Origin of the sequence: Azotobacter chroococcum, assembly GCF_002220155.1 — a bacterium.
GTDB lineage: Bacteria > Pseudomonadota > Gammaproteobacteria > Pseudomonadales > Pseudomonadaceae > Azotobacter > Azotobacter chroococcum.
In genome coordinates, this window is sequence record NZ_CP011835.1 from 113,591 (window position 1) to 166,846 (window position 53,256).

General features: G+C 67.8%; 61 protein-coding genes and 1 pseudogene (2 of these 62 only partly in view). 43 read left to right on the forward strand and 19 right to left on the reverse strand.

Translation table 11 applies throughout. The features are described 5' to 3' along the window. Window positions 1-168 carry the beginning of a DUF3182 family protein gene (locus tag ACG10_RS00490; protein WP_089166715.1) on the reverse strand. The gene continues 948 nt to the left of window position 1, outside the view, so 168 of the gene's 1,116 nt are visible here — the first part of the coding sequence; its start codon is at window positions 166-168; the stop codon falls past the left edge of the window. Window positions 169-379: 211 nt separating this feature from the next. Between ACG10_RS00490 and ACG10_RS00495 the strand changes: the two genes are divergently transcribed. Next, window positions 380-850, forward strand: coding sequence for a hemerythrin domain-containing protein (locus ACG10_RS00495; protein ID WP_089166716.1), 471 nt, complete (start codon window positions 380-382; stop codon window positions 848-850). 76 nt (window positions 851-926) lie between these two features. Here ACG10_RS00495 and ACG10_RS00500 read toward each other — a convergent pair whose 3' ends face one another. Next, entirely contained in the window at window positions 927-1,151 is a 225-nt protein-coding gene (locus ACG10_RS00500; RefSeq protein ID WP_089166717.1) for a hypothetical protein, read from the reverse strand. Window positions 1,152-1,295: 144 nt separating this feature from the next. Between ACG10_RS00500 and ACG10_RS00505 the strand changes: the two genes are divergently transcribed. Next, the gene (locus ACG10_RS00505; RefSeq protein ID WP_039800771.1) at window positions 1,296-1,790 is read left to right on the forward strand and encodes an MgtC/SapB family protein; all 495 of its coding nucleotides are present in this window, start codon (window positions 1,296-1,298) and stop codon (window positions 1,788-1,790) included. A 7-nt stretch (window positions 1,791-1,797) separates the two neighbouring features. Here ACG10_RS00505 and ACG10_RS00510 read toward each other — a convergent pair whose 3' ends face one another. Beyond that, window positions 1,798-2,721, reverse strand: coding sequence for a copper resistance protein B (locus tag ACG10_RS00510; protein ID WP_232487157.1), 924 nt, complete (start codon window positions 2,719-2,721; stop codon window positions 1,798-1,800). Beyond that, window positions 2,721-4,516 (reverse strand): annotated as a pseudogene (locus tag ACG10_RS00515) (copper resistance system multicopper oxidase). Before ACG10_RS00515 ends, ACG10_RS00510 begins: the two are co-directional and overlap by 1 nt. 229 nt (window positions 4,517-4,745) lie before the next feature. Between ACG10_RS00515 and ACG10_RS00520 the strand changes: the two are divergent. Then, window positions 4,746-5,078: a DUF883 family protein gene (locus ACG10_RS00520; protein ID WP_039800775.1), complete on the forward strand. Its 333-nt coding sequence runs from the start codon at window positions 4,746-4,748 to the stop codon at window positions 5,076-5,078. Window positions 5,079-5,084: 6 nt separating this feature from the next. Here the strand turns inward: ACG10_RS00520 and aroE are convergent, their stop codons facing one another. Beyond that, the gene (gene aroE / locus ACG10_RS00525; RefSeq protein ID WP_089166719.1) at window positions 5,085-5,897 is read right to left on the reverse strand and encodes a shikimate dehydrogenase; all 813 of its coding nucleotides are present in this window, start codon (window positions 5,895-5,897) and stop codon (window positions 5,085-5,087) included. A gap of 206 nt (window positions 5,898-6,103) precedes the next feature. Continuing rightward, on the reverse strand, window positions 6,104-7,018 hold the full coding sequence (gene hemF, locus ACG10_RS00530; protein ID WP_198318989.1) for an oxygen-dependent coproporphyrinogen oxidase: 915 nt from the start codon (window positions 7,016-7,018) through the stop codon (window positions 6,104-6,106). Between the two features lie 181 nt (window positions 7,019-7,199). On the opposite strand from hemF, the gene ACG10_RS00535 reads away from it, so the two are divergent. Continuing rightward, entirely contained in the window at window positions 7,200-8,177 is a 978-nt protein-coding gene (locus tag ACG10_RS00535; RefSeq protein ID WP_089166720.1) for an NADPH:quinone reductase, read from the forward strand. A 40-nt stretch (window positions 8,178-8,217) separates the two neighbouring features. Here ACG10_RS00535 and ACG10_RS00540 read toward each other — a convergent pair whose 3' ends face one another. From ACG10_RS00540 to ACG10_RS23470, 4 genes are all read right to left on the reverse strand, one after another. After that, complete coding sequence (locus ACG10_RS00540) at window positions 8,218-8,775, reverse strand: L-threonylcarbamoyladenylate synthase (RefSeq protein WP_089166721.1); 558 nt, start codon at window positions 8,773-8,775, stop codon at window positions 8,218-8,220. A gap of 44 nt (window positions 8,776-8,819) precedes the next feature. After that, window positions 8,820-9,920 carry a DNA-processing protein DprA gene (gene dprA, locus ACG10_RS00545; RefSeq protein ID WP_089166722.1) on the reverse strand — a complete coding sequence of 367 codons (1,101 nt, stop codon included), beginning with the start codon at window positions 9,918-9,920 and terminating at the stop codon, window positions 8,820-8,822. 91 nt (window positions 9,921-10,011) lie between these two features. Next, entirely contained in the window at window positions 10,012-11,040 is a 1,029-nt protein-coding gene (locus tag ACG10_RS00550; protein WP_089166723.1) for a LysM peptidoglycan-binding domain-containing protein, read from the reverse strand. Further along, window positions 11,037-11,210 carry a hypothetical protein gene (locus ACG10_RS23470; protein WP_157731337.1) on the reverse strand — a complete coding sequence of 58 codons (174 nt, stop codon included), beginning with the start codon at window positions 11,208-11,210 and terminating at the stop codon, window positions 11,037-11,039. Before ACG10_RS23470 ends, ACG10_RS00550 begins: the two co-directional genes overlap by 4 nt. Here ACG10_RS23470 and def point away from each other — a divergent pair. The 4 genes from def to trkA are packed head-to-tail and all read left to right on the forward strand — an operon-like array spanning window position 11,194 to window position 15,417. Beyond that, on the forward strand, window positions 11,194-11,700 hold the full coding sequence (gene def / locus ACG10_RS00555; protein ID WP_089166724.1) for a peptide deformylase: 507 nt from the start codon (window positions 11,194-11,196) through the stop codon (window positions 11,698-11,700). The two genes, ACG10_RS23470 and def, sit on opposite strands and share 17 nt — an antisense overlap. Before the next feature lie 57 nt (window positions 11,701-11,757). Next, window positions 11,758-12,702, forward strand: a complete 945-nt coding sequence (gene fmt / locus ACG10_RS00560; protein WP_039800791.1) for a methionyl-tRNA formyltransferase — start codon at window positions 11,758-11,760, stop codon at window positions 12,700-12,702. 2 nt (window positions 12,703-12,704) lie between these two features. Then, window positions 12,705-14,030 (forward strand): 16S rRNA (cytosine(967)-C(5))-methyltransferase RsmB, encoded by a 1,326-nt coding sequence (gene rsmB / locus ACG10_RS00565; protein ID WP_198319057.1) that lies wholly within the window; start codon window positions 12,705-12,707, stop codon window positions 14,028-14,030. Window positions 14,031-14,043: 13 nt separating this feature from the next. Further along, window positions 14,044-15,417, forward strand: coding sequence for a Trk system potassium transporter TrkA (gene trkA, locus ACG10_RS00570; RefSeq protein WP_089166726.1), 1,374 nt, complete (start codon window positions 14,044-14,046; stop codon window positions 15,415-15,417). 31 nt (window positions 15,418-15,448) lie between these two features. Here trkA and ACG10_RS00575 read toward each other — a convergent pair whose 3' ends face one another. Both ACG10_RS00575 and ACG10_RS00580 read right to left on the reverse strand, forming a co-directional pair. Beyond that, window positions 15,449-16,339: a lysophospholipid acyltransferase gene (locus ACG10_RS00575; protein ID WP_089166727.1), complete on the reverse strand. Its 891-nt coding sequence runs from the start codon at window positions 16,337-16,339 to the stop codon at window positions 15,449-15,451. An 88-nt stretch (window positions 16,340-16,427) separates the two neighbouring features. Continuing rightward, entirely contained in the window at window positions 16,428-17,012 is a 585-nt protein-coding gene (locus ACG10_RS00580; RefSeq protein WP_089166728.1) for a DNA-3-methyladenine glycosylase I, read from the reverse strand. A gap of 85 nt (window positions 17,013-17,097) precedes the next feature. Between ACG10_RS00580 and glyQ the strand changes: the two genes are divergently transcribed. The 6 genes from glyQ (at window position 17,098) to ACG10_RS00610 (ending at window position 23,664) form a co-directional block, all read left to right on the forward strand. Next, a complete protein-coding gene (gene glyQ / locus ACG10_RS00585; protein ID WP_089169752.1) occupies window positions 17,098-18,045 on the forward strand; it encodes a glycine--tRNA ligase subunit alpha in 948 nt (315 codons plus the stop codon). Continuing rightward, window positions 18,042-20,099: a glycine--tRNA ligase subunit beta gene (gene glyS, locus ACG10_RS00590; protein ID WP_089166729.1), complete on the forward strand. Its 2,058-nt coding sequence runs from the start codon at window positions 18,042-18,044 to the stop codon at window positions 20,097-20,099. The genes glyQ and glyS overlap by 4 nt, the downstream gene beginning before the upstream one ends. 3 nt (window positions 20,100-20,102) lie before the next feature. Continuing rightward, on the forward strand, window positions 20,103-20,645 hold the full coding sequence (gene gmhB / locus ACG10_RS00595) for a D-glycero-beta-D-manno-heptose 1,7-bisphosphate 7-phosphatase (protein ID WP_039800804.1): 543 nt from the start codon (window positions 20,103-20,105) through the stop codon (window positions 20,643-20,645). 6 nt (window positions 20,646-20,651) lie between these two features. Further along, the gene (locus tag ACG10_RS00600; protein WP_169531078.1) at window positions 20,652-21,413 is read left to right on the forward strand and encodes a lysophospholipid acyltransferase family protein; all 762 of its coding nucleotides are present in this window, start codon (window positions 20,652-20,654) and stop codon (window positions 21,411-21,413) included. 237 nt (window positions 21,414-21,650) lie between these two features. Continuing rightward, complete coding sequence (locus tag ACG10_RS00605) at window positions 21,651-22,676, forward strand: hypothetical protein (RefSeq protein ID WP_232487158.1); 1,026 nt, start codon at window positions 21,651-21,653, stop codon at window positions 22,674-22,676. Between the two features lie 106 nt (window positions 22,677-22,782). Continuing rightward, a complete protein-coding gene (locus ACG10_RS00610; RefSeq protein ID WP_089166730.1) occupies window positions 22,783-23,664 on the forward strand; it encodes a Dyp-type peroxidase in 882 nt (293 codons plus the stop codon). Here the strand turns inward: ACG10_RS00610 and ACG10_RS00615 are convergent. The 3 genes from ACG10_RS00615 to aas are packed head-to-tail and all read right to left on the reverse strand — an operon-like array spanning window position 23,661 to window position 27,528. After that, window positions 23,661-24,029, reverse strand: coding sequence for a cupin domain-containing protein (locus tag ACG10_RS00615; protein WP_089166731.1), 369 nt, complete (start codon window positions 24,027-24,029; stop codon window positions 23,661-23,663). The two genes, ACG10_RS00610 and ACG10_RS00615, sit on opposite strands and share 4 nt — an antisense overlap. Beyond that, a complete protein-coding gene (locus ACG10_RS00620; protein WP_089166732.1) occupies window positions 24,026-25,399 on the reverse strand; it encodes an MFS transporter in 1,374 nt (457 codons plus the stop codon). Before ACG10_RS00620 ends, ACG10_RS00615 begins: the two co-directional genes overlap by 4 nt. Continuing rightward, window positions 25,396-27,528, reverse strand: coding sequence for a bifunctional acyl-ACP--phospholipid O-acyltransferase/long-chain-fatty-acid--ACP ligase (gene aas / locus ACG10_RS00625; RefSeq protein ID WP_089166733.1), 2,133 nt, complete (start codon window positions 27,526-27,528; stop codon window positions 25,396-25,398). Before aas ends, ACG10_RS00620 begins: the two co-directional genes overlap by 4 nt. A 119-nt stretch (window positions 27,529-27,647) precedes the next feature. Here aas and ACG10_RS00630 point away from each other — a divergent pair, with 119 nt between their 5' ends. Continuing rightward, on the forward strand, window positions 27,648-28,385 hold the full coding sequence (locus tag ACG10_RS00630; protein WP_089166734.1) for a helix-turn-helix domain-containing protein: 738 nt from the start codon (window positions 27,648-27,650) through the stop codon (window positions 28,383-28,385). Window positions 28,386-28,502: 117 nt separating this feature from the next. Here ACG10_RS00630 and ACG10_RS00635 read toward each other — a convergent pair whose 3' ends face one another. Both ACG10_RS00635 and ACG10_RS00640 read right to left on the reverse strand, forming a co-directional pair. Next, entirely contained in the window at window positions 28,503-29,066 is a 564-nt protein-coding gene (locus tag ACG10_RS00635) for a hypothetical protein (protein ID WP_089166735.1), read from the reverse strand. Between the two features lie 33 nt (window positions 29,067-29,099). Beyond that, on the reverse strand, window positions 29,100-29,963 hold the full coding sequence (locus ACG10_RS00640; RefSeq protein WP_089166736.1) for an SIR2 family protein: 864 nt from the start codon (window positions 29,961-29,963) through the stop codon (window positions 29,100-29,102). A gap of 452 nt (window positions 29,964-30,415) precedes the next feature. Here ACG10_RS00640 and nifH point away from each other — a divergent pair, with 452 nt between their 5' ends. From nifH to ACG10_RS00730, 18 genes are all read left to right on the forward strand, one after another. Beyond that, window positions 30,416-31,288 (forward strand): nitrogenase iron protein, encoded by an 873-nt coding sequence (gene nifH, locus ACG10_RS00645; protein WP_089166737.1) that lies wholly within the window; start codon window positions 30,416-30,418, stop codon window positions 31,286-31,288. Window positions 31,289-31,411: 123 nt separating this feature from the next. Further along, complete coding sequence (gene nifD / locus ACG10_RS00650; protein ID WP_039800831.1) at window positions 31,412-32,890, forward strand: nitrogenase molybdenum-iron protein alpha chain; 1,479 nt, start codon at window positions 31,412-31,414, stop codon at window positions 32,888-32,890. A gap of 101 nt (window positions 32,891-32,991) precedes the next feature. Continuing rightward, window positions 32,992-34,563: a nitrogenase molybdenum-iron protein subunit beta gene (gene nifK, locus ACG10_RS00655; protein ID WP_089166738.1), complete on the forward strand. Its 1,572-nt coding sequence runs from the start codon at window positions 32,992-32,994 to the stop codon at window positions 34,561-34,563. Between the two features lie 130 nt (window positions 34,564-34,693). Further along, entirely contained in the window at window positions 34,694-34,912 is a 219-nt protein-coding gene (gene nifT, locus ACG10_RS00660; RefSeq protein WP_039800835.1) for a putative nitrogen fixation protein NifT, read from the forward strand. Between the two features lie 4 nt (window positions 34,913-34,916). Beyond that, window positions 34,917-35,645, forward strand: coding sequence for a dinitrogenase iron-molybdenum cofactor biosynthesis protein (locus ACG10_RS00665; RefSeq protein ID WP_039800837.1), 729 nt, complete (start codon window positions 34,917-34,919; stop codon window positions 35,643-35,645). Window positions 35,646-35,668: 23 nt separating this feature from the next. Further along, a complete protein-coding gene (locus tag ACG10_RS00670) occupies window positions 35,669-35,938 on the forward strand; it encodes a DUF6129 family protein (RefSeq protein WP_039800840.1) in 270 nt (89 codons plus the stop codon). A gap of 8 nt (window positions 35,939-35,946) precedes the next feature. Beyond that, a complete protein-coding gene (locus tag ACG10_RS00675) occupies window positions 35,947-36,681 on the forward strand; it encodes a 4Fe4S-binding leucine-rich repeat protein (protein ID WP_039800841.1) in 735 nt (244 codons plus the stop codon). A 262-nt stretch (window positions 36,682-36,943) separates the two neighbouring features. Next, entirely contained in the window at window positions 36,944-38,353 is a 1,410-nt protein-coding gene (gene nifE / locus ACG10_RS00680; protein WP_089166739.1) for a nitrogenase iron-molybdenum cofactor biosynthesis protein NifE, read from the forward strand. Window positions 38,354-38,363: 10 nt separating this feature from the next. After that, complete coding sequence (gene nifN, locus ACG10_RS00685; RefSeq protein ID WP_089166740.1) at window positions 38,364-39,740, forward strand: nitrogenase iron-molybdenum cofactor biosynthesis protein NifN; 1,377 nt, start codon at window positions 38,364-38,366, stop codon at window positions 39,738-39,740. Window positions 39,741-39,743: 3 nt separating this feature from the next. Next, window positions 39,744-40,220 (forward strand): NifB/NifX family molybdenum-iron cluster-binding protein, encoded by a 477-nt coding sequence (locus tag ACG10_RS00690; RefSeq protein WP_039800848.1) that lies wholly within the window; start codon window positions 39,744-39,746, stop codon window positions 40,218-40,220. A 31-nt stretch (window positions 40,221-40,251) separates the two neighbouring features. Continuing rightward, complete coding sequence (locus ACG10_RS00695) at window positions 40,252-40,734, forward strand: NifX-associated nitrogen fixation protein (protein WP_089166741.1); 483 nt, start codon at window positions 40,252-40,254, stop codon at window positions 40,732-40,734. 15 nt (window positions 40,735-40,749) lie between these two features. Next, entirely contained in the window at window positions 40,750-40,959 is a 210-nt protein-coding gene (locus ACG10_RS00700; RefSeq protein ID WP_089166742.1) for a CCE_0567 family metalloprotein, read from the forward strand. Window positions 40,960-41,238: 279 nt separating this feature from the next. Then, on the forward strand, window positions 41,239-41,529 hold the full coding sequence (gene fdxB, locus ACG10_RS00705) for a ferredoxin III, nif-specific (RefSeq protein WP_039800853.1): 291 nt from the start codon (window positions 41,239-41,241) through the stop codon (window positions 41,527-41,529). A 12-nt stretch (window positions 41,530-41,541) separates the two neighbouring features. Further along, complete coding sequence (locus ACG10_RS00710; protein ID WP_039800856.1) at window positions 41,542-41,865, forward strand: 2Fe-2S ferredoxin; 324 nt, start codon at window positions 41,542-41,544, stop codon at window positions 41,863-41,865. A gap of 5 nt (window positions 41,866-41,870) precedes the next feature. After that, complete coding sequence (locus ACG10_RS00715; protein WP_039800859.1) at window positions 41,871-42,371, forward strand: hypothetical protein; 501 nt, start codon at window positions 41,871-41,873, stop codon at window positions 42,369-42,371. After that, window positions 42,368-42,745: a hypothetical protein gene (locus ACG10_RS00720; protein WP_039800862.1), complete on the forward strand. Its 378-nt coding sequence runs from the start codon at window positions 42,368-42,370 to the stop codon at window positions 42,743-42,745. Before ACG10_RS00715 ends, ACG10_RS00720 begins: the two co-directional genes overlap by 4 nt. Next, window positions 42,742-43,500: a DUF364 domain-containing protein gene (locus tag ACG10_RS00725; RefSeq protein WP_198318990.1), complete on the forward strand. Its 759-nt coding sequence runs from the start codon at window positions 42,742-42,744 to the stop codon at window positions 43,498-43,500. The genes ACG10_RS00720 and ACG10_RS00725 overlap by 4 nt, the downstream gene beginning before the upstream one ends. Beyond that, on the forward strand, window positions 43,497-43,928 hold the full coding sequence (locus ACG10_RS00730) for a hypothetical protein (RefSeq protein ID WP_232487159.1): 432 nt from the start codon (window positions 43,497-43,499) through the stop codon (window positions 43,926-43,928). The genes ACG10_RS00725 and ACG10_RS00730 overlap by 4 nt, the downstream gene beginning before the upstream one ends. A 43-nt stretch (window positions 43,929-43,971) precedes the next feature. Here ACG10_RS00730 and ACG10_RS00735 read toward each other — a convergent pair whose 3' ends face one another. Both ACG10_RS00735 and modC read right to left on the reverse strand, forming a co-directional pair. Next, a complete protein-coding gene (locus ACG10_RS00735) occupies window positions 43,972-44,190 on the reverse strand; it encodes a Nif11-like leader peptide family natural product precursor (RefSeq protein WP_039800865.1) in 219 nt (72 codons plus the stop codon). 180 nt (window positions 44,191-44,370) lie between these two features. Continuing rightward, a complete protein-coding gene (modC, locus tag ACG10_RS00740; RefSeq protein ID WP_089166744.1) occupies window positions 44,371-45,447 on the reverse strand; it encodes a molybdenum ABC transporter ATP-binding protein in 1,077 nt (358 codons plus the stop codon). A gap of 377 nt (window positions 45,448-45,824) precedes the next feature. On the opposite strand from modC, the gene ACG10_RS24705 reads away from it, so the two are divergent. The 10 genes from ACG10_RS24705 to nifM form a co-directional block, all read left to right on the forward strand. After that, window positions 45,825-46,589: a hypothetical protein gene (locus ACG10_RS24705; RefSeq protein WP_089166745.1), complete on the forward strand. Its 765-nt coding sequence runs from the start codon at window positions 45,825-45,827 to the stop codon at window positions 46,587-46,589. Between the two features lie 241 nt (window positions 46,590-46,830). After that, window positions 46,831-47,154 (forward strand): HesB/IscA family protein, encoded by a 324-nt coding sequence (locus tag ACG10_RS00750; protein ID WP_039800873.1) that lies wholly within the window; start codon window positions 46,831-46,833, stop codon window positions 47,152-47,154. A gap of 64 nt (window positions 47,155-47,218) precedes the next feature. After that, the gene (gene nifU, locus ACG10_RS00755; protein WP_089166746.1) at window positions 47,219-48,160 is read left to right on the forward strand and encodes a Fe-S cluster assembly protein NifU; all 942 of its coding nucleotides are present in this window, start codon (window positions 47,219-47,221) and stop codon (window positions 48,158-48,160) included. 1 nt (window position 48,161) lies between these two features. Then, window positions 48,162-49,370 carry a cysteine desulfurase NifS gene (nifS, locus tag ACG10_RS00760; RefSeq protein WP_089166747.1) on the forward strand — a complete coding sequence of 403 codons (1,209 nt, stop codon included), beginning with the start codon at window positions 48,162-48,164 and terminating at the stop codon, window positions 49,368-49,370. A gap of 75 nt (window positions 49,371-49,445) precedes the next feature. Next, window positions 49,446-50,600: a homocitrate synthase gene (gene nifV / locus ACG10_RS00765; protein WP_089166748.1), complete on the forward strand. Its 1,155-nt coding sequence runs from the start codon at window positions 49,446-49,448 to the stop codon at window positions 50,598-50,600. After that, window positions 50,597-51,391, forward strand: a complete 795-nt coding sequence (gene cysE / locus ACG10_RS00770) for a serine O-acetyltransferase (protein ID WP_089166749.1) — start codon at window positions 50,597-50,599, stop codon at window positions 51,389-51,391. The genes nifV and cysE overlap by 4 nt, the downstream gene beginning before the upstream one ends. A 28-nt stretch (window positions 51,392-51,419) precedes the next feature. Next, on the forward strand, window positions 51,420-51,959 hold the full coding sequence (locus ACG10_RS00775) for a hypothetical protein (RefSeq protein ID WP_089166750.1): 540 nt from the start codon (window positions 51,420-51,422) through the stop codon (window positions 51,957-51,959). Next, window positions 51,956-52,303: a nitrogenase-stabilizing/protective protein NifW gene (nifW, locus tag ACG10_RS00780; RefSeq protein WP_039800887.1), complete on the forward strand. Its 348-nt coding sequence runs from the start codon at window positions 51,956-51,958 to the stop codon at window positions 52,301-52,303. The genes ACG10_RS00775 and nifW overlap by 4 nt, the downstream gene beginning before the upstream one ends. Before the next feature lie 20 nt (window positions 52,304-52,323). Beyond that, entirely contained in the window at window positions 52,324-52,800 is a 477-nt protein-coding gene (locus ACG10_RS00785) for a nitrogen fixation protein NifZ (protein ID WP_039800894.1), read from the forward strand. Continuing rightward, window positions 52,790-53,256 carry the 5' portion of a nitrogen fixation protein NifM gene (gene nifM, locus ACG10_RS00790; protein WP_089166751.1) on the forward strand. 415 nt of this gene lie beyond the right edge of the window, so 467 of the gene's 882 nt are visible here — the first part of the coding sequence; the start codon lies at window positions 52,790-52,792; the stop codon falls past the right edge of the window. The genes ACG10_RS00785 and nifM overlap by 11 nt, the downstream gene beginning before the upstream one ends.

The window sequence follows — 53,256 nt, forward strand, 5'->3', positions numbered from 1 at the left end:
TCCCGGATAGGCGAGCGCTGGATCGTACTCGCCGCCGAATTCCAGTCCTTGCAGCAGCGCCAGGCGATTCCCCAGGTCGAGGTGCACGGCGCGCTCGTGGAGGGCCTCGTGGCCACGGTTGCTGTAGATCACCACCGTACCCGGGCCGTTCTGTCGATCAGGTTCCATGGCTGTGTTCATCGCTGTTCCCCCAGCTGGCCGGATGTGCTGGAGCGGCGCGGAAAGCGACGCTCCTAACGGTATGGACTGCCGCCGTGCCGGGAACATTCCCCGGCACGGGCAATCCGCCCGGAGAGACGAACGGGTAGGCGGAAACATCGAACCCATTGGCCGGGCAAAGGGTCAGCTTAGAGGCGACACCCCTCCAAGGAGACTGACGATGAACGCTGTCGAACTGCTGAAGCACGATCACGAGGCGGTCAAGCAACTCTTCGAGCGCCTGGGCAAGACCACCGAGCGCGGCATCAAGACCCGCGAGGAGCTGATGCGCCATCTGCACGAGGAGCTGATGACCCACGCCCGGCTGGAGGAGGAGATCTTCTATTCCGCGTTCAGGGCGGCGAGCGGCAAGGAAGGCGAGGTCCTGTTCCACGAGGCGAAGGAGGAGCACCGTGCGGTGGAGGCGCTGATCCTGCCCGATCTGGAAAAGACCGACCCGGCGAGCAGCGAATTCGCCGGCCGGGTGAAGGTGCTGAAAGACATGATCGAGCACCATATCGAGGAAGAGGAGCAGGAGATGCTGCCCAAGGCCTGCGAGCTGCTCGGCGAGGAGCGCCTCGAGGAGCTGGGCGCGCAGATGGAAAGCCGCAGGAAGGAGCTCAAGCGGCAGGCCGGGGAAAGAGCTGCCTGAGCCGGCCCGGCCTGCGCCGCCGCCGGCGGGCAGGCCCCCTCCCTTATGTTTATCCCGCCCATGCGGAAGCCGCCGCTCACGGCTGCTGGTAATGCCCCGGCGTGCTGCCGGGCTCCCTCGGGTGGGCGATCTTGGTCACCTGCACGTCGGTGATGTCGGCCGGCACGTCCGAGGTGTGCAGGGCGGCGATGTGAAAGCGCGCCTGGTCGATGGAAAGGGTTTCCGCGTCCGACTCGACTTCGGTCGACTGCGGCTGCTCGTTGAGGGTGTAGCTGACGAGGAAGTGGTGCTTCTTGGCCATGGGGAATCCTCTGCACGAAACGGGTTCAGGAATTAGAACCCGCGCGTTGCGGCAGAGGTTCCCGCGCCGGCGACCGCATGTCCGCCATGGCGAACCTGCTTTACTGAGAGCGTTGCATCCCTGCCCGGAAGCCGGAGGAAGCGCATGAGTGCATGGGACGTATTCATGGCGACCCTGGCCCAGGAGTTTTCCGATCTTTCCGAACTCGAGCAGACCATCCGGGTCGGCCTGCGCCTGCTGCTGGCGGCCGTGCTCGGCGGCCTGCTGGGCTTCGAGCGCGAGCATCACGGGCATGCCGCCGGCGTGCGCACCCACATGCTGGTGGCCCTGGGGGCCGCGCTGTTCGTGCTGATCCCGGAGCAGGACGGCGCCAGAGACGACGCCCTGAGCCGGGTAATCCAGGGCATCGTGGCCGGGATCGGCTTCCTCTGCGCCGGCACCATCCTGAAAAGCCGCGATCAGGCCCAGGTGAAGGGCCTGACCACCTCGGCCGGCCTCTGGCTCACCACCGCCATCGGCGTGGCGGTCGGCCTCGGCCATCAGGCCACCGCCGTGCTCGGCACCCTGCTGGGCCTGTTCATCCTCAATGTCGTCTCCTGGTTCCTCAACCGGCTGGAGAAGGAGCGCAACGACGCCTGAGTGCCGCTCAGAACCACAGGCGGATGCCGGCGACCAGGCGCGCCTCCTCCTCGTCCTCGCCTTCGTCGCGGGCCAGGTCCTCGCTGTTGCCGTACAGGCGGCCCCAGCTGACGCCGATATAGGGCGCGAACTGGCGGGTGAACTCGTAGCGCAGGCGCAGTCCGGCCTCGATCTCGCCCAGCCCGGCGCCGACCCCGCGCTCGCGGTCGTTGCGGCCGTAGAAGTTGGTCTCCACGGTCGGCTGGAGGATCAGCCGATTGGTCAGCAGGATGTCGTAGTCGGCCTCCAGGCGCAGGGAGCTCTGGCCGCCCTCGCCGTAGTAGGCGGTGATTTCCGTCTCCAGGCCGTAGAAGGGCATGCCTTGGAGGCCGATGGCGGCCCAGGTCTGCGCCGAGCCGGGCTTGAAGTCCTGGCGCAGGCCGCCGACCAGTTCCCACCAAGGACCGATGGCATGCCCCCAGAGCGCCTGGAGCTCGGCCTGTTCGGTGTGCCCGTTGGTACGCTCGCCCTCCGAGCGCAGCCACAGCCGGTCGATATCGCCGCCGATCCAGCCGCTGGCGTCCCAGACCAGGGCGCTGCCGTCGTCGGCATCCTGGTATTCGAGCTTCTCGAACAGCAGCAGGCTGTTGAGCGAGCGGCCATGGGGCGCATGGCCGGACAGCGGGGGAAAGGCGGCGGCGCGGTCGGCGTCGGTGAGGCGCGGGATGTTCGGCGGCAGGGCCGCGCTGGCCGGGGAATGCTGCATGCCGGCATGGCCGGTGTGATCGTGACCGCCGTGCGCGCCATGCTCCATCGGCCCGGCCTGCGGCGCCGGATGGTGGCCGTGACCGGCGTGCCCGTCGGCGGCCAGCGCGCCCAGGGGCACCGCCAGCGCGGCGGCGAGGGCGGCGGCGCGCGGCATGTGGTTCGGGAGTCGGTAGAGGACGGCCATCATTCCTCCACCCGCACTTCGCGGAACATGCCCGTCTCCATGTGGAACATCAGGTGGCAGTGGTAGGCCCAGCGGCCCAGGGCGTCGGCGGTGACGCGGTAGCTGCGCCGCGAGCCGGGCGGCATGTCGAGGGTGTGCTTGCGCACCAGGAAGTTGCCCTGCTCGTCCTCCAGGTCGCTCCACATGCCGTGCAGGTGGATGGGATGGGTCATCATGGTGTCGTTGACCAGCACGATGCGCAGCCGCTCGCCGTACTTCAGGCGCAGCGGCTCGGCATCGGCGAAGGGGATGCCGTCGAACGACCAGGCGAACCTTTCCATGTGGCCGGTCAGGTGCAGCTCGAGGGTGCGGCCCGGCTCGCGGCCGTCCGGGTCGACGAAGGCGCTCCTGAGGTCGGCGTAGGTCAGCACCCGGCGGCCGTTGTCGCGCAGGCCGATGCCGGGATCGTCCAGCCTGGCGGTGGGCGTCATGGTCTGCATGTCGACCAGCGGATTGCCGGTCTCCGAGGCCGGATGGGCCTGCATTTCCCCGCCCGGCGCGGCGTGATCCGTGCCGCCGTGGCTGATGGCGCCATGGTCCATGCCGGCATGCGCCATGCTCCCGTGATCCATCCCGGCATGCCCGGCCGGCTCGCGGCTCGCCGGCGCGGCGCTCCCGTGCGCGCCGTGGTCCATGCCGCCGTGGCCCATGTCGGCCATGCTCAGCTGCGGGCGCGGATCGGGCGCGGGCACCGGCGCGCTCAGCCCTCGCGCAACGCCAGGGTGCCGCGGGCGTAGCCGCTGCGGTCGAGGGACTGGGCGAACAGGGTGTAGGCCTCGGCGTCCTGCGGCTCGACGATCACGTCGTAGGTCTCGGCCACGGCGATGCGCAGCTCGTCGACGCTCACCGGCTCGACGTTCTGCCCGTCGGCAGCGACCACGGTCATCTTCAGGCCGGGGATGCGCACGTCGAAGTAGGTCATCGCCGAGGCGTTGATCAGGCGCAGGCGGACCCGCTCGCCGCGGCGGAACAGGCCGGTCCAGTTGCCGGCCGGCGACTGGCCGTTCAGCAGGTAGGTGTAGGTGTGGGCGCTGACGTCGGCCAGGTCGGTGGGAGTCATGTTCATCGCCGCCCAGGCCTTGCGCTCGGCAACGGTCGCCGCCCAGCCGTGCTCGCCGACGTCGGCGATGAAGTCGCCGACCGTGCGCTTGTGGAAGTTGTAGTAGTCCGACTGCTTCTTGAGCTTCTTCAGGACCCGCGCCGGGTTCTCGTCGGTCCAGTCGCTGAGCATCACCACGTAGTCGCGCTCGTACTGGAAGGGCTCGGGCTCGCGCGGGTCGATGATCAAGGCGCCGTACACGCCGGTCTGCTCCTGGAAGCCGGAGTGGCTGTGGTACCAGTAGGTGCCGCTCTGCTTCACCCTGAAGCGGTATTCGTAGCGGCCGCCCGGGGCGATGCCGTCGAAGCTCAGGCCCGGCACGCCGTCCATGTTGGCCGGCAGGAGGATGCCGTGCCAGTGGATCGAGGTGTCCTCGTCCAGGCGGTTGCGCACCCGCAGGGTGACGGTGTCGCCCTCGCGCCAGCGCAGGGTGGGGCCGGGCAGGGAGCCGTTGATGACGGTGGCGGTGCGCGGCCTGCCGGTGATGTTCACCGGGACCTCGCCGATGTCGAGGTCGAATTCGCTGCCGGAAAGCAGCGTGGGCCGGGCGGGACCGCCCAGCGCCCAGACCGGCGCTCGCCAGAGGCCGAAGCCGGCGAGGAGGCCGCCGGCGGCGAGGCCCTTGACGAAGGTCCGCCGCGAGGTTTTGCAATGCATGCCGTTGATGTCCAGTCTTGCGGAAAAACAGGGCCGCGCGAGGCGACGTTCCGAAAAACTGCCATATCCGGCGACGGCGGGTGATTACATTTCTGTAAGGCGGGACGGAGCCGATGGCCGGGTGACCCGCGGTCGAGGCCCTCGGCACACTGGACTATGCTTGCTCGACAGCGCGGCACGCCGGAGCCTGCCGCGGCACATCCATGACCACCGGACTGGAGCTGCCCCCATGTCGCTGTTCAAGACCCCCCGCACGTCCCTGGCCGAGGAACGCCTCGAGAAGGAGATCCACGACCTGATGCATGCCCTGGAGCATCTCAGGAGCAGCGCCTCGCACGATACCCGGCACGGCTACGAGCGGCTCAGGGCGCGCGCCGAGGACCTGCTGCAGCACTCCCGCCATCACTGCCACGACGGCGCCCACAGCCTGGCCCAGCATTGTCACCAGGTCGGCCAGTGTACCCGCGACTGTGTCCGTGCCCATCCCTGGGCCAGCCTGGCGGTGGGCGTCGGCGCCGCCGCGCTGTTCGGGATGCTGTTCGCCCGCGGCCGGGATCACTGAGCGCCGTCAGAGCGCCCGGCGCAGCTCGGCCAGCACGCTGGCGGTGTCCGGGCGGACGCCGCGCCACAGCTGGAAGGACTCGGCGGCCTGCTCGACCAGCATGCCCAGGCCGTCGCGGGTCCGCGCCGTGCCCTGCTGCTGGGCCCAGTGGCAGAAGGGCGTGGCCTCGCGGCCGTACATCATGTCGTAGCAGAAGCCGCGGCCCGGCTGGATCAGTCCGGCGGGCAGCGGCGGCAGTTCGCCGGCCAGGCTCGCCGAGGTGCCGTTGACGATCAGGTCGAACGGCCCCTGCAGGGCGGCGAAGGCGCAGGCGCTCAGCGGGCCGAGTTCGCCGAACTCGCCGACCAGTTGCTCGGCCTTGTCCTCGCTGCGGTTGGCGATCACCAGCGCCGCCGGACGCTCCGCCAGCAAGGGTTCGAGCACCCCGCGCACCGCGCCGCCGGCGCCGAGCAGCAGGATGCGCAGCCCCGCCAGGTTCAGGCCGGCCTGCTGGAGGTCGCGCACCAGCCCGGCGCCGTCGGTGTTGTCGCCGAGCAGCGCGCCGTCCTCGAGCTTCATCAGGGTGTTCACCGCCCCGGCGCGGCGGGCGCGGGGGGTGAGTTCGTCGGCCAGGCGGAAGGCGTCCTCCTTGAAAGGCACGGTGACGTTGGCGCCCTTGCCGTCGGCGAAGAAGGCGCGGGCCGCCCCGGCGAAGTCCTCCAGCGGCGCCAGCAGGGGCTCGTAGCTGAGCGCCTGGCCGGTCTGCCGGGCGAACAGGCGATGGATCTGCGGCGACTTGCTGTGGCCGATGGGATTGCCGAACACGACGTAGCGGTCCATGGGAAGAAGATCCTCCGGCAACGAGGGAGCGCCTGTGGCGCCCGCCTCAAAGAGTGTGTGGTCTATCCATGCTGAAGGGTTCGTCCTTAACGGCCGGGAGGAAAGCGCTTGCGGCGTTGTCCCCCCGCTGGCGGGAAAGGCCGGCGGCCGTTTCCCAGCCTACAGGAACTGTACTCCGAGACGATGCCCGGTTTGCTGCACGAAGCTCAGGCCTGGGCCAGCCAGTCGCGATCGGTGAGGAAGTACTCGGTCAGGCGCGCCTCGGGCGTGCCCGGCTCGGGTTTCCAGTCGTAGCCCCAGCGCACCTCGGCCGGCAGCGACATGAGGATCGACTCGGTGCGTCCGCCGGACTGCAGGCCGAACAGGGTGCCGCGGTCGTAGACCAGGTTGAACTCCACGTAGCGGCCGTGGCGATAGGCCTGGAACTCGCGCTCGCGCTCGCCGTAGGGGGTGCCCTTGCGCTTCTGCACGATCGGCAGGTAGGCCTGGATGTAGGCATCGCCGACGGCGCGCAGGAAGGCGAAGCTGGTGTCGAAATCCCACGCGTTGAGGTCGTCGAAGAACAGCCCGCCGATGCCGCGCGGCTCGTTGCGGTGCTTGAGGTGGAAGTAGCGGTCGCACCACTCCTTGAAGCGTGGGTAGACGTCGGCGCCGAAGGGCGCGCAGGCGTCGCGGGCGACCTGGTGCCAGAACACGCAGTCTTCCTCGAAGGCGTAATAGGGGGTCAGGTCGAAGCCGCCGCCGAACCACCAGACCGGCGCCTCGCCCTCCTTTTCGGCGACGAACAGCCGCACGTTGGCGTGGGAGGTCGGCACATAGGGGTTGCGCGGATGGATCACCAGCGACACGCCGAGGGCCTGGAAGCCCCGTCCGGCCAGTTCCGGACGGTGCGCGCTGGCCGACGGCGGCAGGCCGGCGCCGTAGACGTGGGAGAAGTTGACGCCGCCCTTCTCGATCAGTGCGCCGTTCTCCAGCACCCGGGTGCGGCCGCCGCCGCCGCCTTCGCGGAGCCAGGCGTCCTCGCGAAAGCGCGCGCCGCCGTCCTCGGCCTCGAGGGCGGCGCAGATACGGTCTTGCAGGTCGAGCAGGTAGGCCTTCACGGCCTCGATTTGATCGTTCACGGCATTTCCCATGTTGAAAACGGCACTGGACAAGGCGGCCCGCAGGCCCGGACGGGCGGCTAGCATAACATTGCGCAATTCCTTGCCGAAGTTGACGGGACGGAGGGCTTGACGCTTGGATAGTGGCCTCGCCGCGGCACGCGGCACGGACACAGCAGCGATCCTGCGGAGGAACAGAGACATGGCCAAGCGTATCCAGATCAGCCGTCACGGCGGCCCCGAGGTCCTCGAATGGGTCGACTGCACGCCGCCGGAGCCGGGGCCGCACGAGGTTAGGGTGCGCAACCGGGCGATCGGCCTGAACTTCATCGATACCTACTACCGCAGCGGCCTGTATGCCCCGCCGCAGCTGCCGTCCGGGCTCGGCCTGGAGGGCGCCGGGGAGGTCGAGGCGGTCGGCAGCGAAGTCGGGCGCTTCCGGGTCGGCGACCGGGTCGCCTATGCCAACGGTCCGCTGGGCGCCTACGGCGAGTTCCATGTGCTGCCGGCGGACAGGCTGGTCAGGCTGCCGGACGCGATCGATTTCGAGCAGGCCGCCGCGGCGATGCTCAAGGGCCTCACCGTGCAGTACCTGCTGCGCCAGATCGGTCATTTCCAGGGCGGCGAGACCATCCTCTTCCATGCCGCGGCCGGCGGCGTCGGCAGCCTCGCCTGCCAGTGGGCCAGGGCGCTCGGCCTCCGGCTGATCGGCACCGTCGGCTCGCCGGAGAAGGCCGAGCGGGCCAGGGCCCTGGGCGCCTGGGCGACCATCGACTACAGCCGCGAGAACGTGGCGCAGCGGGTGCTGGAGCTGACCGACGGGCGCAAGTGTCCGGTGGTCTACGATTCGATCGGCAAGGACACCTGGGACACCTCGCTGGACTGCGTCGCCCCGCGCGGCCTGCTGGTCAGCTTCGGCAACGCCTCCGGGCCGGTGACCGGCGTCAACCTCGGGGTGCTGGCGCAGAAGGGCTCGCTGTTCGTCACCCGTCCGACCCTGGCCGGCTACGCCGACACCCCGGAGCGCCTGCAGGCGATGGCCGACGAGCTGTTCGCCGTGCTCGCCAGCGGCCAGGTGCGGGTCGAGATCGGCCAGCGCTTCCCCCTCGCCGAGGCCGGCCGGGCCCAGGAGGCGCTGACCTCGCGGCGGACCGTCGGCTCGACCGTCCTGCTGCCGTGATGGGGCTGTTGATGTTTTGGCGTAGGCCGTGACAGCGGCCCTAGGCCGGGCGGATCACCTGGCCGCTGGCCAGGTCGCGGATCAGGCTCGGGTTGCGCCGCCCGCCCAGGGCGCCGCCGAGCACGGCGTCCAGCCGGCGCGGGAAGTACTGTTCGACGCGCAGCCGCGAGCGGGCGGCCGGGTGGCCGGCGGGGTTGGCCGAGGTGGACACCAGCGGGCCGGCGAGGCTGCACAGCGCGCGCACCCGCGGGTGGTCGCTGACGCGCAGGGCGACGCTCGCGTGGCGACCGGTGATCCACGCCGGCAGGCGGTGGTGGTGCGGCACCAGCCAGGTGTTCGGCCCCGGCCAACTGCCGGCCAGGCGCTCCCGCCAGGCCGGCGGCAGGTCATGGAGCAGGAAGTCGAACTGGCCGATGTCGGCGGCGACCAGGATCAGGCCCTTCTCCTGCGGCCGCCCCTTGAGCGCCAGCAGGCGGCGCACCGCGGCCTCGTTCCACGGGTCGCAGCCCAGGCCCCAGACCGCCTCGGTCGGATAGGCGATCACCCCGCCGGCGCGCAGCACCCGCGCCACCTGTCGCACCCGCCAACTGCCGTGCATCGCTTGCCTCCGGAAAAAAGATTCGGCGCAGTGTACCAAGCCCGTCAGCCGGCGCAGCCCAGCCAGCGGCCGCCTTCGCAGGCCACCAGGCCGTCCAGCTCCAGCTCGGTGAGCGCCGCCAGCACCCGGGCGAGCGGCCAGCCGCTGGCCAGGGCCAGCGCCTCGCTGGTCTGCGGGGCGGCATGGAGCAGCGCCAGCAGCGGATGCCGCTCGCCGGCCGGGGCCGGCACGGCCGGCGGCCGAGGCGCTGGCGCGAGGTTCTGCCAGCCGCGCAGCGCCTCGAGGATGTGCTCGATGCTTTCCACCAGGGTCGCGCCGTCGCGGATCAGCTGATGGCAGCCGCGGGCGCCGGGATGGTGGATCGAGCCGGGAATCGCATAGACCTCGCGGCCCTGCTCGGCGGCCAGCCGGGCGGTGATCAGCGAGCCGCTGGAGGGGCTGGCCTCGACCACCAGCACGCCGAGGGACAGGCCGCTGATGATGCGGTTGCGGCGCGGGAAATTGCCCGCCTGGGGCGGGCAGTCCAGCGGCAGTTCGGAGACCAGCGCGCCGCCGCCGGCGAGGATCTCCGCCGCCAGGGGCGCATGGCGGGCCGGATAGATGCGCTGCAGGCCGGTGCCGAGCACCGCCACGGTCTGGCCGGACGCCTCCAGCGCGCCGCGGTGGGCGGCGCCGTCGATGCCCAAGGCCAGTCCGCTGCTGATGACGAAGCCGGCGCCGGCAAGCTGCCGGGCGAAGGCGCGGGCAGTGTCCAGCCCGGGTTTCGAGGCGCGGCGGCTGCCGACCATGGCCAGCTGCGGCTGCTCGAGCAGGGCCGCCTCGCCTTCGACGAAGAGCAGCGGCGGGGCGTCGTCCAGCTCGGCGAGCAGGGCCGGATAGCCGGGCTCGCCGAGCAGCAGCAGCTGCCGCTGCGGCTGCTCCAGCCAGGCGAGCGCCATCGCCGCCTGCTGGCGGACCTCGGCGCTGCGCCGCGCCTCGGCGCAGCCGGCCGGCAGCCCCAGCGCGCGCCAGGCGGAAGCCGGCGCGCTGAGCGCCGCCGAGGCGCTGGCGAAGGCCTCGAGCAGGCGCCGATGGCGGCGCGGCCCGAAGCCGGGCAGGGCGTGCAGGCGCAGGCGCGCTTCCAGTTCGGCGGGCGAGAGGGGCATGGGGGCGATCATCCTTGATCTACGGAACGAACAGGCGGGGCCGGCACTCGGTCCGGCACCCCCTCCGGCGGGAGGGGGCAGGAAGCAGGGGTTACGGGTTGCGCACCTTGTCCATCACCGCCAGCTGGCGGCTGGCGGTGAGGATCAGGCCGTAGCTGAGCCGCTCGTAGGTGCGGAACACCATCAGCAGGCCGGAGCGCTCGTCGGGAATCTTCACCGGCTCGCCGGTGATGCGGTCGCGCACGGTTTCTCCGGTCTTGTACACCGCCAGCACGTGGCCTTCGGCCAGGCCGTCGCGGCTGCCCTTGTTGAGGGTGACCACGTCGAAGTTGCCGACCTGGGTCACGCCGCGCGGCACGTCGAGGATCACCCCGTCGATCGGGCTGGCCGGCTCGCTGGGCATGAAGGTGGAGTTGACGGCCCGCTCCTCGGTGCGGAACAGGCGGTCGCCGATGCGCACTTCCTGGGTCGAGCGGTTGAGCACCAGGGTGGCGATGTCGCCTTCCTCGGCGACCACCTCGCCGGTGCCGATGTCGTCGGCGTTGATGCCGAGGACCTCCTTGGTCTCCGGATCGGTGTAGGTCTTGCCCTGGCGGAAGATGCCGTAGGCCGCCTCGCCGGCGGAGAAGTCGCCGCGCGCGTAGACCCGGTCGCCGGCGCCGCTGACCACCCGTTCGGCATTGCCGGCGACCACGTAGGGCGCGCCCTCGAACTCCGCCGCGTCGTCGACGATGCGGTTGCTGAGCAGGAAGCTGTTGATCTTCTCCAGCGGAATGGTCGGGATGGCCTGGACCATCGGCGTGCGGCGGATCTGCGGCGACAGCCTGATGGTGCCGCGGCTGGCGCCGCGGTTGAGCATCAGGCGCGGCTGGCCGTCGATGTAGACCAGGCTCAGCACGTCGCCCGGATAGATCAGGTGCGGGTTCTCGATCTGCGGGTTGACGTGCCAGAGCTGCGGCCACTGCCAGGGGGCGCGGAGGAACTTGCCGGAGATGTCCCACAGGGTGTCGCCCCGGACGACCGTGTAGCTCTGCGGATGACCCGCGCGAAGCTGCACCTCGGCCTGCGCCAGGGAGCCGCCGGCAGCCAGCAGCAGCAGGGCGAGTAGTGATTTCCTCATGCGGTGAATCCCTTTATCATGTGCCTTCGCGTGAAACGTCGAGCGCCGCCGTATTTCCCTTCGGGATCGCGGCGTAAAGCCGTTTTTTCAATGCTGCTCAGCATCTTATCAGCAGCCGTTTCGATCAATTCCCCAAGTGCATCACAAACGCATATGGCGATACTGAACATCCTCGAATTCCCCGACCCGCGCCTGCGCACCGTCGCCAAACCCGTCGAGTCGGTGGACGACGACCTGCGCCGGCTGATCGACGACATGTTCGAGACCATGTACGCCGCGCCCGGCATCGGCCTGGCGGCGACCCAGGTGAACGTGCACCAGCGCCTGGTGGTGATGGACCTGTCCGAGGACAAGAGCGAGCCGCGGGTGTTCATCAACCCGGAATTCGAGCCGCTCACCGCGGAGCTGGGGCCCTACCAGGAGGGCTGCCTGTCGGTGCCCGGCTTCTACGAGAACGTCGAGCGTCCGCTGCAGGTCCGCATCCGCGCCCTGGATCGCGACGGCCAGCCCTTCGAGCTGGTCGCCGACGGCCTGCTGGCGGTGTGCATCCAGCACGAGTGCGACCATCTGAACGGCAAGCTGTTCGTCGACTACCTGTCGACGCTCAAGCGCGACCGCATCCGCAAGAAGCTGGAGAAGCAGCATCGCCAGCACGGCTGAGCCCGTCCCTGCGCAGGCTTGCCGTGGCAAGCCTCTTTCTTTCTTGAGCGAGCGACCATGACCCAGCCTTTGCGCATCGTCTTCGCCGGCACGCCCGAATTCGCCGCCGAACACCTCAAGGCCCTGCTGGCCGCCGGCCAGCGGCCGATCGCCGTCTACACCCAGCCGGATCGCCCCGCCGGACGCGGGCAGAAGCTGATGCCCAGTCCGGTGAAGCAGCTCGCCCTGCAGCACGCCATCCCCGTCCTGCAGCCTTCGAGCCTGCGCGATCCCGCCGCCCAGGCGGAGCTGGCGGCGCTCGAACCCGACCTCCTGCTGGTGGTCGCCTACGGGCTGATCCTGCCGCAGGCAGTGCTGGACATCCCGCGCCTCGGCTGCATCAACAGCCATGCCTCGCTGCTGCCGCGCTGGCGCGGCGCGGCGCCGATCCAGCGCGCCATCGAGGCCGGCGACGGCGAATCCGGGGTCACCGTGATGCAGATGGAAGCAGGTCTGGACACCGGGCCGATGCTGCTCAAGGTCGCCACGCCGATCCAGCCCGACGACACCGGCGGCAGCCTGCACGACCGCCTGGCCGGGCTGGGTGCGCAGGCCCTGGTCGAGGCCGTCGCCAGGCTGGCCGCCGGCGAACTCGCCGGCGAGGTGCAGGACGACGCCCTGGCCACCTACGCGCACAAGCTGAACAAGGACGAGGCACGCCTCGACTGGAGCCGCCCGGCAGACGAGCTGGCGCGGCGGATCCGCGCCTTCGATCCCTGGCCGGTCTGCCACAGCAGCCTGAACGGCACGCCGCTGAAGGTGTTCGGCGCGCTCGTCGAGGCGGGCGAGGGGGCGCCGGGAACCATCCTCGCCGCCCGCCGCGACGGCCTGACCGTCGCCTGCGGCAGCGGCGCCCTGCGCCTGACCCGCCTGCAGCTGCCGGGTGGCAAGCCGCTGGCCTTCGCCGAGCTGTACCACAGCCGCCGCGAGCAGTTCGCTGTCGGCCAGGTGCTGGGGACATGAGCCTGAATCCGCGCCTGGCCGCCACCCGCGCACTGGCGGCGGTGCTCGCCGGCAAGGCGTCGCTCGCCGCCCTGCCGGCCCAGCTGGAGCAGGTCGAGCCGCGCGACCGCGCGCTGGCCCAGGAACTGGCCTTCGGCACCGCCCGCTGGCAGCCGCGCCTGGCCCTGCTCGCCGAACAACTGCTGCACAAGCCGTTCAAGGCCGCCGACCGGGATATCGAGGCGCTGCTGCTGATCGGCCTGTACCAGCTGCTGCATACCCGCATCCCCGCCCATGCGGCGATCGGCGAGACGGTGGCCTGTGCCGAGCAGCTGAAGAAACCCTGGGCCAAGGGTCTGCTGAACGCCGTGCTGCGCCGCGTGCAGCGCGAGGGCGCGGCGCTGCTCGCCGGCCTGAAGGGTGATCCGGTGGCGCGCACCGCCCATCCGCGCTGGTTGCAGCAGGCCCTGAAGGCAAACTGGCCGGAGCACTGGGAAGCCATCTGCGCCGCCAACAACGAGCATCCGCCGCTGACCCTGCGGGTCAACCGCCGGCTGGCCTCGCGGGATATCTATCTCGCCGAGCTGGCGGCGGCCGGCATTCCGGCCAGCGCCTGTCGCTTCAGCCGTGATGGCATCCTGCTCGGCGAACCGCGCGACGTGCGCAGCCTGCCGGGCTTCGCCGAGGGTCGCTTCAGCGTGCAGGACGAGGCAGCCCAGCTGGCCGCCTACCTGCTCGAGCCGATGCCCGGCCAGCGTGTGCTGGACGCCTGTTGCGCCCCCGGCGGCAAGACCTGCCACCTGCTGGAAAGCGAGCCGCGGCTGGCCGAGCTGGTCGCCATCGACCTGGAGGAAAGGCGTCTCGAACGGGTCCGCGAGAATCTCGACCGGCTGGGCCTTGCGGCCCGGCTGATCGCCGCCGATGCGCGGGCCACCGGGAGCTGGTGGGACGGCCGCCGCTTCCAGCGCATCCTGCTCGATGCGCCCTGTTCCGCCACCGGAGTGATCCGCCGCCACCCGGACATCAAGCTGACCCGCCAGGCCAGCGACATCCCCGCCCTGGCCGCGCTGCAGGGCGAGCTGCTGGACGCCCTGTGGCCGACCCTGGAGGTCGGTGGCATCCTGCTCTACGCCACCTGTTCGATCCTGCCGGCGGAGAACAGCGACACCATCGCCGCCTTTCTCGCCCGCACGCCCGGCGCCCGCGAACTGGACATCGCCTCCAGCTTCATCGGCGCCAAGCCGGGCCTGGCGCAGCGCCACGGCCGCCAGTTGCTGCCGCAGCCCCAGGGCCACGACGGTTTCTACTATGCCAAGCTGATCAAGATCGCCGCCGGTCCGCGCGGCTGAGGAACGCAGTCCGATGAAGATCATCATTCTCGGCGCCGGCCAGGTCGGCGGCACCCTGGCCGAGCACCTGGCCAGCGAGGCCAACGACATCACCGTGGTGGACACCGATACCGATCGCCTGCGCGACCTCGGCGACCGCCTGGACATCCGCACCATCGCCGGCAAGGGCTCCTTCCCCACCGTGCTGCGCCAGGCCGGCGCCGACGACGCCGACATGCTGGTGGCGGTGACCAACAGCGACGAGACCAACATGGTCGCCTGCCAGGTCGCCTACACCCTGTTCCACACCCCGACGCGGATCGCCCGGGTGCGCGAGTCGGCCTACCTGACCCGCGCCGGGCTGTTCAGCAACGAGGCGATTCCGGTGGACGTGCTGATCAGCCCGGAGCAGGTGGTGACCAACCACATCAAGCGGCTGATCGAATACCCCGGCGCCCTGCAGGTGATCGACTTCGCCGACGGCAAGGCCCAGCTGGTGGCGGTGCGCGCCTACTACGGCGGCCCGCTGGTCGGCCAGCAACTCCGGCAGATCCGCGAGCACATGCCCACCGTGGATGCCCGGGTGGCGGCGATCTTCCGCCGCAACCGGGCGATCCTGCCCAAGGGCGACACGGTGATCGAGGCCGACGACGAGGTGTTCTTCATCGCCGCGAGGACCCATATCCGCGCGGTGATGAGCGAGCTGCGACGCCTCGAGATCAGCAACAAGCGGATCGTCATCGCCGGCGGCGGACACATCGGCGAGCGCCTGGCCGAGGCCATCGAGAGCCGCTACCAGGTGAAGATCATCGAGGCCAATCCGGCGCGCTGCCGCTACCTCTCGGACACCCTGGACAGCAGCATCGTGCTGCAGGGCAACGCCTCGGACAAGGACCTGCTGGTCGAGGAGAACATCAACGAGGTCGACATCTTCCTCGCCCTGACCAACGACGACGAGGCCAACATCATGTCCTCGCTGCTGGCCAAGCGTCTTGGTGCGCGCAAGGTGATGAGCATCATCAACAACCCGGCCTACGTCGACCTGGTGCAGGGCGGCGAGATCGACATCGCCATCAGCCCGCAGCTGGCCACCATCGGCACCCTGCTGACCCACGTGCGCCGCGGCGACATCGTCAGCGTGCACTCGCTGCGCCGCGGCGCGGCGGAAGCCATCGAGGCGATCGCCCACGGCGACGCCAAGTCGAGCAAGGTGGTCGGGCGCATGATCGGCGAGATCGAGCTGCCCCAGGGCACCTCCATCGGTGCGGTGATCCGCGCCGAGCAGGTGCTGATCGCCCACGACGACACCCTGATCGAGTCCGGCGACCACGTGATCCTCTTCCTGGTCGACAAGAAGCACATCCGCGACGTGGAGCGGCTGTTCCAGGTGGGGCTGACCTTCTTCTGAGAGCGGCGAGGACGGGCGCCGCGCGGCGCCCTCAATACCACTCCTGCTCGCCCGGCGGACGCCGCTTGAAGCGCTTCATGGTCCACATGTACTGGCTGGGATAGGCGCGCACGTACTTGCCGATCACCGCGCTCATCGCCGCCACGGCGGTTTCCGTGTCCTGGCTGTACATCTCCGGCGGCGCGGCCTCGAGGATCACCCGGTAGCCCGAGCCGTCGGCCAGGCGCACGGCGTGCAGGAAGACGCCGACCGCCTTGCCGCCGGCGAGCATGTTCGGCACGAACTTGCTGGTCAGCGCCCGGGTGCCGAGAAAGGGCACGAAGAGGCCGCTGCCCTCGCCGCCCGGCTCGGGGTCGGCCGGAATGCCCACCGCGCCGCCCCGGCGCACCTCATGGAGCACGCTGAGGATGCCTTTGCGGGTCGAGGGCGCGACGCGGTTGCCCAGCTGCACGCGCTGGCGCTGCAGCAGCTCGTCCACCGCCCGCAGCTTGGGCGGCCGGTAGAAGATGACCGGCTTGCACTGGCTGCAGTAGAAGTGGTTGAGCACTTCCCAGTTGCCCAGGTGGCTGGTGATGCCGACCACCCCCTTGCCGGAGGCCAGCGCCTGCTCGAGCACCTGCAGGCCTTGCACCTCGCGCACCCGGGCGAGGGACTTGCGCGCCGGCCAGATCCAGGCGCAGGCGCTTTCGGTGAGGGTTTTGCCGATGTCGAGCAGGCTCCGGCGCACCAGGCGCTCGCGCGCCCGGGCGTCGAGCTCGGGGAAACATTGGCCGATGTTGATCCGCACCACCTCGCGCGAACGGTTCGGCACATGCGCCATCAGCCAGCCGAGGGTTGCCCCGACCCCCTGTACGGCACGCCAGGGCAGCAGGGCGAAGAGGCGCAGGGAGGTGACCACCACTGCGCCCTTGAACTTTTCCACAAACGGACTCCCGCGTTGAAAACGGCTCATAGTGTAATGCAGCCCGCCGGCAGGGCAGGCGGGACCGGCCTTTGGTCGGAGGTGCCGCTCAGCGGCGTGGCGCGGGGATGGGCCGGGCGGCCGGCACTGCCAGTTCGGCATGGCGGTCGCAGTCGACGGTGTGGTCCATGACCATCCCGCACGCCTGCATGAAGGCATAGCAGATGGTCGGACCGACGAAGGCGAAGCCGGCCTTCTTCAGCGCCCGGCTGAGCGCCACGGCCTCCGGGGTGGTCGCCGGCACCTCGGCCGGCGTGCGGAAGCGGTTGATCCGCGGCGCGCCGCCGACGAACGACCACAGCCAGCCGGCCGGGTCCTCGAGCCGCAGCCAGGCGCGGGCGTTCTGCCGGGCCGCCTCGAGCTTGCGGCGGTTGCGGATGATGCCGGGGTCCTGCAGCAGGCGCTCGATCCCGGCATCGTCGAGGACAGCCAGGCGCCCGACATCGAAACCGAACAGCACCCGGCGGTAGTGCTCGCGTTTCTTCAGCACGGTGAACCAGGACAGTCCGGCCTGGAATCCCTCCAGAAGCAGCAGCTCGAACAGGCGTTGCGGATCGTCCAGGGGCACGCCCCATTCCGCGTCGTGATAGGCCTGGTACAGCGGGTCGTCGGAGCACCAGAAGCAGCGTGGCATGGGCGTTCGCATCAGGGTGGAGGCCGCCGGGAATCGGGTATACTCGCAGCCCTTTACGTCGCAGCCTCAGGACAGGGTGATTTTTGTGAGCCAGACTACGCCTGCCGTGCGCACCTTCCAAGACCTGATTCTCGCCCTGCAGAACTACTGGGCCGAACAGGGTTGCGTGGTGCTGCAGCCCTACGATATGGAAGTGGGCGCCGGCACCTTCCACACCGCCACCTTTCTGCGCGCCATCGGCCCGGAAACCTGGAACGCCGCCTACGTGCAGCCTTCGCGCCGTCCGGCCGACGGTCGCTACGGCGAGAACCCCAACCGCCTGCAGCACTACTACCAGTTCCAGGTGGTCCTGAAACCCAACCCGGACGACATCCAGGATCTCTACCTGGAATCCCTGCGGCGCATCGGCATCGACACCCACGTGCACGACGTGCGCTTCGTCGAGGACAACTGGGAGTCGCCGACCCTGGGCGCCTGGGGCCTGGGCTGGGAAGTCTGGCTGAACGGCATGGAAGTCACCCAGTTCACCTACTTCCAGCAGGTCGGCGGCGTCGAGTGCTACCCGGTCACCGGCGAGATCACCTACGGCCTGGAGCGCCTGGCCATGTACCTGCAGGGCGTCGATTCGGTGTACGACCTGGTGTGGACCGACGGCCCGTTCGGCAAGGTCACCTACGGCGACGTGTTCCACCAGAACGAGGTGGAGCAGTCCACCTACAACTTCGAGCACGCCAACGTGGCCAAGCTGTTCGAGCTGTTCGACTTCTACGAGTCCGAGGCCAACCGCCTGATCGAGCTGGAGCTGCCGCTGCCGACCTACGAGATGGTCCTCAAGGCCTCGCATACCTTCAACCTGCTGGACGCCCGCCGCGCCATCTCGGTGACCGAGCGCCAGCGCTACATCCTGCGCGTGCGCACCCTGGCCCGCGCCGTGGCGCAGAGCTACCTGCTGGCGCGCGCCAAGCTCGGCTTCCCGATGGCCCCCCCCGAACTGCGTGACGAAGTCCTGGCCAAGCTGGAGGCTGCAGAATGAGTGCACAAGATTTCCTGGTCGAACTGGGCAGCGAAGAGCTGCCGCCGAAAGCCCTGAAGAACCTCGCCGCCGCCTTCCTCGCCGGCATCGAGAAGGGGCTGGCCAGCGCCGGCCTCGACTACCGGGTCGCCCGCGTCTACGCCGCGCCGCGCCGCCTGGCGGTGCTGGTCGAGCAACTGTCCACCCAGCAGCCGGACCGCACCCAGAACCTCGACGGCCCGCCGCTGGCGGCCGCCTTCGACGCCGAGGGCAATCCGACCCAGGCCGCCCTCGGCTTCGCCCGCAAGTGCGGCGTCGAGCTGAGCGAGATCGACAGCAGCGGCGCCAAGCTGCGCTACAGCCGCCAGATTCCCGGCCAGCCGGCCGCCGCGCTGCTGCCGGCGATCGTCCAGGCCTCGCTCGACGAGCTGCCGATTCCCAAGCGCATGCGCTGGGGCGCGCGCAAGGACGAGTTCGTCCGCCCGAGCCAGTGGCTGGTGATGCTGCTCGGCAACCAGGTGGTCGACTGCGAGATCCTCGCCCAGAAGGCCGGCCGCGAATCCATGGGCCACCGCTTCCACCACCCGGACGCGGTGCGCATCAGCCAGCCGTCCAGCTACCTGGAAGACCTGCGCAGCGCCTACGTGCTGGCCGACTTCGCCGAGCGCCGCGAGCTGATCGCCGGCTGCGTCGCCGAACTGGCCGCGCAGCAGCAGGGCAGCGCCATCGTTCCCGAGGAGCTGCTCGACGAGGTGACCGCGCTGGTCGAATGGCCGGTGCCCCTGGTCTGCTCCTTCGAGGAACGCTTCCTCGCCGTGCCCCAGGAAGCGCTGATCTCCACCATGCAGGACAACCAGAAGTACTTCTGCCTGCTGGATGCCAATGGCAAGCTGCTGCCGCGCTTCATCACCGTGGCCAACATCGAGAGCAAGGACCCGGCGCAAATCGTCGCCGGCAACGAGAAGGTGGTGCGCCCGCGGCTGACCGACGCCGAGTTCTTCTTCAACCAGGACAAGCGGCAGAGTCTGGAAAGCTTCAACCAGCGCCTGGCCAGCGTGGTCTTCCAGGCCCAGCTGGGCAGCGTGCTGGACAAGGCCGAACGCGTCTCGCGGCTGGCCGGTTTCATCGCCGAACGCATCGGCGGCAATCCGGAGCACGCCATCCGTGCCGGCATCCTGTCGAAGAGCGACCTGGCCAGCGAGATGGTCAGCGAATTCCCCGAGCTGCAGGGCATCGCCGGCTATCACTACGCGCTCAACGACGGCGAGCCGGAAGACGTCGCCCGCGCCCTCGACGAGCAGTACATGCCGCGCGGCGCCGGCGCCCAGCTGCCGTCGACGCTGACCGGCGCCGCGGTGGCGATGGCCGACAAGCTCGACACCCTGGTCGGCATCTTCGGCATCGGCATGCCGCCCACCGGCAGCAAGGACCCCTATGCCCTGCGCCGGGCCGCCCTGGGCATCCTGCGCATCCTCATCGAGAAGCAGCTGGACCTGAACCTCGAGGAGGCCAGCCACTTCGCGGTCGCCCAGTACGGCACCAAGGTCAAGGCCGCCGGCCTCGCCGAGCAGGTCAGCGAGTTCGTCTTCGACCGCCTGCGCGCGCGCTACGAGGACGAGGGCGTCGACGTCTCCAGCTACCTGGCGGTGCGTGCCCTGCAGCCGGCCTCGGCCTACGACCTGGACCTGCGCGTGCAGGCGGTGCAGGCCTTCCGCCGGCTGCCGGAAGCCGAGGCGCTGGCCGCGGTGAACAAGCGCGTCTCCAACCTGCTCGGCAAGTACGAGGGCAAGCTGCCGGCGACCATCGAAGCCCGCTACTTCGACAACGCCTGCGAGTTCTCCCTGTACTCGGCACTGCAGCAGGCCCAGCACGCGGTCCGGCCGCTGGCCGCCGAGCGCCGCTACCGCGAGGCGCTGGAGCGCCTGGCCAGCCTGCGCGATCCGGTGGACGCCTACTTCGAGGCGGTGCTGGTCAACGCCGAGGACCCGGCGATCCGCGCCAACCGCCACGCCATGCTGGCGCAGCTGCGCGGCCTGTTCCTCTGCGTCGCCGACATCTCCGTGCTGGGACAGTGAGCGATGAAGCTGATCGTGCTCGATCGCGACGGGGTCATCAATGAGGACTCCGACGCCTTCGTCAAATCCGCGGAGGAATGGATTCCGATCCCCGGCTCCATCGAGGCGATCGCTCGTCTGAGCAAGGCCGGCTGGACGGTGGCGGTCGCCACCAACCAGTCGGGCCTGGCCCGCGGCCTGTTCGACATGACCGCCCTCACCGACATGCACCTGAAGCTGCAGCAACTGGTGATGGAGCAGGGCGGGCGGGTCGACCTGATCGTGCACTGCCCGCATGGCCCGCAGGACGGCTGCAACTGCCGCAAGCCGCTGCCCGGCATGTTCCGCAGCATCGCCGAACACTTCCGGTTGCCCGACCTGAAGGGCGTGCCGGTGGTCGGCGACAGCCACCGCGACCTGCACGCCGGCCTGGTGCTCGGCGGCAGCCCCTATCTGGTGAAGACCGGCAAGGGCCTGCGCACCCTGCAAAACATCCTGCCGCCCGGCACCCAGGTGTTCGATGACCTGGCGGCCGTCGTCGATCATCTTCTCAAGGCCGATGGCTGAGCCCCCATGCAATCCCTTCGCATTCCGATCTTCTATCTGCTGCTGTCCCTGAGCACCGTCATCTGGTGCCTGATCAGCCTGGTGGTCGCGGCCTTCCTGCCGTTCCGCGCCCGCTACCGTTTCGTCGTGCAGACCTGGTGCCGCTGCGCCGTCTGGCTGGCCTGGCACATCCTCGGCATCCGCTATGAACTGCATGGCGTGGAGAGCATCCCCCAGCGCCCCTGCGTGATCCTCGCCAAGCACCAGAGCACCTGGGAAACCTTCTTCCTCTCCGCCTACTTCGAGCCGCTCAGCCAGGTGCTCAAGCGCGAGTTGCTGCGCGTCCCGTTCTTCGGCTGGGCGATCGCCCTGCTCAAGCCGATCGCCATCGACCGCGGCAACCCCAAGGCGGCGCTCAAGCAACTGGCCGAGCAGGGCCGCAAGCGCCTGGAGCAGGGCGCCTGGGTGCTGATCTTCCCCGAGGGCACCCGCGTGCCGGTCGGCCAGATCGGCAAGTTCTCCCGCGGTGGCGCCGCCCTCGCGGTAAACGCCGGCCTGCCGGTGCTGCCGGTCGCCCACGATGCCGGCCTCTACTGGCCCAAGGAAGGCTGGGGCAAGACCCCCGGCACCGTCCGGGTGGTCTTCGGCCCGCCGCTGCAGGCCGAGGGCGAGGGCCCGCGGGCCATCGCCGACCTCAACGAGCGCGCCTTCGCCTGGGTCGAGCAGACCCAGCGGCAGCTCGGCGTCCTGGCCGACAACCCGGTGGTGGATGGACCGGCCAAGGTTTAACATCCCGGCATGCACTCCGGACCAGGCCGTCTCCCATGTCGACCTTCCCGTGGACGAAGTCCGCTGCCGCCGGGCCTCGTTCCACGTGGAACCCCTGCACGGCATGCCGCCCCATAGATCCTCTCGCCAGACCAGACGTAGCCGGAACCTTCCCATGGATTACACCGCCCAATGCCGTCGCCACCGCTTCCCCTGCCGTCGAACCGGCAGGAAGTCCGCGCGCGGGATGTCCTTGTCATGACGGCCGACGGAACCGTTCCGCTGCCGGAGGCGCTGGTCGAAGAAGGCACGCTGTTCTTCCTGCCGTTGCCGCAGCTCCTGGCACTGCTCAACCTGCCGGCAGCGGGCGCGCTGCCGGACGACGCGTCCGGCGGCGCCGGCTCCTGGCCTGCCCATGCGCAGTGGCAGCGGCTGCTGGCCGATGGCCTGTTCGCCCATCCTGCCGCCCAGGACTACTGGCAGCAGCGCCTGGAGGAAGAGCACCGGCTGGCCGGCCAGATCCTGCCGCAGCAGGACGCCCTCGAGCGGCTGCGCTGCCTGACCCTCAGCCCGCTGGCCGGCGAACTCGGTTGCCCGCCGGCCGGCGAGCGCCTGCGCCGCCATCTGCAGGAGGCCTCGGAAACCGACGCCCTGCTGGAAAGCGAGCTGCTGCTCGAGACCCGGCTCGCCGACGTGTTCGCCGCGGCGCTGCGCCTGGCGGCCTGGCGGGTGGTCGATCTCAGCCTCCAGCACTGGGAGCTGCTGAGCGGGGACGGCGAGCAGGACGAGGTGCTGCTCGAGCGCTTTCTGCCGGCCTTCGATGCCGAGGGCGGGCAGTGGAGCAACCCGGTGGAGGACTATCTCGCCCATCTCGCCGGCATGCTCGGCTGTGGCTGTCCGGAGCAGCCGTCCGACTGCAGCGGCCTGGCCAGGGTCTGGGCCGGCGAGAGGGCCGATGCCCAGGCCCGGGAACACCTGCTCGGCGCCTGGCGGCAGGGGCGCCGCCGGGCGGACGCCCGGACAGTCGCCGGGTTGATGAATGCCGTCCTGCGCCGGCTCCTCGGCGGCGGGGAGGGAGAGGCGCCGGGCGATCTCGCCTTCGGCCGGCAGCTGCTCTGCGAATCCTTCCGCTTCGCGGAAAGCTGTGCCTACCTGCAGCGAACCCTGGGCCGGTTGGGCATGGCGGACGGATCTATCGCCGAAATCTTCGCCGTCTACCGCAGCGAATACCGCCGGGCGCGGGCCGCGCTGGGCCGGCCCCTGGCAGAAGACGGCGGAGCCTGAGCGCCGCCGCTCCATTCCAGCGGGGGGCTCCTCCCCTGGCTGCGGAGCCGGCAGGAACTCCGGCACAATGGCCTTTCGGAATCAGCACTTTTCTGAAGGAGCCGTCATGACAGTTTCCCAGCCGGGCATCCTGGCCGCCGTACCCTCGCAGGCACGCCACCTGTTCTTCTCCCTCGAATCGGCAGATGCCCTGCCTGTCGCGCTCGACCGGCTCGGCAGCCTGGCCGACGGCGAGACGATCGTCGTCGGCCTCGGCGCATCGCTGCTGCAGGCACAGGGGCGCCAGCTGGCCGGCCTGCGCGTGTTCCCGGCGCTGAGCGGCGCCGGCGTGGACGTCCCCTCGACCCAGCATGCCCTGTGGTGCTGGCTGCGCGGCGAGGATCGCGGCGAGCTGCTACAACTCGGCCGCCAGCTCGTCGCCGCCCTGGCCCCGGCCCTGCGCCTGGTGCAGAGCAGCGACGCCTTCCGCTACCGGGAGGGCCGCGACCTGACCGGCTACGAGGACGGCACCGAAAACCCCGAAGGCGAAAAAGCTGTCGCGGCCGCCATCGTCGGTGCGGGTCCCGAGGGCGAGCGGGGTGGCAGCTTCGCCGCCGTGCAGCACTGGGTGCACGACCTCGACCATTTCGGCAGCCTGTCGCCGGACCAGCAGGACCATATCGTCGGCCGGCGCCAGAGCGACAACGAGGAGTTGGAGGACGCGCCGGCCTCCGCCCACGTCAAGCGCACCGCCCAGGAAAGCTTCGCCCCGGAGGCCTTCGTCGTGCGCCGCTCGATGCCCTGGAACGACGACCGCCAGGCCGGCCTGCTGTTCCTCGCCTTCGGCCACAGCCTCGATGCCTTCGAAGCCCAGCTGCGCCGCATGGCCGGTCTGGAGGATGGCATCAGCGATGCGCTGTTCCGCTTCAGCAAGCCGGTCAGCGGTGGCTACTACTGGTGCCCGCCGCTGCGCGAGGGGCGGCTGGATCTGCGGGCGGTGCCGGGCTAGTCCCCCAGCGCCTCGTAGCAGGCGGGGGTGAAGCGCGGCGTGCAGAGGCAGTAGAAGGCCAGTTCGCGGTCGCCGGTATTGGCGATCTGCTGCGTGGTGCCGGCCGGGATGACCACCAGATCGCCGGGACCCACCGCCTCGGGCAGTTGCCGGCCGAGGCTGACCAGGCCTTCGCCGTGGAGGATCAGGTAGCGCTCGTCGACCCCGTGCAGGCGGTGCAGCTGGGTGGTCTCGCCCGGCGCCACCGTCGCCAGGGCGATGGACAGCGCCGGGTCGCCGGCACTGTTGCACAGCTCGAGGATGCGGCAGCGTTCCGTGGTCAGGAAGGCCGCGGCGGGATCGGCCCGCAGGATGGCCGGCTTCATGGCCGTTCCTCCGGTTTTTCCGCGGCTGCCGACGGGCGTGGTGCGCCGCGTCGCAGCAGGCCGCCGAGGCCCGGCAGGCAGGCGGCAAAGCGGCGCAGGAAGTCCGGCTGCAGGCGGAACAGGCAGAGCGCCACCGCGGCGTTGGCCAGCGCGGCGATGCCGAACAGCACGGGGATCGACAGGCCCGCCGCCAGCAGGAGCGCCGCCGCGAGGGCGCCCGCGACCATGAACAGGGCGTTGAGGATGTTGTTGGCGGCGACCACCCGCGCGCGCTGCGCGGCGGCCGAGCGCAGCTGCATCAGGGCGTACAGCGGGACGATGAACAGGCCGCCGAACAGGCCGAGGGCGAACAGGTCGGCGAGCACGCGCAGGGTGCCCGGCGCCGCCAGCAGCGCGGCCAGGTCGAGCGTGACGCGCGGCGCCGCGGCAGGCGAGGCGAGGGCCAGGTCGAGGCCGGCCAGGCTGAGGCCGAGGGCACCCAGAGGCACCAGGCCGATCTCCACATGCTGCTTCGAAAGGCGTGCGCAGAGCAGCGAGCCGCTGCCGATGCCGAGGGTGAAGACGGCGAGCAGCAGGGTCACGCCGCCCTCCGCGGCGCCGAGCACGTCCTTGGTGTAGGCCGGGAGCTGGGCGAGCAGCAGAGCGCCGTACAGCCAGAACCAGGAGATGCCGAGGATCGCCAGGAACACCAGGCGGTCGGCGCGGGCGAAGCCGATGCCGCGCCAGGTTTCGCCGAGCGGGTTGGGATTCAGGCGCAGGCCGGGTTCCGGCGGCAGCGCCACCGGGATGCGCAGGCTGCCGAGGTAGCCGACCACGGCGACGACCAGGCAGCCGGCGGTGATCCACAGGGTGCCGCCTTCGACGCCGGCGAGCAGGCCGCCGGACAGGGTGCCGACCAGGATGGCGACGAAGGTGCCGGCCTCGATCAGCGCATTGCCGCCGACCAGCTCGGCCTCGCCCAGGTGCTGGGGCAGGATGGCGTACTTCACCGGGCCGAACAGGGTCGATTGCAGGCCGAGGAGGAACAGGCTGGCCAGCAGGATCTCCAGGCTGTGCAGCCAGAAGCCGGCGCCGGCGAGCAGCACGATGAGGATCTCCAGCAGCTTGACCCAGCGCGCCAGCAGGGCCTTGTCGTACTTGTCGGCCAGCTGCCCGGCGCTCGCCGAGAACAGGAAGAACGGCAGGATGAACAGGCCGGCCGCCAGGTTGGCCAGGAGGCCGGGGGACAGGCTGGTCCACTGCGTGGTCTGGAAGGTCAGCAGGACCACCAGGGCGTTCTTGAACAGGTTGTCGTTGAAGGCGCCGAGGAACTGGGTGACGAACAGCGGGCCGAAGCGGCGGGTCCTGAGCAGGGAAAGGGAAGAACTCATGCGGGAATCTCCTCGGCCATGCGCTTGAGGCTCTGGTAGTCGGTCTTGCCGGTGCCGAGCAGGGGCAGTGCGTCGATCCGGCGAATCACGCGCGGCACTGCCAGCTCCGGCAGGCCGAGCGCCCGGGCGGTGGCGAGCAGGCGTTCGCGGCCGAGCTCCGGGGCGGTGGTGAAGAGTACCAGTGCTTCGCCGCGGGCGGCGTCGCTGCGTGTCGCCGCGGCGTGGATGAAGTCCGGGGCGGCGCTTGCGGCGAGGCCTTCCACCGCTTCCAGGGAGATCATCTCGCCGGCGATCTTGGCGAAGCGCTTGAGGCGGCCGCGGATGTACAGGAAGCCGTCGGCGTCGACGCTGGCGATGTCGCCGGTGGCATACCAGCCGGGGCGGATCGCCGGCGGCGGCTGGATGACCCCGGGCTGGTCGAACAGCAGGTAGCCCTTGAGCAGGTTCGGTCCCTTCAGGTGCAGGGCGCCGCCCTCGACGATGCCGGGCACCGGCTCCAGCTCGTAGTCGATGCCGGGCAGCAGCTGGCCGACGCTGCCGTTGCGGCAGGCCATCGGCACGTTGACCGCCACCACCGGCGCGCACTCGGTGACCCCGTAGCCCTCGAGGATGCGGATGCCGAACTTGTCGAGCCAGTGCTCGCGAACGCTCTCGGCCAGCCGCTCGGCGCCGGCGATCACGTAGCGCAGGCGGCCGAAGTCGTAGGGATGGGCGAACTTGGCGTAGTTGCCGAGGAAGGTCGAGGTGCCGAACAGCACGGTGCAGTTGCGGTCGTAGACCAGCTCGGGGATGACCCGGTAGTGCAGCGGGTTGGGGTAGAGGAACACCTGGCAGCCGGACACCAGCGGCAGCAGCGCGCCGCAGGTCAGGCCGAAGGCGTGGAACAGCGGCAGGGCCATCATGAACTTGTCCTGCGGGGTGAAGTCGGCCACCGCGCGGATCTGTGCGACGTTGGCCAGCAGCGAGGCATGCGAGTGGACCACGCCCTTGGGCTTGCCTTCCGAGCCCGAGGTGAACAGCACCACGGCGGCATCCTCGGGCTGCTGGGGCAGCGCGGCGTGGCGCGGAAAGGCCAGGTGCCAGAGCAGCCACAGGCGGTCGGCGAGACCGAAGTCGGCCTGCAGATCCTCCAGGTAGTGCACGCGGATCTCCGTCACGGCGGCGAGCAGCGGGCCGAGATGCGCCTTCTCGACGAAGGTGCGCGAGGCGACGATGGTCTTGATGTCGGCGGCCTGGCAGGCGGCGCGCAGCCCCTCGGGGCCGGCCGTGTAGTTGAGCAGGGCGGGGATGCGCCGGCCGAGCGACAGGCCGAGCAGCAGGCCGAGGGTCGGCGCGGCGTTGGGGGCGAGCACCCCGAGCGTCTCGCCCGGTGCGCTCAGGCGCGAGGTCAGGCGGGCCAGGGCCAGCGCCATCTTCAGCAGCGAGCCGTAGGTCTCCTCCTGCAGTCGGATGTCCTCCACCAGCCGGTACTGCGTGCCGAAGGTCGCCTTGGCGTCGAGGAAGGCCTTGTAGAGGGTGCGCGGCGGGCGGGTGGCGACCAGCATGTCGAGCAGGATGTGGCGCATCAGCTCGCCGGCGCGGCGGCGGCGCAGCCGGGCCGAGGGCAGCGCGGGCATGGGGATGCGCTGCGGCGGGCGGATTGCGATGCGCATCCTGGGAAACGCCTGGCGCGGGAACACGCCGGCCAGGCGGCCGAAGTAGCTGCGCGCGGCGCCGTCGATGCGCACCGGCACCACGGTGGCGCCGGTCTTGGCGGCGACGAAGGCGGCGCCGTCGTAGACCTTCATCAGCGAGCCGGTGCGGGTGATCCGTCCTTCCGGGAAGATCGCCACGGGCCGTCCGCTTTCCACCAGCCTGACGATCTGCTTGATCGCCAGCGGGCTGCTCGGGTCGACCGTGAGGTGCGGCACGAAGCGCAGCAGGAAGCGGAACAGCGGGCGGCTGGCGACCTGGGTGTGCACCACGAACACCGCATCCACCGGCAGGAACACGCCGAGCAGCAGGCCGTCGAGGAAGGATTCATGGTTGGCGACGATCAGCGTGCGCGGATCGCCGAAGACGTTGCGGTCGCCCTGGACCTCGACCCGGAAGAGGATCTTGAGGAGCAGGCGCAGAAGGGGCTTGAGCATGATCGATCCCTGGCATGGAGGAGCCGCCAGCATGGCGACTCATGGATGAAAGCGAAACCTTGTCGGAAAAAGTCGTGCAGAATTGCCAGACAAGTAGCGGAAAACGATACCTTTGTCCGATGAGCGAACTCGACCGCCTGGTAGGCACCCTCAAGCAGCGCCTGAAACTCCAGGGCATCACCTATCGCGAGCTGGGCACGCGCCTCGGGCTGTCCGAGGCGAGCGTCAAGCGTATGTTCGCAACCCGACGTTTCAGTCTCGACCGGCTGCTCGAGATCGGCCACCTGCTCGGCTTCAGCCTGGCCGAGCTGACCCAGGAGGCGGCGCTGAGCGGCACCCGCCTGCACACCCTGAGCGAAGTCCAGGAGCGCGAGCTGGTCTCCGACGAGAAGCTGCTGCTGGTGGCGGTCTGCGTGCTGAACCACTGGACGTTCGACGAGATCCTCGCCGTCTACCGGCTCGGCGAGGCGGAGTGCATCCAGCGCCTGGCCCGGCTGGACCGCCTGCGCCTGCTCGACCTGCTGCCGGGCAACCGCGTGCGCCTCAACGTCGCGCGGGATTTCGACTGGCTGCCCGCAGGGCCGATCCGCAGCTTCTTCCGTCGCCAGGGATTGGGGGATTTCCTGCACAGCGACTTCGCCGCCGCGGACGAGGTCATGGCCTTTTCCCACGGCATGCTCACCGAGTCGGCGCTGGCCAAGCTGCAGGCGGAGATCCGCACGCTGCGCCGGCGTTTCGCCGAGTTGCACGAGGAAAGCCTGGCCGCGCCGCTGGCGAAGCGGCATGGCACCGGGATGCTGCTGGCATTGCGCGAGTGGGAGCTGGGTGCCTTCACCCGGCTGCGGCGCAGGGCCTGAGCGGGCGAGGGAAAAGCGGGGGGCCGGAAAGAAAACTCCCCCTGCGGGGAGGGGGAGTGGCGAACAGGCCTAGTGGGGCATCCTTGCCGAAAGAAAAAGGAAAAACCGTGCGGTCGATTAAACCGGGCCGCGGTGCTCGCGCTGAACGGTGGAGACGAAGCTGATGGCGTCGGCGAAGGCGACGGTTTCGTACTTCGGCTTGTAGTCGGCCAGGCCCTGGGCCATGGTGATGACCTTGTCTTCGGCGCTCTGGCCCTTGAAGTCTTCCTTGTCCAGCTTCAGGTCGTCCATCATGGTGTTCCAGATGGCGCCTTCTTCGTGTGGCTGAAGGATCATCTTGACGCCGTCCAGCTCGGTGTAGACCGGCTTGCTCAGGTTGCTCACGTAGAAGATCACCTGTACGTCGGCAGCCAGGTCGCCCTTGTAGCGCTCGAAGAAGGGCTGGATGTGGGCCAGTTGTTCCAGGCCACCGGAAACCATGCTCAGCTTGTCGTTCTTGAACAGCAGGCCGGCTTGCTTCAGCACGGCTTTCGGCGGCAGGCGGCGGCCGGCGTCGTCGGCGATTTCGCCTTCGATCACGACCAGGTCGCCACGGAAGGCTTCGACGCCGGCTTCGGTGGTTGCGCCCTTGACGCTGAGGTTGCACAGCAGGGATTGGTCTTCGTAGCTTTTCAACAGCATGGTTGGCTTCTCGTCTAGGTGAAGGAAGAGGAGTCAGGCCACTTCGGTGGCACTGGGGTTGGCGAGGGCGAGGAGACTGCTCCAGTCGGCCTCGATCAGTTGCAGGTTCTTGCGCTCGCAGACCTTGCGTTCTTTGTCGCTCGGCTGATCGATCAGGACCCAGCCGGCCGGTTCGGCGGCATCGTAGATCATGTCGCTCATCACCATGCGCTCGGTGTCGCGGTTGAAGTGCTGGCCGAGGAACAGGTAGCGCTTGTTCTTGCGGTGCAGCTTGATCCAGTCGGGAATCGCGAAGCCGCCCATCAGCTCGGTGATGTAGTCGACGAAGTCGGCATCGGAGGCCACGTAGCCGGGCTTGGGCAGCGGCGTGCCGTGCGGCTTGAAGATCACCGGCAGGGCGGTGTCGACCTGCTCCAGGGCGATCTTGCGGTACTTGCCGTCCGCGAAGTGGTACAGATCGAAGCGGTAAGGGGTCGCGGCGAGGCGCGCGGCGCCGACCACCAGGGTGTGCTTGCGCTCGGCAGCGATATAGCAGTGCTGCAGCTGGGTGTCGCGGTTGCAGTCGATGATATAGGGCAGGTCGAGACTGGTCAGCCACTGGTGGACCGCCGAGGGGGTCCAGTTGTCGCCGCCGTAGACCTGGGTCAGGAAGCGCTCGATGAAGCTGCGGCCCTTCTTGTTCTCCAAGTGCATGGCGGCCCGGGAGAACTCATACATAAGACGGGGCGACATCGGCTGTCCGCCGGTCATGGCGAGGATCAGGCTGTCGCTGTCGGCGGGGATCGGCTTGCCCGTGTCGCGGTCGACGACTCCACGCAGGACGCCCTGGCCCAGGTAGGGAACGATTTCGCCCGAGCCGAGCTGGGCGAGGATTTCCTTTAATAAGCTGTTGTTCACTGGACTCTCCTGCGGAAAGAAGGGCAAGAATCGACAACCACTTGCAATAACCGCGCCCAGTAGCGATATGCGAACAAGTAGCTGAAATATAAGCAATTTATGGTGTTTGGCAAGGGGGCTTGTCGCGTCTGTGGGCCATGGCGGGGCGCGGCTTCGCGACAATTGTCGGTTTTGTCACATCCAGGGGCGGGGATGGCGAGGGGGTGGGAGGTGATGTAGGGACATTGTTCGGTTGTAGCAATTACAACAGACAGCGTAGGGGTTTGTAGGTGGATTGTTATGTATCAAACCGCCTTGTCGGACCTGTCGTCAGGTATCAAATCCATTTAAATCAATAGGTTATGTGTTTGTCTCGAGTGCTGGCACAGACGCTGCATTAGGTTCAGTGCGCGGACTTGTTCAGGCTGACAAGCCGAACTTTCAAGTGGAAATGCAACCTGAGGAACTTAACTATGGCTATGCGTCAATGCGCCATCTACGGCAAGGGCGGTATCGGTAAATCCACCACCACTCAGAACCTCGTGGCGGCCCTGGCCGAGATGGGCAAGAAGGTCATGATCGTTGGTTGTGACCCGAAAGCTGACTCCACTCGCCTGATCCTGCACTCCAAGGCCCAGAACACCATCATGGAAATGGCTGCCGAAGCCGGCACCGTGGAAGATCTGGAGCTGGAAGACGTGCTGAAGGTCGGCTACGGCGGCGTCAAGTGCGTTGAGTCCGGTGGTCCGGAGCCGGGCGTTGGCTGCGCTGGCCGTGGTGTTATCACCGCGATCAACTTCCTGGAAGAGGAAGGCGCCTACGAAGACGATCTGGACTTCGTATTCTACGACGTACTGGGCGACGTGGTATGCGGTGGCTTCGCCATGCCGATCCGCGAAAACAAGGCTCAGGAAATCTACATCGTTTGCTCCGGCGAGATGATGGCCATGTACGCCGCCAACAACATCTCCAAGGGCATCGTGAAGTACGCCAACTCCGGTAGCGTGCGTCTGGGCGGCCTGATCTGCAACAGCCGTAACACCGACCGCGAAGACGAGCTGATCATCGCCCTGGCTGCCAAGCTGGGCACCCAGATGATCCACTTCGTACCGCGTGACAACGTTGTACAGCGCGCCGAAATCCGTCGTATGACCGTGATCGAATACGATCCGGCCGCCAAGCAAGCCGACGAGTACCGCACCCTGGCTCGCAAGGTTGTCGACAACAAGATGCTGGTCATCCCGAACCCGATCACCATGGACGAGCTCGAAGCTCTGCTGATGGAGTTCGGCGTTATGGAAGAAGAAGACGAGTCCATCGTCGGCAAGGCCGCTGCCGAAGAGTGATAGCTCCGCTTCAGTAGGACGGGGCAGGGCAGATGGGCCCTGCCGGAGCGTCGCACTGCGCAGTGCGCAGTGCGGCCCATCCGTTACCCGCACACGAACGCAAAGCAAGAGGAGTCATACCCAATGTCCGGTATGTCGCGCGAAGAGGTCGAATCCCTCATCCAGGAAGTCCTGGAAGTTTACCCCGAGAAAGCCCGTAAAGACCGCGCCAAGCACCTGGCCGTCAACGACCAGTCGGTGACCCAGTCGAAGAAGTGCATCACTTCCAACAAGAAGTCCCAGCCCGGTCTGATGACCATCCGTGGCTGTGCCTACGCCGGTTCCAAGGGCGTGGTCTGGGGTCCGATCAAGGACATGATCCACATCTCCCACGGCCCGGTAGGCTGCGGCCAGTATTCGCGTGCCGGCCGTCGTAACTACTACATCGGCACCACCGGCGTGAACGCTTTCGTCACCATGAACTTCACCTCGGACTTCCAGGAGAAGGACATCGTGTTCGGCGGCGACAAGAAGCTCGCCAAGCTGATCGACGAAGTGGAAACCCTGTTCCCGCTGAACAAGGGCATCTCCATCCAGTCCGAGTGCCCGATCGGCCTGATCGGCGACGACATCGAATCCGTGTCCAAGGTGAAGGGTGCCGAGCACAACACCACCGTGGTTCCGGTGCGTTGCGAAGGCTTCCGCGGCGTTTCCCAGTCCCTGGGTCACCACATCGCCAACGACGCAGTCCGTGACTGGGTCCTGGGCAACCGTGACGACGACAACAGCTTCCAAACCACTCCGTACGACGTAGCCATCATCGGTGACTACAACATCGGTGGTGACGCCTGGTCCTCGCGCATCCTGCTGGAAGAAATGGGCCTGCGTTGCGTCGCCCAGTGGTCCGGCGACGGCTCCATCGCCGAAATCGAGCTGACCCCGAAGGTCAAGCTGAACCTGGTTCACTGCTACCGCTCGATGAACTACATCTCCCGTCACATGGAAGAGAAGTACGGTATCCCATGGATGGAGTACAACTTCTTCGGCCCGACCAAGACCATCGAGTCGCTGCGTGCCATCGCCGCCAAGTTCGACGAGAGCATCCAGAAGAAGTGCGAAGAAGTCATCGCCAAGTACAAGCCTGAGTGGGAGGCGGTGGTCGCCAAGTACCGTCCGCGCCTGGAAGGCAAGCGCGTCATGCTCTACATTGGTGGTCTGCGTCCGCGTCACGTGATCGGCGCCTACGAAGATCTGGGCATGGAAGTCGTGGGTACCGGTTACGAGTTCGCTCACAACGACGACTACGACCGTACCATCAAGGAAATGGGTGACTCCACCCTGCTGTACGATGACGTCACCGGCTACGAATTCGAAGAATTCGTCAAGAAGGTCAAGCCCGACCTGATCGGCTCCGGCATCAAGGAAAAGTTCATCTTCCAGAAGATGGGCATTCCCTTCCGTCAGATGCACTCCTGGGATTATTCCGGCCCCTACCACGGCTTCGACGGCTTCGCCATCTTCGCCCGTGACATGGACATGACCCTGAACAATCCGTGCTGGAAGAAGCTGCAGGCTCCTTGGGAAGCTTCCGAAGCTGCCGAGAAAGTCGCCGCCAGCGCCTGATAGTCCGCAATCGTACGCAACGTCCGCTGTGGGCGGGCCGCCCGCCCGCAGCCGACATCCGCTATCGCCGTCCACAGATGAGTGGGGCGTAGGAGAGAGTCATGAGCCAGCAAGTCGATAACATCAAAGCCAGCTACCCGCTGTTCCTCGACGAAGATTACAAGGACATGCTTGCCAAGAAGCGCGACGGCTTCGAGGAAAAGCATCCGCAAGAGAAGATCGACGAAGTGTTCCAGTGGACCACCACTGAAGAATACAAGGAACTGAACTTCCAGCGTGAAGCGCTGACCATCAACCCGGCCAAGGCTTGCCAGCCGCTGGGCGCTGTCCTGTGCGCACTGGGCTTCGAGAAGACCATGCCCTACGTGCACGGTTCCCAGGGTTGCGTGGCCTATTTCCGCTCCTACTTCAACCGTCACTTCCGCGAGCCGGTTTCCTGCGTTTCCGACTCCATGACCGAAGACGCGGCGGTGTTCGGCGGCCAGCAGAACATGAAGGACGGTCTGCAGAACTGTAAGGCTACCTACAAGCCCGACATGATCGCAGTGTCCACCACCTGCATGGCCGAGGTCATCGGTGACGACCTCAACGCCTTCATCAACAACTCGAAGAAGGAAGGTTTCATTCCTGACGAGTACCCGGTGCCGTTCGCTCACACCCCGAGCTTCGTGGGCAGCCACGTGACCGGCTGGGACAACATGTTCGAAGGCATTGCTCGCTACTTCACCGTGAAGTCCATGGACGACAAGGTGGTTGGCAGCAACGGCAAGGTCAACATCGTCCCCGGCTTCGAAACCTACCTGGGCAACTTCCGCGTGATCAAGCGCATGCTCTCGGAAATGGGCGTAGGCTACAGCCTGCTCTCCGATCCGGAAGAAGTGCTGGATACCCCGGCTGACGGTCAGTTCCGCATGTACGCGGGCGGCACCACCCAGGAAGAGATGAAGGACGCGCCGAACGCTCTCAGCACCGTCCTGCTGCAACCCTGGCAGCTGGAGAAGACCAAGAAACTGGTCGAAGGCACCTGGAAGCACGAAGTGCCGAAGCTGAGCATCCCGATGGGGCTGGACTGGACCGACGAATTCCTGATGAAAGTCAGCGAAATCAGCGGCCAGCCGATTCCGGCAAGCCTGACCAAGGAGCGTGGCCGTCTGGTCGACATGATGACCGACTCCCACACCTGGCTGCACGGCAAGCGTTTCGCCCTGTGGGGTGACCCGGACTTTGTGATGGGCATGGTCAAGTTCCTGCTGGAACTGGGCTGCGAGCCGGTGCACATCCTGTGCAACAATGGCAGCAAGCGCTGGAAGAAGGCGGTCGACGCCATCCTCGAAGCTTCGCCCTACGGCAAGAACGCCACCGTCTACGTTGGCAAGGACCTGTGGCACCTGCGCTCGCTGGTCTTCACCGACAAGCCTGACTTCATGATCGGCAACAGCTACGGCAAGTTCATCCAGCGCGACACCCTGCACAAGGGCAAAGAGTTCGAAGTTCCGCTGATCCGTATCGGCTTCCCGATCTTCGACCGTCACCACCTGCACCGTCAGACCACCATGGGCTACGAAGGCGCCATGCAGATCCTGACCACCCTGGTGAACTCGATCCTGGAGCGTCTGGACGAGGAAACCCGCGGTATGCAGGCTACCGACTACAACCACGACCTGGTTCGCTAAGTCGTAGTTCAGTGGTCCTGGCTGGAGCGGCATACGCCGCTCCGGTACTTCCTTGGCGGCGGCTGCAGGTGGTGGGTCTTCAGTATCCTCGGCCTGCGGCAACCGCCAAATCTGTCTAAGGAGCAAGCCCATGCCCAGTGTCATGATCCGCCGCAACGACGCAGGTCAGCTGACCTTCTACATCGCCAAGAAAGACCAGGAAGAAATCGTGGTGTCCCTGGAGCATGACAGCCCCGAGCTGTGGGGCGGCGAAGTCACCCTCGGCGATGGTTCGAGCTACTTCATCGAGCCGATCCCGCAACCCAAGCTGCCGATCACCGTGCGCGCCAAGCGAGCCGGCGAGGCCTGATTCCATGAGTGCGCAACCGCCGTACGGCCAGGCCCCCCTGCCGGCCCATCTGGCCCTGCGCATTGCCCTGGCGGCACGCTCGCTCAAGGGGGTGGACACCGCCCACCTGCTGCGCGCCCTGATTGCCGCCGTTGGCGAACCCATCACGGAAGCGCGTCTGCGCAAACTGCGTGCTTCCCGCCTGCGTGCCCGTCTGCTCGAGGCGTGCGGAGACAGTGCGCCGCTGACGCTGACCGATCGTCAGCTGCACAGCGCGCTCGGCCTGCTCAAGGGTCGCGGCGTACGCATGCCGGAAGATCCCCTGCCGATCCCCGAGCCCTATCGCGACGGCGAATTCCCCTACTCGGTGCGTATCGCCTGCGCGTCCGACAGCGGCGAGCGCCTGGACGGCATCTTCAGCAACTGCGCGCGCTTTCTCATCTACCAGATTTCGCCCCGCGAGACTCGCCTGGTCGATCTGCGCGAGCCCGGTCCCGGCCGCGACGATGAAGACCGTCATGCGCGCCGGGCAGAATTGCTCGCCGACTGCCAGCTGCTCTACACCCTGAGCATCGGCGGTCCGGCGGCGGCTAAGGTGGTCCGCGCCGGGGTCCATCCGGTACGTCTGGCGCGTGCCCAGCCGGCCCGCGAGATCGTCGAGGAACTGCAGCGGGTGCTGGCCACCGCGCCGCCTCCCTGGCTGGCCAAGGCGATGGGCGCCGAGCCCGACCAGCGCGTACGTTTCACCCAGTAACTGCTCCGGATGAGGACACAGCCATGATCAGCCAAACACTTCTCGACGATGTCATCCGCCAGGCCGAACAGGGGGCTCTGGACGAAAGCCTGCTCGCCAGCCTGCGCAGCGCCCATCCCGGTGTGCACTTCACCTGCTGCATGGACGACGACATCGTGGTCAACGCCAAGCCGGTCGCCGAGCGTCCGGGTTTCAACGTCTATCTGGTCAACTCCAGCGATCACTGCTCGGTGCTGAGCAACGACCTGGGCTCCGCCTCCGGCATTGTCCTGGCGGAAATCATCGAGGATTGAGGTGAGGCATGGCCGACGATCAAGGCGACATCACGCCCCTAGGCGACTGCCGGGCCTGCAGTTTCCGCATGAATCTGCTGCTGGGCGGCCGCTGCACGCCGGGCGATGCCTGCGTGGCGGTGGACAGCGGGCGGCAGATCGACCGCTTCTTCCGCAACAATCCGCAGCTGGCCGTGCAGTACCTGGCCGACTCCTTCTGGGAGCGTCGCGCCATCGCCGTACGCTATTCGCCGGTGGAGGCGCTGACCCCGCTGATTCGTGACAGCGACGAGGTGGTCCGCCGCGCCGTCGCCTACCGCCTGCCCCGCGAGCAGCTGGGCGCGCTGATGCACGACGAGGACCGCGAGGTGCGCATCACCGTGGCCGACCGCCTGCCGCTGGAGCAGTTGGAGCAGATGGCTGCCGACAAGGATTATCTGGTGCGCGCCTATGTGGTCCAGCGCATCCCCCAGGGCCGCCTGTTCCGCTTCATGCGCGACGAGGACCGCCAGGTGCGTAAGCTGGTGGCCAGGCGTCTGCCCGAGGAAAGCCTGGGCCTCATGACCCAGGACCCGGAGCCCGAGGTCCGGCGCATCGTCGCCTCGCGCCTGCGTGGCGACGACCTCCTCGAGCTGCTCCACGACCCGGACTGGACGGTGCGTCTGGCGGCGGTGGAGCACGCGCCGCTGGCCGCGCTGCGCAAGCTCGACGAGCCCGATCCGGAAGTCCGCCTGGCGATCGCCGAGCGGCTCGGCAGCGCCTGATCCCCGCTGTCGCCCCGTGCCTTGCGGACGGGGCGGCCTCGCCGGTCGTCCCTGCGCCGGCCTTCGTAGCCTTGTCGTCTTTCGCCCGGCGTTGGCGGGAATGCCCGTTGCCGGCTGCCAGCTTGTTGCAAACCTGACAGGAAGGCGCGTTTGTGACAAAGGTTTCCCGCAGCAAATCCTTTAAAATCAAGTGCTTACCTTGTGGTACGGGCATTGCAATGATCCATTGCAACCGCTGCATCAACGACCAGAGGGGTACGCGATGAAAGCCAAGGATATTGCCGAGCTGCTCGACGAGCCTGCCTGCGAACACAACAAGAAGGAAAAGTCCGGCTGTTCCAAGCCCAAGCCCGGCGCCACTGCCGGTGGCTGTGCCTTCGACGGTGCGCAGATCGCTCTGCTGCCGATCGTGGATGTCGCGCATATCGTGCACGGCCCGATCGCCTGTGCCGGCAGCTCCTGGGATAACCGTGGTACCCGCTCCAGCGGGCCGGACCTGTACCGCATCGGCATGACCACCGATCTCACCGAGAACGACGTGATCATGGGGCGTGCCGAGAAGCGCCTGTTCCATTCGATCCGCCAGGCCGTGGAGACCTACGCGCCGCCGGCGGTGTTCGTCTACAACACCTGCGTGCCGGCACTGATCGGTGACGACCTCGACGCGGTATGCAAGGCGGCTGCCGAGCGTTTCGACACCCCGGTGGTTCCGGTGGACTGTGCCGGCTTCTACGGCAGCAAGAACCTCGGCAACCGCATCGCCGGCGAGGCCATGCTCAAGCACGTGATCGGCACCCGCGAGCCCGATCCGCTGCCGGAGGGCAGCGAGCGCCCCGGCATCAAGGTGCACGACGTCAACCTGATCGGCGAATACAACATCGCCGGCGAGTTCTGGCACGTGTTGCCGCTGCTCGACGAGCTGGGCATCCGCGTGCTCTGCACCCTGGCCGGCGATGCCCGCTACCGCGAGGTGCAGACCATGCACCGCGCCGAAGTGAACATGATGGTCTGCTCCAAGGCCATGCTCAACGTCGCCCGCAAGCTGCAGGAAACCTACGGCACGCCCTGGTTCGAGGGCAGCTTCTACGGCATCACCGACACCTCCCAGGCGCTGCGCGACTTCGCCCGGCTGATCAAGGATCCTGACCTGACCGCCCGCACCGAAGCGCTGATCGCCCGCGAGGAAGCCAAGGTCCGCGCCGCCCTCGAGCCCTGGCGCGAGCGCCTGAGCGGCAAGCGCGTGCTGCTGTACACCGGCGGCGTGAAGTCCTGGTCGGTGATCTCCGCCCTGCAGGATCTGGGCATGAAGGTGGTGGCCACCGGCACCCGCAAGTCCACCGAGGAAGACAAGGCGCGCATCCGCGAGCTGATGGGCGATGACGTCCGCATGCTGGACGAGGGCAGCCCGAAGATCCTGCTGCAGACCGTCGAGGACTACAAGGCCGACATCCTGATTGCCGGCGGCCGCAACCTGTACACCTCGCTCAAGGGGCGCGTGCCCTTCCTCGACATCAACCAGGAGCGTGAATTCGGCTATGCCGGCTACGACGGCATGATCGAACTGGTGCGTCAGCTGTGCCTGACCATCGAGAGTCCGGTCTGGGAGGCTACCCGCAGCCCGGCACCCTGGGACAGCAACGGTTACCCGCAGCCGGCGAAGACTGGCGCCTGAGGAGAGAGACATGGCCGAGATCATCAATCGCAAGAAGGCGCTGGCCGTCAGTCCGCTGAAGGCCAGCCAGACCATGGGTGGCGTGCTCGCCATCCTCGGCATGGCACGCAGCATGCCTCTCATGCATGGTTCCCAGGGCTGCACCGCCTTTGCCAAGGTGTTCTTCGTCCGTCACTTCCGCGAGCCGATCCCGCTGCAGACCACCGCGATGGATCAGGTGACCTCGATCATGGGCGCCGACGACAACGTCGTCGAAGCGCTGAAGGTCATCAGCGAAAAGAACCAGCCCGGCCTGATCGGCCTGGTCACCACCGGCCTGTCGGAAACCCAGGGCTGCGACCTGCACTCGGCGCTGCACGAGTTCCGCAGCAAGTTCCCGCAGTTCGACAACGTGCCGGTGGTGACCGTCAACACCCCGGACTTCTCCGGCAGCTTCGAGAGCGGCTACGCCCTCACGGTGACGGCGATCATCGACACCCTGGTGCCGGAAGACCGCAGCAAGGTCGGCCAGCGTCAGCGCCAGGTCAACGTGCTGTGCTCCTCCAGCCTGACTCCCGGTGACCTGGAGTTCATCAGCGAGAGCATCGAGGGCTTCGGCCTGCGTCCGGTGTTGATCCCGGACCTGTCCGGCTCGCTGGACGGCCACCTGGAGGAGTCGCGCCTCAACTCGCTGACCACGGGCGGCCTGACCGTGGACGAGCTGAAGAGCTGCAACCAGAGTATCGCCACCCTGGTGGTGGGCGAGAGCCTGTTCCCGGCCGCCGACCTGCTGAAGGAGCGCACCGGGGTGCCGGATCATCGCTTCGGCCTGCTGATGGGGCTGGAAGCCGTGGACCAGTGGCTGGTCACGCTGTCGAACCTGAGCGGCAACCCGGTGCCGCCGCGTCTGCAGCGCCAGCGTCAGCAACTGCAGGACGCCATGCTGGATACCCATTTCATGCTGGGTGACAGCCGGGTGGCCATCGCCGCCGACCCCGACCTGCTGCTGGCCTACGACCGCCTGCTGCGCAGCGTCGGCTCGCGCACCGTGACGGCGGTGGTGCCGGCTCGTGCCCCGGCGCTGGAAGACTCGCCGCTGGCCGCCATCCAGATCGGTGATCTGGAAGACCTGGAAAACAGCGCGCGCGCCGAGGGTGCCGAGCTGGTGCTGGGCAACAGCCATGCGCTGCAGCCGGCCAAGCGTCTGGGCGTGCCGCTGCTGCGTGTCGGCTTCCCGCAGTACGACCTGATCGGCGGCTTCCAGCGTTGCTGGTGCGGCTATCGCGGCACCACCCAGGCCCTGTTCGACATGGCCAACCTGCTGGTCGAAAACCACCAGGGTATCCCGCCCCATCACTCGATCTATGCGCAGAAACCCGCAACCGAACAGCCGCAATGGAGGCACTGAGCAATGTCCAGCCCGACCCGACAATTGCAGGTACTGGATGGTGAGGACGACGGCACCCTGCTGAAGGTCGCCTTCGCCTCGTCCGATCGTGAACTGGTCGACCAGCATTTCGGCTCGTCGCGCTCCTTCGTCCTCTACGGGGTCAATCCCGAGCGTTCCCAGCTGCTCTCGGTCGTCGAGTTCGGCGAGCTGGAGCAGGACGGCAACGAGGATAAGCTGGTCAGCAAGATCGAGCTGCTCGACGGCTGCGTCGCGGTGTACTGCCGCGCCTGCGGCGCCTCGGCGGTGCGCCAGCTGATGGCCATCGGCGTGCAGCCGGTCAAGGTGGCCGAAGGCGCGCGCATCGCCGAGCTCATCGAAACCCTCCAGGCCGAGCTGCGCGAAGGCCCGTCGGCCTGGCTGGCCAAGGCCATCCAGCGCACCCGCGGTCCCGACATGAAGCGTTTCGACGCCATGGCCGCCGAAGGCTGGGACGAGTAGGTCCGATCATTTTTTCAGCGAGGAAGCGTACATGTACTACGAAGACCAACAAGAACCCGTGGTGCAGGAAGACGACAAGTCCCTGCAAGATCCTCTCATCCGCCAGATGGTGATCCAGCTGCGCTCCATGGACAGCTATGGCACCTACGACACCTGGAGCGATGCCCGCGTGCTCGATCCGCTGGTGCTGACCAAGGAGCGCCGCAAGGCCATCCCGGTGGTCGGCGATCCGGACGAGACCACCATTTCCCGGGTCAAGGCCTACTACAACGCCCTCGCCCAGCTGATCGAGCGCGAGACCGGCCTGCTCGCCGTGCCGGTGATCAACATCACCCACGAAGGTTTCGGCCGCGCCCTGATCCTGGTCGGCAAGCTGGTTGCCCTGGACAAGGTTCTGCGTGACGTTCACCGCTTCGGGTTCGACTCCCTCGAGGCGCTGATCACCGAGGCCAACAAGCAGCTGGGCAAGGCAACCGCGCTGGTCAACGAGCACCGTACCGTCGCCGAGCTCTGATTCGAGAGAACCCCGATGACCGAAGAAGACATCAAGGCCTTGAAGAAAGAGGTCAGCCAGAAGAAGCGCATCGCGACCGAGTGGGCCTCGCAGATCCACGACCTGGTCGAGGATCGCCTGTTCAACGACTACGACTCGCTGCCGGAACTGGCCAGGCAGGCCCACCAGGCCTGTCTGGAGTGGGCCGAAGCCAAGGCGCGTCTCGACGCGACCGGCGCCGCCTAGCCGGGCGGCGGCTTGGCCGCAGCACGGCACGCCTTGCTGGCGTGCCCGGACCAGGGCTCACGAGGCCTGCGTCCTCTACACCAGGGCTTCACCGCCCGAATCCTTGCGCCCGCCCTGGCGGCGGGCAGCTGCCGCCCGTGCCCACGAAGCCGGGCGGTGCCCGGCCAAGCCCGGGCGGCAACGCACAACAGCATTGAGAGCGGGCCTTCGAACCGCCTTTATCGATTTCGACAACCGTTTGGCCTCCGCCACCGTGAAGGGGCGGGCAGGAGAAAGTAGATGGCTATGATTACCGGGCGTACCCGTGGCGGCGCCGAGTGGGTTCCGCAGTTTGTTACCGCACTGAATCCGCAGACCTGCATCGGCTGCGGTCGCTGCTACAAGGTCTGTCCGCGCGATGTGTTCGAGCTGGTCGACCGCGCCGATCTCATGGAAGCCGACGACGATCATGACGACGACGACGAAATGATGGTCATGGCCGTCAAGGATGGCCAGGACTGCATCGGCTGCACCTCGTGCGCCAAGGTCTGCCCCAAGCAGTGCCACACCCACGAAGCCGCAGCGGCTTGAGGAGACGAGAGCATGGCCAAGCCTGAGTTCCACATCTTCATCTGCGGTCAGAACCGTCCCGCCGGGCATCCGCGCGGCAGCTGCGGCGCCAAGGGCGCCGAGCCGGTCTACAACGCCTTCGCCCAGGTGCTGATCCAGAAGAACCTGACCAATCGCATCGCCCTGACCACCACCGGCTGCCTCGGCCCGTGCCAGGCCGGCGCCAACGTGCTGATCTACCCTGGTGCGGTCATGTACAGCTGGGTGGAGCCTGCCGACGCCGCGATCATCGTCGAGCAGCATCTGCTGGGTGGCGAGCCCTACGCGGACAAGCTCACCCCTGCCGAGATCTGGTAACCGACATGGCCGATGTGCTGCTGTTCGCCGGCGAGCGCGCGTTCTTTTCCGACAGCTCGCCCCAGCCGCTGCGCTACCTGCTCAACAACGCCCTCTGCGCCGGGACCCCCGATGCCGTCGAGGCGCTGTTGCTCGAGGCGCGCCGGCGCTGGCCGGAGGAGCCGGACGCGCACATCGGCCTGTACAAATTCTACTTCGTCAGCAGACGCTACGAAGAGGCCGAGGCGGCCGTCTGGGCGGCGCTGCGTGCCGCCGCCGGGGTGGCCGGCTTCGACCGCAACTACCGCCGCCTGCACCCGGGCAGTGCCGACTGGAGTCGGCGCCAGGGCGCCGAGCGGCTGTACCTGTTCAGCCTCAAGGCGCTGGGGGTGATCCGCCTGCGCCGCGCCAAGGTGGCGATGGCTCGGCAGGTGCTGGAAAAACTGTTGGAGCTCGACCCCGGCGACGAGATCGGCGGGGGCGCCTTCCTGCACATCGCCCGTTCCTTCGAGGAGGATGCCGCGTGACCGATGCGATGCTTGAAAAGCGCCTGGAAGATGCCCGGCCGCTGTTTGCGGAAATCTGGCAGGCGCTGGCCGACAGCCTGCGCGCCGCCGGACTCGACCAGGGCCTGGCAGTGTCCGGCACGCCGCATACCCGCGTCGAGCTGCGCGAGGACGCCTACGACCACAGCCAGTCCCTGTATGCCGAATGGCGCACGCCGGGCAACGGCTATCTGGGCAGCGTGCTGATCCATGGCGATGGCCAGGCCTTTGCCGAGTTCGACGTGCTGCTGCCGCACCCGTGCAAGCCCGCATGGGTTATCGAGGCGGCTACCGCGTGGGGCTATCGCGGGGCGCTGAAGAGCGAGCTCCGCCTGCTGCCGGCGCTCGACTCATGAACGGCCTGTACGACTGGCTGCTGGAGCATGCCAGCGGCGTTGCCCGCGAAGAACCCGTCGAGCGGGTCTGCCTCGGTCTCAGCTGGACCCTGGCGGAAGTCGGTGACAGCCTCGGCTTCGCCTTCGGCCCGCGCCAGGTGCCGCGCACCCTGAGCTGGGCCGGCACCCTGGGCGGCCAGGCCTGCGAGCGCTTGTACCCCTGGCTGCGGTCCTGGAACACTGCCGAGTCGGCCGTGGGGCTGGCGGTGCTCAATGCCGTGATCAACCGCGCCTCGCCCTGTCTGCGCCAGGCCCAGCCGCTGCGCGGCGAGGCGCCCGGCAACCTGAGCGTGTTCGAGCACTTCCGGCCGCGTCTGGACGGGCAGAAGGTCGCGGTGATCGGCCACTATCCGGGGCTCGCGCAGCTCTGGCAGGAACTGCCGTACCGCTGCTTCGAGCGCGAACCGCAGGACGGCGACCTGCCTGATACGGCTGTCGAGCAGCTGCTTCCGGAAGCCGACTGGGTGTTCATCACCGCCAGCAGCCTGGCCAACAAGACCCTGCCGCGCCTGCTGGAGCTGTCGTCGCACGCCCAGGTAGTGCTGATGGGGCCGAGTCTGCCGTGGATCTACGACTGGCGACGGTTCGGGGTGAACTACCTGGCGGGCGTACGGGTACAGGATGCCCGGGCCGCGCGTCAGGTGGTCGCCGAAGGAGGCGGTACCCGGCTGTTCGCCGGGCCGGTGGAATATGCCCTGTTGGGTCTGGACTCATGAACGAACAACAAACCCCTGAAGATTTGGCGTGGCGGATCCTGCTCTGCCACAAGCATCCGGTGAGCGCGCGGCTGCGCTTTCTGATTCCGACCGAGGGCGGCGTGGTGCTGCCGCAGGCCCTGCCCAGGCTGGCGGTGATCGCCGAGGCGCAGGAGGCGCCGGTGCAGTGCCATCCGGCCAGCGCGCTGCGCAGCCTGCAGGAGGCGATGGCGCTCGACTGGCAGCTGGAGCTGGTCGGCGAGTTCCAGCTGAACATGGAGGTGCCGGGGCAGATTCTGCCGGTCTATCTGGCGGCCCTGTCCGGGCACGAGCTCCCTCCGGCGCCGCCCGGCACCCGCTGGATCGAGCTGCCGCAGAGCATCGGCATGCCCTGGCTCGACCGCGAACTGCTGCGGCGGATCTACGAGGTGCTGATCGGTTTCGGCTGATCGCCGGAACGGGTGCCGGGGCGTGATGCCCCGGCGGAAGGACTCAGGCAGGCAGCAGGGCCTTGGCCATCTTCGGCGACAGCTGGTCCTTGCTGAACTGCGGCTCGTTCGGCGGATATAGCGCATCCTCGATGACGCTGAAGCCGGATTCCTTGATCAGGGCGAGGATGTCGCGGACTTTTTCGCAGGTTTTCAGTTTTTCGGCGAGGGCCGGGTCCGCTTTGGCCTTCTCGGCGAAGGCCTTGATTTCCTTGATGGACATGCAGGTTTCTCTTTTCAATGGTTGCAGAAATCCCGGGTCGTCGGATCCGGGGGTGTTGGCCTTATGCAACCACAGTGCCTGCAATAAATAATCCTTGTGAATCAATGATTTGCTCTGGGGTGGTTGTCGTGTTGGCGACAATCGCCAAGGCGCCTTGGCGCAATCGCGACAGATTTTTGCTCACTCCATCAGCGCCACCGACTTGATCTGCGCATACACCCGCCGCTCCGGCGCCAGCTCCAGCCGGTCGGCCGACAGGCGGGTGATCCGAGCGAGGATGCAGGCGCTGCCTAGGTTCAGGCGCACCATGACCCGCGCCGAGTCGTGCTCGTGGAACAGGTCGATGATGCGTGTCTCAAGGGTGTTGAGAATGCTGCTGTTGTGCGGCGGCTCGAGGGAGAGGCTCACGTCCCGGGCGAAGATGCGCACCCGCGTCTCCGCGCCCGGCGGCAGACGGCTGAGAGCGACGCGGAGGGTGCCGCCGGGCACCCGGATGCGGCTCAGCTGGTAATGGGGGTCATGGCTTTCCACCTGGCCGATGAGCACCACTGCGGTTTCGTCGGGGTGGCCGAGCGGCAGGCGCGGATCGCTCAGCAGCCGCTCCGGCGGACCGCTGGCGAGCGTCTGTCCCTTGTCCAGCAGCACCAGGTGGTCGGCCAGGCGGGTGACTTCGTCCTGCCGATCGGTGACGTAGAGCAGCGGGATCTGCAGCCGCTCGCGCAGCTGTTCGAGGAGCGGGAGGATTTCCGCCCGGCTGTGGCGATCCAGGCCGGCCAGCGGCGCGTCGAGCAGCAGCAGGTCGGGGCTGGTCAGCAGCGCGCGGGCGATGGCGACGCGCTGGCGCTGGCCGTTGGGAAGCTGCGCGGCGTGCTGGCCGAGCAGCGTCTCCAGGCCGAACAGGGCGACCACCTCGTCGAGGCCGAGGCGGCGCCGGGCGCGGGGTACGCGCCGGTAGCCGAACTCGAGGTTGGCCCGCACGTCCAGGTGCGGGAGCAGCTCGCCGCTCTGGCTGACGTAGCCCAGCGGGCGCAGGTGGCTGGGGCGGAAATGGGCGCCTTCCTGCCAGAGCTGTCCGCCGACGCGCAGGAAGCCTTCGGCCCGTTCCAGCCCGGCGATGGCGCGCAGCAGGATGCTCTTGCCGCTGCCGGAGCGGCCGAGCAGCACGCTGATGCCGTCGCCCGGCAGTTGCAGGCGGGCGTCGAGCTGGAAGGTGCCCTGCTGCAGGCGCAGCTGCGCGTCTAGGCCCTGTTCTGGCATCTGAAGTCTCCCGTGCCCAGGGGGCGGAAAAGGTAAGGGAAGCAGGCTGCTCGCAGAGGGGCGCGAAGGGGTCGGGCGGAGCGCCGCTGGCGACCGGGGAGGCGCCTGCCGCCCCTCGCAATCCTGCTGGCGCGGGTTTCCCGGAGGGCTTGTCGGCTAGGGCACAAGGCCGGTTTATATGTGTAGTTTTGTGTATAACCAGACACGCCGGGAGACAGCGCAACCCGCTGAATTTTCGTAATTTAACGTATTGGCAAAGTCCTTGCACTCAGGTTTGTCAGTTGTTATCGATATATAAAAATATATAACGCATGCGGTCCGTGCCCGGCCTGTCCGGTGTCGAGCCGTCATGCCATTGCCGCAGGAGGTCCAGGGTCATGCTGGAAGCACGCTCCGCCATCGCACCGCCGATCGACAGCTTCGCCTTCGCCCGCGACGGCTTCGTCCTGCTGCGCGGCTGTCTCCCCGAAAGCCTGGTCGACCGTCACGCCGCCGCGGTGGCGGCCTACCGCCTGCGCTGCGAGCCGGCCCGCGGGCAGCGCCAGGCCCATCCGCAGGCGCAGCCCCAGCGCGGCGCCTTTCATCTGCAGGCAGCCGGCATTCTCGGTCTGGTGCTGCACGAGCGGCTGCTCGCGCCGCTGAACATGCTGGCCGGCGAGAGAAGCTACCTGCTCGGCATCGATGCCCTGGACGGCGGTACGCCGGGGCTGCTCGCCTGCAATGCCTGGGCGGGCAGTGCGCCTCATCTGAGTGTACTGATCGCCCTGCGGCCGATTCCCCTCGAGGCCGGGCTCAAGGTTCAGCCGGGCAGCCACCTGGACAGCCGCCGCTCGCTGCGCCGGCTGCTCGCCGGCAATCCGGCGCTGGCCAGCCAGCTGCAGCGGATGCACGAGGAGGGTGCGAGTCTGGAGCGCTGGCGCCAGCTCGAGGTGCGTTTGCAGCGGGCGCGCGCCCAGGAGCAGCCGGGCGGCCAGGCCATGCGCCTCCTGGCGCTGCGCAAGGGCGACGTGCTGATCCGCCAGCAGGGCCTGCTCGGTGCGGCCGAGCGGGTGGAGCGCAACGGTTGCCTGGTGGTCCGTTATGGGGCAGCGCAGCTGCATCGCAACCCCTATTTCAGCGAGGCGGCCCTGGCCGGCGACTGAGCGCTCCGAGGAGCGCCGCGGGCTGTCGGGCGGGCCGCGGCGGGACAGACCGACAAGCCTTGTCGGAAATCAGACATTCATTGCCACAGGTATTGTTCGCTACAGCCAAAGGCTAGTGGGTCAAAAGATAAGCTATTGATTTATAAATATAAATTTTATCCGTGCGGCGTGGCATGCCGGTTGCAGCGATGAACTGCGACAGGTTGAGCATGCAACCGCCAAGTTTTGAGGAGACAAGCCGATGATTACCCTGACAGAGAGCGCCAAGAGCGCGGTTACCCGCTTCATCAGCAGCACTGGCAAGCCGGTCGCCGGTTTGCGCATCCGGGTCGAGGGTGGCGGCTGCTCCGGTCTGAAATACAGCCTGAAGCTGGAGGAGGCCGGTGCCGAAGGCGATCAGCTGATCGACTGCGACGGCATCACCCTGCTGGTCGACGATGCCAGCGCCCCTCTGCTCAATGGCGTGACCATGGACTTTGTGGAAAGCATGGAAGGTAGCGGTTTCACCTTCGTCAATCCGAATGCCAGCAACAGCTGTGGTTGTGGCAAGTCTTTTGCTTGCTGATTAGGCAACCCTGAGGTCGCCGGCTGGGCCGGCCCCCAAAGACTCACCGGGAGATGAAGCCGACATGTGGGATTATTCGGAAAAAGTCAAAGAGCATTTTTACAACCCCAAGAATGCCGGAGCCGTGGAAGGCGCCAACGCCATCGGCGACGTCGGATCGCTGAGCTGCGGTGACGCGCTGCGTCTGACCCTGAAGGTGGATCCGGAAACCGACGTGATCCTGGATGCCGGCTTCCAGACCTTCGGCTGTGGCTCCGCCATCGCCTCCTCCTCGGCACTGACCGAGATGGTCAAGGGGCTGACCCTGGACGATGCGCTGAAGATCAGCAACCAGGACATCGCCGATTTCCTCGACGGCCTGCCGCCGGAGAAGATGCACTGCTCGGTGATGGGCCGCGAAGCCCTGCAGGCCGCCGTGGCCAACTACCGTGGCGAAGAGCTCGAGGACGACCACGAGGAAGGCGCACTGATCTGCAAGTGCTTCGCCATCGACGAGGTGATGGTCCGCGACACCATTCGCGCCAACAAGCTGTCCACCGTCGAGGACGTGACCAACTACACCAAGGCCGGCGGCGGCTGCTCGGCCTGTCATGAGGGCATCGAGCGCGTGCTGAGCGAGGAACTGGCCGCCCGTGGCGAGGTCTTCGTCGCTGCGCCGACCAAGGCCAAGAAGAAGGTCAAGGTTCTCGCCCCCGAGCCGGCTCCCGCTCCGGTGGCCGAGGAGGCTCCGCCGGCACCGCCGAAGCTGAGCAACCTGCAGCGCATCCGCCGCATCGAAACCGTGCTGGCGGCGATCCGTCCGACCCTGCAGCGCGACAAGGGTGATGTCGAGCTGATCGATGTCGACGGCAAGAACATCTACGTCAAGCTCACCGGCGCCTGCACCGGCTGCCAGATGGCCTCCATGACCCTCGGCGGCATCCAGCAGCGCCTGATCGAGGAGCTCGGCGAATTCGTCAAGGTGATCCCGGTCAGCGCCGCGGCCCACGCGCAGATGGAGGTCTGACATGGCTGACGTCTATCTCGACAACAACGCCACCACCCGGGTGGACGAAGAAGTCGTCCAGGCCATGCTGCCGTTCTTCACCGAGCAGTTCGGCAACCCCTCGTCGCTGCACAGCTTCGGCAACCAGGTCGGCCTGGCGCTGAAGAAGGCGCGGCAGAGCGTGCAGGCGCTGCTCGGCGCCGAGCACGACTCGGAAATCATCTTCACCTCCTGCGGCACCGAGTCGGACTCCACCGCGATCCTCTCGGCGCTCAAGGCCCAGCCCGAGCGCAAGACCGTGATCACCACCGTGGTCGAGCACCCGGCAGTGCTGAGCCTGTGCGACTACCTCGCCAGCGAGGGCTACACCGTGCACAAGCTGCCGGTGGACAAGAAGGGCCGCCTGGATCTGGACCACTACGCCAGCCTGCTGAGCGACGACGTCGCCGTGGTGTCGGTGATGTGGGCCAACAACGAGACCGGCACCCTGTTCCCGGTCGAGGAAATGGCACGCATGGCCGACGAGGCCGGCATCATGTTCCACACCGACGCCGTGCAGGCCGTCGGCAAGCTGCCGATCGACCTGAAGAACTCGTCGATCCACATGCTCTCGCTGTCGGGCCACAAGCTGCATGCGCCCAAGGGCGTCGGCGTGCTCTACCTGCGCCGCGGCACCCGCTTCCGTCCGCTGCTGCGCGGCGGCCACCAGGAGCGCGGCCGCCGGGCCGGCACCGAGAACGCCGCCTCGATCATCGCCATGGGCGTGGCCGCCGAGCGCGCGCTGGCCTTCATGGAGCACGAGAACACCGAGGTCAAGCGCCTGCGTGACAAGCTGGAGGCCGGCATCCTCGCCGTCGTGCCCCACGCCTTCGTCACCGGCGACCCGGACAACCGCCTGCCCAACACCGCCAACATCGCGTTCGAGTACATCGAGGGCGAGGCCATCCTGCTGCTGCTGAACAAGGTCGGCATCGCCGCCTCCAGCGGCTCGGCCTGCACCTCCGGCTCCCTGGAGCCCTCCCACGTGATGCGCGCCATGGACATTCCCTACACCGCCGCCCACGGCACCGTGCGTTTCTCCCTGTCGCGCTACACCACCGAGGAGGAGATCGACCGGGTGATCCGCGAGGTGCCGCCGATCGTGGCCCAGCTGCGCAAGCTGTCGCCCTACTGGAGCGGCAACGGTCCGGTGGAAGATCCGGGCAAGGCCTTCGCGCCGGTCTACGGCTGAGCCGCCGCCCTGCGGGAGCGCATCCCGCAGGAAACCGCCCCGCGGGGAGCCCCGCCCGAGTTGTTGGAGAAAGCCATGGCTAGCGTGATCATCGACGACACCACCCTGCGTGACGGCGAGCAGAGTGCCGGGGTCGCCTTCAATGCCGACGAGAAGATCGCCATCGCGCGCGCGCTCGCCGAGCTGGGCGTGCCGGAGCTGGAGATCGGCATTCCCAGCATGGGCGAGGAGGAGCGCGAGGTGATGCGTGCCATCGCCGGCCTCGGCCTGCCGTCGCAGCTGCTGGCCTGGTGCCGGCTGTGCGACTTCGATCTGCAGGCCGCGCGCTCCACCGGGGTGAGCATGGTCGACCTGTCGCTGCCGGTCTCCGACCTGATGCTGCGCCACAAGCTCAATCGTGATCGCGACTGGGCACTGGGCGAGGTCGCCCGGCTGGTCAGCGAGGCGCGTATGGCCGGGCTCGAGGTGTGCCTGGGCTGCGAGGACGCCTCGCGGGCGGATCAGGACTTCATCGTGCGGGTGGGGGCGGTGGCGCAGGCCGCCGGCGCCCGCCGCCTGCGCTTCGCCGATACCGTCGGGGTGATGGAGCCGTTCGGCATGCTCGACCGCTTCCGTTTCCTCCGCCAGCGCCTGGACGTGGAGCTGGAAGTGCACGCCCACGACGACTTCGGGCTGGCCACCGCCAACACCCTGGCGGCGGTGATGGGCGGGGCGACCCACATCAACACCACGGTCAACGGGCTCGGCGAGCGCGCCGGCAACGCCGCGCTGGAGGAGTGCGTGCTGGCGCTCAAGAACCTCCACGGCATCGACACCGGCATCGACACCCGCGGCATCCCGGCCATCTCGGCACTGGTCGAGCGGGCCTCGGGGCGTCAGGTAGCCTGGCAGAAGAGCGTGGTCGGCGCCGGGGTGTTCACCCACGAGGCCGGCATCCACGTCGACGGGCTGCTCAAGCACCGGCGCAACTACGAGGGACTGAATCCCGACGAGCTCGGCCGCAGCCACAGCCTGGTGCTGGGCAAGCATTCCGGCGCGCACATGGTGCGCAACAGCTACCGCGAGCTGGGCATCGAGCTGGCCGACTGGCAGAGCCAGGCACTGCTCGGCCGCATCCGCGCCTTCTCCACCTGCACCAAGCGCAGCCCGCAGGCTGCCGAGCTGGAGGACTTCTATCGCCAGCTGTGCGAGCAGGGGACTGCCGAACTGGCGGCAGGAGGAATGGCATGAGCCTGCTTGCGCAATGGCGTGAAGACATCCGCTGCGTGTTCGAGCGCGATCCGGCGGCACGCACCACCTTCGAGGTGCTGACCACCTATCCGGGCGTGCACGCGATCATGCTCTACCGGCTCGCCCATCGTCTGTGGCGCGCCGAATGGCGTTACCTCGCCCGGCTGCTGTCGTTCGGCGCGCGCCTGGTGAGCAACGTCGACATCCATCCCGGGGCCGTCATCGGTTCGCGCTTCTTCATCGACCACGGCGCCTGCGTGGTGATCGGCGAGACCGCCGAGATCGGCCGGGACGTGACTCTCTACCACGGCGTCACCCTGGGCGGCACCAGCTGGCGCAAGGGCAAGCGTCATCCGACCCTGGGCGACGGTGTGCTGGTCGGCGCCGGGGCGAAGATCCTCGGCCCGATCACCATCGGCGCCAATGCCCGGGTCGGCGCCAACTCGGTGGTGGTCCAGGATGTGCCCGAGGGCTGCACGGTGGTCGGCATTCCCGGCAAGGTGGTCAAGCTGCGCGAGGCCGGCCAGCTCAACCCCTACGGCATCGACCTCGATCACCATCTGATTCCCGACCCGGTCGGCAAGGCGATCGCCTGCCTGCTGGAGCGCATCGACTCGCTGGAGAAGAGGGTCGAGGCGGGCGGGCTGGTCGCCACCGGCAGCCAGCAGCAGCTCTACGAGGGCTGCAATCCCGACAACAGCATCTGCGAAAGCGATTGCGCCGGCGGTGCCGGCGCCCTGGTCCAGCCGGCCGGCCGCCGGCGGGCCGCGCCCACGCCGGTGATCGAGTGAGCGGCAGGGCCAAGGGGAGCGATTGAGTATGGATCTGCAGGATTTCGACAGCGCCCATCTGTATTTCGACGAGCCGCTCGCCCCGGAGGTGGCGGCCCGTCTGGCCGCGGCCGCCGAGCAGTACGCCGAGGGCACCGCCGAGCAGCCGCTGCTCGAGGCGCAGGCCCTCGCCCCGGACGACCTGACGGTGCTGGTCGGCCTGTACCGCTTCTATTATTACCAGCATCGCTACGAGGCTGCCCTGCAGATCGCCCGGCGGGCGCTGGAGGTGGTCGGCCCCCGGCTGCTGCTGCCCGCGAACTGGAGCGAGATCGATGCCGACCACCTTGCCGTGGCGGCCGAGCGGGGCATCGGTCTCCTGCGTTTCTACCTGCTGGCGCTCAAGGGCGCCGGCTATCTGAGCCTGCGTCTGGGCCGGTTCGAGCAGGGCAAGGCCATGCTCGTCAAGGTCGTCGAGCTGGACACGGACAACCGCCTGGGTGCCAGGCTGCTGTTGGACGTGCTGGCCGAGCACAGCGCTGAAATCCTGATTTTCCCCACTGCGGCCAACGCGGAGATACGACCATGACCGTGCAACCCTTTTCCCCGGATTCCGACCTGACCCTGGACGAGGCCATGGACGAGCTGGTCTCGGCCGAAGACTTCCTGGAGTTTTTCGGCGTGCCCTTCGATCAGACGGTCGTGCACGTCAACCGCCTGCACATCATGCAGCGCTATCACGACTACCTGACCAAGGCCGGCGATCTGGACGAGCATGACGATCAGGCCCGCTATGCGGTGTTCCAGCAGCTGCTGGCGCGCGCCTACCTGGACTTCGTCGAATCCGACGCCCTGACCGAGAAGGTGTTCAAGGTCTTCCGCATGCACGAGCCGCAGAAGACCTTCGTTTCCATCGACCAGCTGTTGAGCTGAGCACAGAAGGGGGAGGCGCCATGCTGCCGCAGTTTGAATATGGTGATGAGGTACGTCTGATCCGCAACGTGCGTAACGACGGCACCTATCCGGGCATGGATACCGGCGCTCTGCTCATTCGCCGCGGTGCGGTGGGCTGCGTGTACGACGTCGGCACCTACCTGCAGGACCAGCTGATCTATCGCGTGCATTTTCTCAACGAGGGGCGCACCGTCGGTTGCCGTGAGGAGGAGCTGATCCTCGCCTCGGCCCCCTGGATTCCCAACCTGTTCGAGTTCCGTGACAACGTGATCGCCACCCGCAGCCTCGCCGTGCGCGGTCAGGTGCTGGTGACGCGGGGCCAGCTCGGCAGCATCATGAAGGTGCTGCGCGACGAGTCCGAGCTTGGTATCCAGTACCACGTGCATTTCGGCGACGGGCTGGTGCTGCAGGTGCCCGAGCAGAGTCTGGTGATGGCCGAGACCGAGGCGGCGATGGAGGTGCTCGATGAGCTTTGAGCGTCCCGGCGACGGCGACAGCCGTTACTACCTGCTGAAGATCGCCCACGAGCAGTTCGGCTGCGCGCCCGGTGAACTCAGCGAGGAGCAGCTCCAGCAGGCCGAGCGCATCATCGGCCGGCAGAAGCACATCGAGGATGCCGTGCTGCGCAGCCCGGATGCGGCCGGCGTGGTGATTCCGGCGTCCCAGGTCGAAGAGGCCTGGACGCAGATCGCCAATCGCTACGAGTCGGCCGAGGCACTGCAGCAGGCCCTCGACGCCCAGGGCCTGGAGGCCGTCGGCATGCGCGCCATGCTGGCCCGGGAGCTCAAGGTCCAGGCTGTGCTCGACTGCATCTGCGCCGGCCTGCCGGAGATCAGCGATACCGACGTGAGCCTCTACTACTTCAACCATGCCGAGCAGTTCAAGGTGCCTGCCCGGCACAAGGCCCGGCACATCCTGGTCACCATCAACGA

Bases quoted from the DNA above. Each gene is read 5' to 3' on its own strand.
- ACG10_RS00785 (WP_039800894.1), top strand. From the start codon at position 52,324: ATGCTGCCGCAGTTTGAATATGGTGATGAGGTACGTCTGATCCGCAAC.
- nifS (WP_089166747.1), top strand. From the start codon at position 48,162: ATGGCTGACGTCTATCTCGACAACAACGCCACCACCCGGGTGGACGAA.
- fdxB (WP_039800853.1), top strand. From the start codon at position 41,239: ATGGCTATGATTACCGGGCGTACCCGTGGCGGCGCCGAGTGGGTTCCG.
- ACG10_RS00510 (WP_232487157.1), bottom strand. From the start codon at position 2,721: ATGGCCGTCCTCTACCGACTCCCGAACCACATGCCGCGCGCCGCCGCC.
- def (WP_089166724.1), top strand. From the start codon at position 11,194: ATGGCGATACTGAACATCCTCGAATTCCCCGACCCGCGCCTGCGCACC.
- nifE (WP_089166739.1), top strand. From the start codon at position 36,944: ATGAAAGCCAAGGATATTGCCGAGCTGCTCGACGAGCCTGCCTGCGAA.
- dprA (WP_089166722.1), bottom strand. From the start codon at position 9,920: ATGCCCCTCTCGCCCGCCGAACTGGAAGCGCGCCTGCGCCTGCACGCC.
- ACG10_RS00605 (WP_232487158.1), top strand. From the start codon at position 21,651: ATGACGGCCGACGGAACCGTTCCGCTGCCGGAGGCGCTGGTCGAAGAA.
- fmt (WP_039800791.1), top strand. From the start codon at position 11,758: ATGACCCAGCCTTTGCGCATCGTCTTCGCCGGCACGCCCGAATTCGCC.
- trkA (WP_089166726.1), top strand. From the start codon at position 14,044: ATGAAGATCATCATTCTCGGCGCCGGCCAGGTCGGCGGCACCCTGGCC.
- ACG10_RS00600 (WP_169531078.1), top strand. From the start codon at position 20,652: ATGCAATCCCTTCGCATTCCGATCTTCTATCTGCTGCTGTCCCTGAGC.
- ACG10_RS00610 (WP_089166730.1), top strand. From the start codon at position 22,783: ATGACAGTTTCCCAGCCGGGCATCCTGGCCGCCGTACCCTCGCAGGCA.
- glyS (WP_089166729.1), top strand. From the start codon at position 18,042: ATGAGTGCACAAGATTTCCTGGTCGAACTGGGCAGCGAAGAGCTGCCG.
- ACG10_RS00665 (WP_039800837.1), top strand. From the start codon at position 34,917: ATGAGTGCGCAACCGCCGTACGGCCAGGCCCCCCTGCCGGCCCATCTG.
- ACG10_RS00635 (WP_089166735.1), bottom strand. From the start codon at position 29,066: ATGCTGTTGAAAAGCTACGAAGACCAATCCCTGCTGTGCAACCTCAGC.
- ACG10_RS00505 (WP_039800771.1), top strand. From the start codon at position 1,296: ATGAGTGCATGGGACGTATTCATGGCGACCCTGGCCCAGGAGTTTTCC.
- ACG10_RS00675 (WP_039800841.1), top strand. From the start codon at position 35,947: ATGGCCGACGATCAAGGCGACATCACGCCCCTAGGCGACTGCCGGGCC.
- ACG10_RS00670 (WP_039800840.1), top strand. From the start codon at position 35,669: ATGATCAGCCAAACACTTCTCGACGATGTCATCCGCCAGGCCGAACAG.
- aas (WP_089166733.1), bottom strand. From the start codon at position 27,528: ATGCTCAAGCCCCTTCTGCGCCTGCTCCTCAAGATCCTCTTCCGGGTC.
- ACG10_RS00730 (WP_232487159.1), top strand. From the start codon at position 43,497: ATGAACGAACAACAAACCCCTGAAGATTTGGCGTGGCGGATCCTGCTC.
- ACG10_RS00700 (WP_089166742.1), top strand. From the start codon at position 40,750: ATGACCGAAGAAGACATCAAGGCCTTGAAGAAAGAGGTCAGCCAGAAG.
- gmhB (WP_039800804.1), top strand. From the start codon at position 20,103: ATGAAGCTGATCGTGCTCGATCGCGACGGGGTCATCAATGAGGACTCC.
- ACG10_RS00715 (WP_039800859.1), top strand. From the start codon at position 41,871: ATGGCCGATGTGCTGCTGTTCGCCGGCGAGCGCGCGTTCTTTTCCGAC.
- cysE (WP_089166749.1), top strand. From the start codon at position 50,597: ATGAGCCTGCTTGCGCAATGGCGTGAAGACATCCGCTGCGTGTTCGAG.
- ACG10_RS00620 (WP_089166732.1), bottom strand. From the start codon at position 25,399: ATGAGTTCTTCCCTTTCCCTGCTCAGGACCCGCCGCTTCGGCCCGCTG.
- nifV (WP_089166748.1), top strand. From the start codon at position 49,446: ATGGCTAGCGTGATCATCGACGACACCACCCTGCGTGACGGCGAGCAG.
- ACG10_RS00550 (WP_089166723.1), bottom strand. From the start codon at position 11,040: ATGAGGAAATCACTACTCGCCCTGCTGCTGCTGGCTGCCGGCGGCTCC.
- ACG10_RS00775 (WP_089166750.1), top strand. From the start codon at position 51,420: ATGGATCTGCAGGATTTCGACAGCGCCCATCTGTATTTCGACGAGCCG.
- ACG10_RS00540 (WP_089166721.1), bottom strand. From the start codon at position 8,775: ATGCACGGCAGTTGGCGGGTGCGACAGGTGGCGCGGGTGCTGCGCGCC.
- nifD (WP_039800831.1), top strand. From the start codon at position 31,412: ATGTCCGGTATGTCGCGCGAAGAGGTCGAATCCCTCATCCAGGAAGTC.
- ACG10_RS00495 (WP_089166716.1), top strand. From the start codon at position 380: ATGAACGCTGTCGAACTGCTGAAGCACGATCACGAGGCGGTCAAGCAA.
- ACG10_RS00725 (WP_198318990.1), top strand. From the start codon at position 42,742: ATGAACGGCCTGTACGACTGGCTGCTGGAGCATGCCAGCGGCGTTGCC.
- ACG10_RS23470 (WP_157731337.1), bottom strand. From the start codon at position 11,210: ATGTTCAGTATCGCCATATGCGTTTGTGATGCACTTGGGGAATTGATC.
- modC (WP_089166744.1), bottom strand. From the start codon at position 45,447: ATGCCAGAACAGGGCCTAGACGCGCAGCTGCGCCTGCAGCAGGGCACC.
- ACG10_RS00695 (WP_089166741.1), top strand. From the start codon at position 40,252: ATGTACTACGAAGACCAACAAGAACCCGTGGTGCAGGAAGACGACAAG.
- ACG10_RS00520 (WP_039800775.1), top strand. From the start codon at position 4,746: ATGTCGCTGTTCAAGACCCCCCGCACGTCCCTGGCCGAGGAACGCCTC.
- ACG10_RS00630 (WP_089166734.1), top strand. From the start codon at position 27,648: ATGAGCGAACTCGACCGCCTGGTAGGCACCCTCAAGCAGCGCCTGAAA.
- nifT (WP_039800835.1), top strand. From the start codon at position 34,694: ATGCCCAGTGTCATGATCCGCCGCAACGACGCAGGTCAGCTGACCTTC.
- ACG10_RS00580 (WP_089166728.1), bottom strand. From the start codon at position 17,012: ATGCCACGCTGCTTCTGGTGCTCCGACGACCCGCTGTACCAGGCCTAT.
- ACG10_RS00535 (WP_089166720.1), top strand. From the start codon at position 7,200: ATGGCCAAGCGTATCCAGATCAGCCGTCACGGCGGCCCCGAGGTCCTC.
- aroE (WP_089166719.1), bottom strand. From the start codon at position 5,897: ATGGACCGCTACGTCGTGTTCGGCAATCCCATCGGCCACAGCAAGTCG.
- ACG10_RS00750 (WP_039800873.1), top strand. From the start codon at position 46,831: ATGATTACCCTGACAGAGAGCGCCAAGAGCGCGGTTACCCGCTTCATC.
- nifN (WP_089166740.1), top strand. From the start codon at position 38,364: ATGGCCGAGATCATCAATCGCAAGAAGGCGCTGGCCGTCAGTCCGCTG.
- ACG10_RS00710 (WP_039800856.1), top strand. From the start codon at position 41,542: ATGGCCAAGCCTGAGTTCCACATCTTCATCTGCGGTCAGAACCGTCCC.
- ACG10_RS00735 (WP_039800865.1), bottom strand. From the start codon at position 44,190: ATGTCCATCAAGGAAATCAAGGCCTTCGCCGAGAAGGCCAAAGCGGAC.
- ACG10_RS00690 (WP_039800848.1), top strand. From the start codon at position 39,744: ATGTCCAGCCCGACCCGACAATTGCAGGTACTGGATGGTGAGGACGAC.
- ACG10_RS24705 (WP_089166745.1), top strand. From the start codon at position 45,825: ATGCTGGAAGCACGCTCCGCCATCGCACCGCCGATCGACAGCTTCGCC.
- nifW (WP_039800887.1), top strand. From the start codon at position 51,956: ATGACCGTGCAACCCTTTTCCCCGGATTCCGACCTGACCCTGGACGAG.
- ACG10_RS00500 (WP_089166717.1), bottom strand. From the start codon at position 1,151: ATGGCCAAGAAGCACCACTTCCTCGTCAGCTACACCCTCAACGAGCAG.
- ACG10_RS00615 (WP_089166731.1), bottom strand. From the start codon at position 24,029: ATGAAGCCGGCCATCCTGCGGGCCGATCCCGCCGCGGCCTTCCTGACC.
- nifU (WP_089166746.1), top strand. From the start codon at position 47,219: ATGTGGGATTATTCGGAAAAAGTCAAAGAGCATTTTTACAACCCCAAG.
- nifH (WP_089166737.1), top strand. From the start codon at position 30,416: ATGGCTATGCGTCAATGCGCCATCTACGGCAAGGGCGGTATCGGTAAA.
- nifK (WP_089166738.1), top strand. From the start codon at position 32,992: ATGAGCCAGCAAGTCGATAACATCAAAGCCAGCTACCCGCTGTTCCTC.